This window comes from Streptomyces sp. NPDC059832, assembly GCF_042731715.1.
In the GTDB taxonomy this organism is placed as follows: domain Bacteria; phylum Actinomycetota; class Actinomycetes; order Streptomycetales; family Streptomycetaceae; genus Streptomyces.
The window spans coordinates 71,624-127,509 of sequence record NZ_JBHWIY010000013.1 but is presented as its reverse complement, the minus strand read 5'-3'; the positions used below and the strand labels follow the sequence as shown (position 1 = coordinate 127,509).

Annotated in this window: 53 protein-coding genes, 6 pseudogenes and 1 riboswitch (1 of these 60 cut by a window edge); of the genes and pseudogenes, 41 read left to right on the top strand and 18 right to left on the bottom strand. The window is 70.9% G+C overall.

Annotated features, from left to right (window positions below; all coding sequences use genetic code 11):
• The 5 genes in view from ACFV8T_RS23830 to ACFV8T_RS23810 are tightly spaced (at most 20 nt apart) and all read right to left on the bottom strand, a layout consistent with a single transcriptional unit that may run on beyond the window.
• Positions 1-932, bottom strand: the beginning of a protein-coding gene (locus tag ACFV8T_RS23830) for a trehalase family glycosidase (protein WP_385330772.1). It extends 1,249 nt beyond the left edge of the window; only the first 932 of its 2,181 coding nucleotides appear in the window; it begins with the start codon at positions 930-932; its stop codon lies off the left edge, out of view.
• Between the two features lie 20 nt (positions 933-952).
• Positions 953-2,986, bottom strand: a complete 2,034-nt coding sequence (locus ACFV8T_RS23825; RefSeq protein WP_385330769.1) for a beta-galactosidase — start codon at positions 2,984-2,986, stop codon at positions 953-955.
• Positions 2,983-3,840 (bottom strand): carbohydrate ABC transporter permease, encoded by an 858-nt coding sequence (locus ACFV8T_RS23820; RefSeq protein ID WP_385330766.1) that lies wholly within the window; start codon positions 3,838-3,840, stop codon positions 2,983-2,985. The genes ACFV8T_RS23825 and ACFV8T_RS23820 overlap by 4 nt, the downstream gene beginning before the upstream one ends.
• Positions 3,837-4,763 carry a carbohydrate ABC transporter permease gene (locus ACFV8T_RS23815; protein WP_385330763.1) on the bottom strand — a complete coding sequence of 309 codons (927 nt, stop codon included), beginning with the start codon at positions 4,761-4,763 and terminating at the stop codon, positions 3,837-3,839. The genes ACFV8T_RS23820 and ACFV8T_RS23815 overlap by 4 nt, the downstream gene beginning before the upstream one ends.
• 4 nt (positions 4,764-4,767) lie before the next feature.
• Positions 4,768-6,024, bottom strand: a complete 1,257-nt coding sequence (locus ACFV8T_RS23810; RefSeq protein ID WP_385330761.1) for an ABC transporter substrate-binding protein — start codon at positions 6,022-6,024, stop codon at positions 4,768-4,770.
• 224 nt (positions 6,025-6,248) lie between these two features.
• Here ACFV8T_RS23810 and gcvPA point away from each other — a divergent pair, with 224 nt between their 5' ends.
• The 8 genes and pseudogenes from gcvPA to ACFV8T_RS23770 form a co-directional block, all read left to right on the top strand.
• A complete protein-coding gene (gene gcvPA, locus ACFV8T_RS23805) occupies positions 6,249-7,640 on the top strand; it encodes an aminomethyl-transferring glycine dehydrogenase subunit GcvPA (RefSeq protein WP_385330758.1) in 1,392 nt (463 codons plus the stop codon).
• The gene (gene gcvPB / locus ACFV8T_RS23800) at positions 7,637-9,235 is read left to right on the top strand and encodes an aminomethyl-transferring glycine dehydrogenase subunit GcvPB (RefSeq protein WP_385330756.1); all 1,599 of its coding nucleotides are present in this window, start codon (positions 7,637-7,639) and stop codon (positions 9,233-9,235) included. Before gcvPA ends, gcvPB begins: the two co-directional genes overlap by 4 nt.
• Positions 9,232-10,410, top strand: coding sequence for an ATP-NAD kinase family protein (locus tag ACFV8T_RS23795; RefSeq protein WP_385330753.1), 1,179 nt, complete (start codon positions 9,232-9,234; stop codon positions 10,408-10,410). Before gcvPB ends, ACFV8T_RS23795 begins: the two co-directional genes overlap by 4 nt.
• A gap of 44 nt (positions 10,411-10,454) precedes the next feature.
• Positions 10,455-11,201, top strand: coding sequence for an SDR family NAD(P)-dependent oxidoreductase (locus tag ACFV8T_RS23790; RefSeq protein WP_385330750.1), 747 nt, complete (start codon positions 10,455-10,457; stop codon positions 11,199-11,201).
• A 49-nt stretch (positions 11,202-11,250) separates the two neighbouring features.
• Positions 11,251-11,892 (top strand): GntR family transcriptional regulator, encoded by a 642-nt coding sequence (locus ACFV8T_RS23785; protein WP_385330747.1) that lies wholly within the window; start codon positions 11,251-11,253, stop codon positions 11,890-11,892.
• 104 nt (positions 11,893-11,996) lie between these two features.
• Entirely contained in the window at positions 11,997-13,214 is a 1,218-nt protein-coding gene (locus ACFV8T_RS23780; protein ID WP_385330744.1) for a DUF4032 domain-containing protein, read from the top strand.
• A 69-nt stretch (positions 13,215-13,283) separates the two neighbouring features.
• Positions 13,284-14,024: a lysophospholipid acyltransferase family protein gene (locus ACFV8T_RS23775; RefSeq protein WP_385331011.1), complete on the top strand. Its 741-nt coding sequence runs from the start codon at positions 13,284-13,286 to the stop codon at positions 14,022-14,024.
• A gap of 43 nt (positions 14,025-14,067) precedes the next feature.
• A pseudogene (locus ACFV8T_RS23770) lies at positions 14,068-14,745 on the top strand (NAD-dependent epimerase/dehydratase family protein); the annotation flags it as partial.
• A gap of 202 nt (positions 14,746-14,947) precedes the next feature.
• On the opposite strand, the gene ACFV8T_RS23765 reads toward ACFV8T_RS23770, so the two are convergent.
• Positions 14,948-16,108 carry an urease accessory protein UreD gene (locus tag ACFV8T_RS23765; RefSeq protein ID WP_385331008.1) on the bottom strand — a complete coding sequence of 387 codons (1,161 nt, stop codon included), beginning with the start codon at positions 16,106-16,108 and terminating at the stop codon, positions 14,948-14,950.
• Positions 16,103-16,402: pseudogene (locus ACFV8T_RS23760) on the bottom strand (urease subunit gamma); the annotation flags it as partial. The gene ACFV8T_RS23765 and the pseudogene ACFV8T_RS23760, both read right to left, overlap by 6 nt.
• A gap of 391 nt (positions 16,403-16,793) precedes the next feature.
• Between ACFV8T_RS23760 and ACFV8T_RS23755 the strand changes: the two are divergent.
• Positions 16,794-17,210: pseudogene (locus ACFV8T_RS23755) on the top strand (ABC transporter permease); the annotation flags it as partial.
• 86 nt (positions 17,211-17,296) lie between these two features.
• On the opposite strand, the gene ACFV8T_RS23750 reads toward ACFV8T_RS23755, so the two are convergent.
• Entirely contained in the window at positions 17,297-17,581 is a 285-nt protein-coding gene (locus tag ACFV8T_RS23750) for a type II toxin-antitoxin system Phd/YefM family antitoxin (protein WP_266422801.1), read from the bottom strand.
• 1,341 nt (positions 17,582-18,922) lie between these two features.
• On the opposite strand from ACFV8T_RS23750, the gene ACFV8T_RS23745 reads away from it, so the two are divergent.
• Positions 18,923-20,266, top strand: a complete 1,344-nt coding sequence (locus ACFV8T_RS23745) for an endonuclease domain-containing protein (RefSeq protein WP_385330741.1) — start codon at positions 18,923-18,925, stop codon at positions 20,264-20,266.
• A gap of 115 nt (positions 20,267-20,381) precedes the next feature.
• On the opposite strand, the pseudogene ACFV8T_RS23740 reads toward ACFV8T_RS23745, so the two are convergent.
• The 3 genes and pseudogenes from ACFV8T_RS23740 to ACFV8T_RS23730 form a co-directional block, all read right to left on the bottom strand.
• Positions 20,382-20,570, bottom strand: a pseudogene (locus ACFV8T_RS23740) (NUDIX domain-containing protein); the annotation flags it as partial.
• A 51-nt stretch (positions 20,571-20,621) separates the two neighbouring features.
• Positions 20,622-21,560 carry an FAD-dependent oxidoreductase gene (locus ACFV8T_RS23735; protein WP_385330739.1) on the bottom strand — a complete coding sequence of 313 codons (939 nt, stop codon included), beginning with the start codon at positions 21,558-21,560 and terminating at the stop codon, positions 20,622-20,624.
• A 4-nt stretch (positions 21,561-21,564) separates the two neighbouring features.
• Complete coding sequence (locus ACFV8T_RS23730; RefSeq protein ID WP_385330736.1) at positions 21,565-22,077, bottom strand: isochorismatase family cysteine hydrolase; 513 nt, start codon at positions 22,075-22,077, stop codon at positions 21,565-21,567.
• 198 nt (positions 22,078-22,275) lie between these two features.
• Between ACFV8T_RS23730 and ACFV8T_RS23725 the strand changes: the two genes are divergently transcribed.
• The 3 genes from ACFV8T_RS23725 to ACFV8T_RS23715 all read left to right on the top strand — a co-directional run bounded on the left by ACFV8T_RS23725 (position 22,276) and on the right by ACFV8T_RS23715 (position 24,278).
• Positions 22,276-22,911: an ATP-dependent Clp protease proteolytic subunit gene (locus ACFV8T_RS23725; protein WP_385331005.1), complete on the top strand. Its 636-nt coding sequence runs from the start codon at positions 22,276-22,278 to the stop codon at positions 22,909-22,911.
• A gap of 7 nt (positions 22,912-22,918) precedes the next feature.
• Positions 22,919-23,227 carry a hypothetical protein gene (locus ACFV8T_RS23720; protein WP_385330733.1) on the top strand — a complete coding sequence of 103 codons (309 nt, stop codon included), beginning with the start codon at positions 22,919-22,921 and terminating at the stop codon, positions 23,225-23,227.
• A 390-nt stretch (positions 23,228-23,617) separates the two neighbouring features.
• A riboswitch (cyclic di-AMP (ydaO/yuaA leader) is annotated at positions 23,618-23,801 on the top strand.
• 3 nt (positions 23,802-23,804) lie between these two features.
• Positions 23,805-24,278, top strand: a complete 474-nt coding sequence (locus ACFV8T_RS23715; RefSeq protein WP_385330730.1) for a C40 family peptidase — start codon at positions 23,805-23,807, stop codon at positions 24,276-24,278.
• Between the two features lie 88 nt (positions 24,279-24,366).
• On the opposite strand, the pseudogene ACFV8T_RS23710 reads toward ACFV8T_RS23715, so the two are convergent.
• Positions 24,367-24,645, bottom strand: a pseudogene (locus ACFV8T_RS23710) (LysE family translocator); the annotation flags it as partial.
• Here ACFV8T_RS23710 and ACFV8T_RS23705 point away from each other — a divergent pair.
• Positions 24,630-25,193: pseudogene (locus tag ACFV8T_RS23705) on the top strand (LysR substrate-binding domain-containing protein); the annotation flags it as partial. The pseudogenes ACFV8T_RS23710 and ACFV8T_RS23705 sit on opposite strands and share 16 nt — an antisense overlap.
• A 33-nt stretch (positions 25,194-25,226) precedes the next feature.
• On the opposite strand, the gene ACFV8T_RS23700 reads toward ACFV8T_RS23705, so the two are convergent.
• Positions 25,227-25,658, bottom strand: coding sequence for an ATP-binding protein (locus ACFV8T_RS23700; RefSeq protein ID WP_266422765.1), 432 nt, complete (start codon positions 25,656-25,658; stop codon positions 25,227-25,229).
• Between the two features lie 204 nt (positions 25,659-25,862).
• Between ACFV8T_RS23700 and ACFV8T_RS23695 the strand changes: the two genes are divergently transcribed.
• Positions 25,863-26,723, top strand: coding sequence for a helix-turn-helix domain-containing protein (locus tag ACFV8T_RS23695; RefSeq protein WP_385330727.1), 861 nt, complete (start codon positions 25,863-25,865; stop codon positions 26,721-26,723).
• A 24-nt stretch (positions 26,724-26,747) separates the two neighbouring features.
• Positions 26,748-26,954 carry a DUF397 domain-containing protein gene (locus ACFV8T_RS23690; protein ID WP_385330724.1) on the top strand — a complete coding sequence of 69 codons (207 nt, stop codon included), beginning with the start codon at positions 26,748-26,750 and terminating at the stop codon, positions 26,952-26,954.
• On the opposite strand, the gene ACFV8T_RS23685 is transcribed toward ACFV8T_RS23690, so the two are convergent.
• Positions 26,947-28,089 carry an 8-amino-7-oxononanoate synthase gene (locus tag ACFV8T_RS23685; RefSeq protein WP_385330721.1) on the bottom strand — a complete coding sequence of 381 codons (1,143 nt, stop codon included), beginning with the start codon at positions 28,087-28,089 and terminating at the stop codon, positions 26,947-26,949. The genes ACFV8T_RS23690 and ACFV8T_RS23685 overlap by 8 nt on opposite strands.
• 142 nt (positions 28,090-28,231) lie before the next feature.
• Here ACFV8T_RS23685 and bioB point away from each other — a divergent pair, with 142 nt between their 5' ends.
• Genes bioB through ACFV8T_RS23665 form a run of 4 tightly spaced genes read left to right on the top strand, consistent with a single transcriptional unit; the run spans position 28,232 to position 32,141 of the window.
• Positions 28,232-29,398 (top strand): biotin synthase BioB, encoded by a 1,167-nt coding sequence (gene bioB / locus ACFV8T_RS23680; protein ID WP_385330718.1) that lies wholly within the window; start codon positions 28,232-28,234, stop codon positions 29,396-29,398.
• Positions 29,391-30,695 (top strand): adenosylmethionine--8-amino-7-oxononanoate transaminase, encoded by a 1,305-nt coding sequence (locus ACFV8T_RS23675; RefSeq protein WP_385330715.1) that lies wholly within the window; start codon positions 29,391-29,393, stop codon positions 30,693-30,695. The genes bioB and ACFV8T_RS23675 overlap by 8 nt, the downstream gene beginning before the upstream one ends.
• A gap of 1 nt (position 30,696) precedes the next feature.
• Entirely contained in the window at positions 30,697-31,419 is a 723-nt protein-coding gene (gene bioD / locus ACFV8T_RS23670) for a dethiobiotin synthase (protein ID WP_385330712.1), read from the top strand.
• A 44-nt stretch (positions 31,420-31,463) separates the two neighbouring features.
• Positions 31,464-32,141, top strand: coding sequence for a class I SAM-dependent methyltransferase (locus tag ACFV8T_RS23665; protein ID WP_385330709.1), 678 nt, complete (start codon positions 31,464-31,466; stop codon positions 32,139-32,141).
• Between the two features lie 33 nt (positions 32,142-32,174).
• Here ACFV8T_RS23665 and ACFV8T_RS23660 read toward each other — a convergent pair whose 3' ends face one another.
• Positions 32,175-32,546, bottom strand: a complete 372-nt coding sequence (locus ACFV8T_RS23660; RefSeq protein ID WP_093551070.1) for a fic family toxin-antitoxin system, toxin component — start codon at positions 32,544-32,546, stop codon at positions 32,175-32,177.
• Complete coding sequence (locus ACFV8T_RS23655) at positions 32,543-32,770, bottom strand: antitoxin (protein WP_385330706.1); 228 nt, start codon at positions 32,768-32,770, stop codon at positions 32,543-32,545. The genes ACFV8T_RS23660 and ACFV8T_RS23655 overlap by 4 nt, the downstream gene beginning before the upstream one ends.
• A 445-nt stretch (positions 32,771-33,215) precedes the next feature.
• Between ACFV8T_RS23655 and ACFV8T_RS23650 the strand changes: the two genes are divergently transcribed.
• The 6 genes from ACFV8T_RS23650 (at position 33,216) to ACFV8T_RS23625 (ending at position 39,769) form a co-directional block, all read left to right on the top strand.
• Entirely contained in the window at positions 33,216-33,740 is a 525-nt protein-coding gene (locus ACFV8T_RS23650; protein ID WP_385330704.1) for a transglycosylase SLT domain-containing protein, read from the top strand.
• Between the two features lie 113 nt (positions 33,741-33,853).
• Positions 33,854-34,279, top strand: a complete 426-nt coding sequence (locus ACFV8T_RS23645) for a GNAT family N-acetyltransferase (protein ID WP_385330701.1) — start codon at positions 33,854-33,856, stop codon at positions 34,277-34,279.
• A 173-nt stretch (positions 34,280-34,452) separates the two neighbouring features.
• On the top strand, positions 34,453-35,790 hold the full coding sequence (locus ACFV8T_RS23640; RefSeq protein ID WP_385330698.1) for a hemolysin family protein: 1,338 nt from the start codon (positions 34,453-34,455) through the stop codon (positions 35,788-35,790).
• The gene (locus tag ACFV8T_RS23635) at positions 35,787-36,806 is read left to right on the top strand and encodes a hemolysin family protein (protein WP_385330695.1); all 1,020 of its coding nucleotides are present in this window, start codon (positions 35,787-35,789) and stop codon (positions 36,804-36,806) included. The genes ACFV8T_RS23640 and ACFV8T_RS23635 overlap by 4 nt, the downstream gene beginning before the upstream one ends.
• 154 nt (positions 36,807-36,960) lie before the next feature.
• On the top strand, positions 36,961-37,827 hold the full coding sequence (locus ACFV8T_RS23630; protein WP_385331002.1) for an SGNH/GDSL hydrolase family protein: 867 nt from the start codon (positions 36,961-36,963) through the stop codon (positions 37,825-37,827).
• A gap of 256 nt (positions 37,828-38,083) precedes the next feature.
• Complete coding sequence (locus tag ACFV8T_RS23625) at positions 38,084-39,769, top strand: enoyl-CoA hydratase-related protein (protein WP_385330692.1); 1,686 nt, start codon at positions 38,084-38,086, stop codon at positions 39,767-39,769.
• A gap of 22 nt (positions 39,770-39,791) precedes the next feature.
• Here the strand turns inward: ACFV8T_RS23625 and hypB are convergent, their stop codons facing one another.
• Positions 39,792-40,577, bottom strand: coding sequence for a hydrogenase nickel incorporation protein HypB (gene hypB / locus ACFV8T_RS23620; protein WP_385330689.1), 786 nt, complete (start codon positions 40,575-40,577; stop codon positions 39,792-39,794).
• 3 nt (positions 40,578-40,580) lie between these two features.
• Positions 40,581-40,910 carry a hydrogenase maturation nickel metallochaperone HypA gene (locus ACFV8T_RS23615; RefSeq protein ID WP_385330686.1) on the bottom strand — a complete coding sequence of 110 codons (330 nt, stop codon included), beginning with the start codon at positions 40,908-40,910 and terminating at the stop codon, positions 40,581-40,583.
• A 260-nt stretch (positions 40,911-41,170) separates the two neighbouring features.
• Between ACFV8T_RS23615 and ACFV8T_RS23610 the strand changes: the two genes are divergently transcribed.
• From ACFV8T_RS23610 to ACFV8T_RS23540, 15 genes are all read left to right on the top strand, one after another.
• Positions 41,171-42,226: a hydrogenase expression protein HypE gene (locus ACFV8T_RS23610; protein WP_385330683.1), complete on the top strand. Its 1,056-nt coding sequence runs from the start codon at positions 41,171-41,173 to the stop codon at positions 42,224-42,226.
• Positions 42,227-42,271: 45 nt separating this feature from the next.
• Positions 42,272-44,065: a nickel-dependent hydrogenase large subunit gene (locus tag ACFV8T_RS23605; RefSeq protein WP_385330680.1), complete on the top strand. Its 1,794-nt coding sequence runs from the start codon at positions 42,272-42,274 to the stop codon at positions 44,063-44,065.
• Positions 44,062-45,006 (top strand): NifU family protein, encoded by a 945-nt coding sequence (locus ACFV8T_RS23600; protein WP_385330677.1) that lies wholly within the window; start codon positions 44,062-44,064, stop codon positions 45,004-45,006. Before ACFV8T_RS23605 ends, ACFV8T_RS23600 begins: the two co-directional genes overlap by 4 nt.
• Complete coding sequence (locus ACFV8T_RS23595) at positions 45,003-45,656, top strand: DUF5947 family protein (RefSeq protein ID WP_385330674.1); 654 nt, start codon at positions 45,003-45,005, stop codon at positions 45,654-45,656. Before ACFV8T_RS23600 ends, ACFV8T_RS23595 begins: the two co-directional genes overlap by 4 nt.
• Positions 45,653-46,294, top strand: a complete 642-nt coding sequence (locus ACFV8T_RS23590; protein ID WP_385330671.1) for a DUF6084 family protein — start codon at positions 45,653-45,655, stop codon at positions 46,292-46,294. The genes ACFV8T_RS23595 and ACFV8T_RS23590 overlap by 4 nt, the downstream gene beginning before the upstream one ends.
• A complete protein-coding gene (locus tag ACFV8T_RS23585) occupies positions 46,291-47,694 on the top strand; it encodes a hypothetical protein (protein ID WP_385330668.1) in 1,404 nt (467 codons plus the stop codon). The genes ACFV8T_RS23590 and ACFV8T_RS23585 overlap by 4 nt, the downstream gene beginning before the upstream one ends.
• A complete protein-coding gene (locus ACFV8T_RS23580; RefSeq protein ID WP_385330665.1) occupies positions 47,691-47,810 on the top strand; it encodes a DUF6893 family small protein in 120 nt (39 codons plus the stop codon). The genes ACFV8T_RS23585 and ACFV8T_RS23580 overlap by 4 nt, the downstream gene beginning before the upstream one ends.
• A 35-nt stretch (positions 47,811-47,845) precedes the next feature.
• A complete protein-coding gene (locus ACFV8T_RS23575; protein ID WP_385330663.1) occupies positions 47,846-48,058 on the top strand; it encodes a hypothetical protein in 213 nt (70 codons plus the stop codon).
• A 7-nt stretch (positions 48,059-48,065) separates the two neighbouring features.
• Positions 48,066-48,596, top strand: a complete 531-nt coding sequence (locus ACFV8T_RS23570; protein WP_385330660.1) for a hydrogenase maturation protease — start codon at positions 48,066-48,068, stop codon at positions 48,594-48,596.
• A gap of 2 nt (positions 48,597-48,598) precedes the next feature.
• Complete coding sequence (gene hypF / locus ACFV8T_RS23565) at positions 48,599-51,151, top strand: carbamoyltransferase HypF (RefSeq protein ID WP_385330657.1); 2,553 nt, start codon at positions 48,599-48,601, stop codon at positions 51,149-51,151.
• Positions 51,152-51,223: 72 nt separating this feature from the next.
• On the top strand, positions 51,224-51,520 hold the full coding sequence (locus ACFV8T_RS23560; RefSeq protein WP_385330655.1) for a HypC/HybG/HupF family hydrogenase formation chaperone: 297 nt from the start codon (positions 51,224-51,226) through the stop codon (positions 51,518-51,520).
• Positions 51,517-52,620, top strand: coding sequence for a hydrogenase formation protein HypD (gene hypD / locus ACFV8T_RS23555; protein ID WP_385330652.1), 1,104 nt, complete (start codon positions 51,517-51,519; stop codon positions 52,618-52,620). The genes ACFV8T_RS23560 and hypD overlap by 4 nt, the downstream gene beginning before the upstream one ends.
• 8 nt (positions 52,621-52,628) lie before the next feature.
• Positions 52,629-53,717, top strand: a complete 1,089-nt coding sequence (gene hypE / locus ACFV8T_RS23550) for a hydrogenase expression/formation protein HypE (RefSeq protein ID WP_385330999.1) — start codon at positions 52,629-52,631, stop codon at positions 53,715-53,717.
• Positions 53,718-54,467 (top strand): DUF6390 family protein, encoded by a 750-nt coding sequence (locus tag ACFV8T_RS23545; protein WP_385330649.1) that lies wholly within the window; start codon positions 53,718-53,720, stop codon positions 54,465-54,467.
• 449 nt (positions 54,468-54,916) lie between these two features.
• Entirely contained in the window at positions 54,917-55,705 is a 789-nt protein-coding gene (locus ACFV8T_RS23540) for an IclR family transcriptional regulator (RefSeq protein ID WP_385330646.1), read from the top strand.
• Positions 55,706-55,886: the final 181 nt, after the last annotated feature.

Sequence of the window (55,886 nt, the reverse complement as noted above, 5' to 3'; positions counted from 1 at the left end):
GCGGGAACGCCCCGGGTCACCCCGGCGACGTAGCCCCGCCAGCGCGCGTCGGACGCGGACACGACCGATGCGGGGCGGGCCAGCACGTCGCGGACCTTCGCCTGCTCCTTCGTGCGCTCGGCGGCGGTGAAGGTGTAGGACTCGGTCCAGTCGAAGCTGTGCGCGCGGCCCGGCGCGAGGGTCACCGGTTCCACGGCCTCGGTGCGGTAGGTGTCGCCGTCCACCGTCGTGCGGACGCGGTCCTTGTGGGTGACCTCGAAGCGTTCCGTGCCGTCGGTGAGGTAGTCCCAGGTCTCGCGGACCTTCGCGAAGCCGACGCCGACGCCGGAGCCGGTGGCGGTCAGCGACGGTGCGTCGCTCATCGGTTCGTCGGTGGGCCGCAGCAGGCTGCCCGTCCAGTCGGCGCCCAGGGTGCGCGGGGCCGGGCCGGTGTTGCGGACCTCGGCCCTGACCAGGGCGGTGCGGTCGGTGGCGAAGCGGAGTTCGAGGGTGAGGCGCAGGCCGCGGCCGAGGTCGTAGGACTGGAGGAGCCGGCCCGGGAGCGAGGTGGAACGGGGTGCGCCGCCGCCCGCCAGGTCCAGGGTGCGGCCGTGTTCGGTGAGGCGGATGCGGCTGAAGGACTTGCTGAGCCACCAGGGGTATTCCTGAGCGATGTAGAGGGGCCCGGAGAAGCCGCCGTAGGCGTCCTTGTCGCCGGCCTTCGGCAGGGCGTACGCGTGCCAGGCCCCCCGGTCGGCGAAGACGTTGACGGGGTTGTTGTCCTCGTCGTCGCCCGGCTGGGCGGCGGCGGGCGTGCCGTGCAGGTCGAGGACGTCGGCGTACGGGGGCGGGGGCTCCGGGTGCCCGTGGGCGGTGGCCGTCTGCGGTACGGCGAGGGCGCCGCCGGCCAGGAGCAGTGCGGTCAGGACGCTCAGGGGACGGCGTGCGGTCATGGGTCGGTCTCTCCAACGGGTCATTTCCCGGTCTCTCCCAGGGAGTCGGTGTCGATGCGCAGGACGGCGGCGCCGAGCGGGCCGAGGCCGATGTGGTCGCGGACGGCGGCTCCGGTGAGCAGGTCGGTGCCACCGGCGGCGTAGCGGCCGGTCAGTGGCGTCCGCGTGTCGTGGTCGTTGTGGTTGAGGACGAAGAGGTACGTGCCCCGGGCGCCGGAGCGCACGGTCGCCTCGACGCCCTCGGGGACGTCGAGCACGGGGCGTACGCCCGCCGCCCGCAGCGCCTCGTCGAGCACGGCCGCGGTGCCGTCGCCGAGGTGGGCGCTGATGTACCACGCGGTGCCGGTGCCGTAGCGGTGGCGGGTGACGGCGGGGCGGCCGGTCAGCTCGCCGGCCGCGTACGAGTCGACGACCTCCGTGTCCGGGCCCCCGGGCTCGATCCACTCGCTCCACACGGTGGCCTCGGCACCGGAGGCGAGGGGCACCGCCGCACCGTCGGGGATCGGCCAGAACTCGTCCACGGACACGCCGAGTACGTCCCTCAGCGGTCCGGGTGCGCCGCCGTCGTGGATGTGGTCGTGGCCGTCGACGACGCCGGAGAAGGGGCCGCACACGAGGTGGCCGCCACCGTGTACGTAGGCCGCGAGGCGTGCGGCGTTCTCGGGCCGCAGCAGGTGGAGGTTGGGAGCGAGGACGGCCCGGTAGCCGTCGAGGCCGGCGTGCGGGGGCACGAAGTCGACGGTGACGGCACGGGCGTGGAGCGCCGCGTACCAGGGGCGCAGGAGCTCGCGCCAGCGCATCCGGGCGGAGGGGTGGTCCTCGGCCTCCAGCGCCCACCAGGAGTCCCAGTCGAGGACGATCGCCACGTCCGCCGGGGTGGTGGCGCCGGTGACCTCGCCGAGCCGGGCGAGTTCGGCGCCGAAGCGAACCGTCTCGCGCCAGCCCCGGGACGCGGTGCCGCGGTGCGGGAGCAGCGCGCTGTGGTACTTCTCCGCGCCGGCGCGGGAGGCGCGCCACTGGAAGTACATGATGCCGTCGGCGCCGCGGGCCAGCGCCTGGAGGGACCAGAGGCGTTGCAGGCCGGGCTTCTTGGGGACGTTGACCGGACGCCAGCTGACGGCGGACGGCGCCTGTTCGAGGAGCAGCCAGGGCCGGCCGCCCTTGAGGGAACGCATCAGGTCGTAGTTCAGGGAGGCGTTGACGTGGGCGCGGGGGTCGGCGGGGTCCGGGTAGGCATCGTCGGAGACCAGGTCCTCGTGCTCGGCCCACTTCCAGTAGTCGAGTGCCTTGAACATCGACATGAAGTTGGTGGTGGCCGGGATGCCGGGGCTGATCTCCCCGAGTGCCTCGCGCTCGGCGCGGTGGCATTCGAGCAGTGCGTCGGAGCAGAAGCGCCGCCAGTCCAGAAGTTGCGTCGGGTTGACCGGTCCCGGAGCGGTGCGCGGCGGTTCGATCTCTTCGTACGTGCCGTAGCGCTGGGACCAGAAGGCCGTGCCCCAGGCGTGGTTGAGGCCGTCGACGGTGCCGTAGCGGTCGGTGAGCCAGGTGCGGAAGTGGTCGGCGGAGCGGGCGCAGAAGCACTCGGTGACATGGTCGCCGTACTCGTTGTGGATGTGCCACAGGGCGAGGGCCGGATGGTGTGCGTAGCGTTCGGCGAGGGTGCGGGTGAGCCGGAGCGCGGCGGCGCGGTACTCGGGCGAGGACGGGCAGTAGTGCTGGCGCGAGCCGAATTCGAGGCGTACGCCGTCGGCGGTGACGGGCAGGATCTCCGGGTGGGCGCGCACCAGCCAGGCCGGCGGTGACGCGGTCGCGGTGGCGAGGTCGACGGCGATGCCGTGGGCGTGCAGCAGATCGAGGAGCCGGTCGAACCAGGCGAAGTCCCAGGTGTCCGGGCCGGGTTGGAGCCGGGCCCAGGAGAAGACGCCGACGGTCACCATCGTGACACCGGCCTCGCGCATCAGCCCGGCGTCCTCGGCCCAGACCTCCTCGGGCCACTGCTCGGGGTTGTAGTCACCGCCGTAGAGGACGCCGGGGACACGGGTCAGGCGGCTCATCCCTTCACCGCCCCGCCGAGGAGTCCGGCGACGAACTGCCGCTGGAAGAGCAGGAAGAGGAGCATCAGCGGAAGCGTGGCGAGGAGCGAGCCGAGCATCAGGCCCGAGTAGTCGACATGGGAGAGCCCCGTGAGGGTGTTGAGCGCGACGGGCACGGTGTATTTGTCCTCGGAGTTCAGCATGAGCAGCGGCCAGATGAAGCTGTTCCACTGCGCCATGAACGTGAAGATGACCAGGGCGCCGAGCTGTGGGCGCACACACGGCAGCACGACCTGGTAGAAGGTGCGCAGTTCGCCGGATCCGTCGAGCCGGGCCGATTCGAGGAGCTCGTCGGGGAAGTCGACGAAGCTCTGCCGCATCAGGAGGATGCCGAAGGAGTTCGCCAGGAACGGCAGGATCACCGCCTGGTAGGAGTCGATCCAGCCGACGCTCGCCATCATCTGGAACAGCGGCACGAGCAGCACCTGGAACGGGATCATCATCGTGGCGAGCACGGCGCCGAGCAGCAGGCCCCGGCCGCGGAAGCGGTACTTGGCGAGTCCGTAGCCGCACATGGCGGAGATCAGCGAGCTGAGCGCGGTGTGGACGACGGCGATGCCGACACTGTTGAGGAGGACCTTCCCGAAACCGATGGTGTCCTGGAGCCGCACGAGGTTGTCGAGCAGCCGGCCGCCGGGCAGGAACGGCGGCGGGGAGTGGAACAGCTCCGACGTGGAGTGCGTCGCGGCAATCGCCATCCAGAGGAACGGCACCAGGCTGACGACGGCGCCGCCCGCGAGGAACAGGCGGACGAGGTAGCGGCCGGCGCGCCGGGCCGGGTGGACGCGTACGGGGGCCTGCTGGAGGGCGGTCACCGGCGGCGCTCCCTTCCGAAGGCGAGGTACTGGAGGGCGGAGACCGCGGCGATGATGGCCACGACGACCCAGGCGATGGCGGCGGCGTAGCCGAAGTCGAGTTGCTGGAAGCCGACCTTGTAGAGGTAGACGACCGGGGTGAGGGTGGCGTCGTCGGGGCCGCCGCGGGTGAGGACGTAGTTCTCGTCGAAGAGCTGGAGCGTCCCGATGGTGGAGGTGATCACGCAGAACAGGACCACCGGGCGCAGCTGCGGCAGGATCACACGCGCGTATGTGGACAGGGTGCCGGAGCCGTCGATCGCCGCGGCCTCGTACTGCTCCTTGCCGATGGACTGGAGTCCGGCGAGCAGGATGACGGCGTTGTAGCCGGTCCAGCGCCAGGTCAGGGAGGCGATCAGGGAGACGCGGGCCCAGGTGGGGCTGTTGAGCCAGTCGACCCGGCCGATGCCGACGGCGCCGAGTATCTGGTTGACGAGACCGCCGTCGGTCTTGAGGAGGACCTGGAAGACGACGGCGTACGCGACGAGTGTGGTGACGGCGGGCAGGAAGTAGACCGCTCGCCAGGTGCCGCGGAAGCGCAGCCAGGACTGGTTGAGCAGGACCGCGAGGACGAGTGCCAGGCCGATCATCACGGGGACCTGCACGACGAGAATGATCCCGGTGTTGAACAGGGACTCCAGGAACGCGGGGTCGTCGATCATGCGCCGGTACTGGTCGAGTCCGACCCAGTGGGTGGCGCCGGCGTCCTCGGTGGTGAAGCTCTGCAGGAGGCTCGCGCCCAGCGGATAGGCGAAGAAGAGGGCGAAGAGGGCGGCCGCGGGTCCGGCGAAGATCCAGGCGGTGGGGCGCCGCCGCCTGCGGCGTGCCGGGGCCGGGGCACTGGCGGGGGCGACCGGCCGCTCGTAGGTGGTGTGGACGGCCATCGGGCTACTCCACCCTTTCGCGGCCGGTGGCCGCGGCGAGCTGCCGCGCGGCCGATTCGAGGGCGGCGCGCGGGTCCTTGCCGCGCAGCATCACACCGGTGACGGCGGAGACCATGATGTCGGTGGCCTTCGCGTCGTCCTTGGTGTACTCGACCGGCGGAATGTTGCGGGAGAGCCGGGCGAACACGTCGAGGGTCGCCTGCCCGCCGAAGTACTCCTGCTTCGCGCTCAGGTACGGGTCGTCGAGCGCGGGCAGATAGGCGGGGAAGAGGCCCTCGCGCTTGAGCATGGAGACCTGGTTCGCCTTGCCTGCGAGCAGGAACTCGATGAACGCCCAGGCCAGTCGGGGGTTCTTGCTCTGCGCGGGGACGCAGAGCGTGGAGCCGCCGATGTTCGAGGTGCGGATGCCGTCGGTGGTGAATCCGGGCAGCGGCACCACTTCGAACCTCCCTTTCAGCTCCGGCATCTCGTCGGTGAGCGTGCCCGTCCACCAGGCGGCGGTGGGCGTGGTGGTGGCCTTGCCCTCCTTGGTGCCGGTGACGAGCCCGTCCCAGCCCTTCTCGTAGTCGACGAGCCCCTTGTCGTGCAGGGTCTTCATCAGCGTGAGGGCCTTCACGGCCTCCGGGGTGTCGACCGCGACCCGGCCGTTCCTGAAGTAGGACTGGCCCTGCTGCTGGAGCAGCATCGGCAGGATCCCGGTGTCGGTGGAGTCCATGATGAGCAGCTTGCGGCCGGTGGCCTTCTTGATGCGGACACCCGCCGCTATGTAGTCGTCCCAGGTCAGCAGCGAATCGGGGTCCACTCCGGCGGCGCGGAAGTGGTCCGTGCGGCAGTAGAGCGCGCACGGGCCGATGTCCCAGGGCAGGGCGAAGACCGCGCTGTCCTTGCCGGTGACGGTGCGCCACGCGGCGCGGTCGAAGTCGCCTCCGTAGCGGCCGCCGAGGCTCGTCAGGTCGTAGAAGCCGCTCGGGAAGTTACCCATGTAGCGCGGCATGTGGCTGCCCTCGACCGTGAGGACGTCGGCGAGGCCCGAGCCGCCGCGCAGGCCCACGGTGATCTTGTCGTAGGCGTTGTCGAAGCCGATGTCGACGACGTCGACGGTGGTGCCGGGGTGGCGTTCCTCGAAGGTGCGGGCGAGGCGCTTCATGGCCTTGGCCGCCACGTCCCACGACCAGACGGTGACCTTTCCGGTGACCTTGCCCCCTCCGTCGTCCTTCCTGCCGCCGATGTCGCGGGCCTCGCCGCCGCCCGCGCCGCCCATGGCACATCCACTGACCAGGGACGATGCCGCGGTCGCGAAGCCTGTTGCCAGAACAACCCGTCGGGTGGGTCCTGTTGACACTCTTGCCTCCTGGAGCCTGAATGCCTAATGCTGTATTCAGAACACTGAATGACGGAGCCTGCCGTCAAGAGGTGTACACCCAAAGACTTTTGCTGCTGTGGTCCACGACCGACCCACTGGTCGGCTCACGCGAAAGGCGCGGCATGACGTCACCCCAGGACTCCGTCCACCCCTACGCCCATCCCTACATCCCGAACGCCGTTCCGGCCGTGCGGCAGGCGATGCTGGAGGAGATCGGCGCCACGGGCGTCGAGGACTTCTACGCCGACATCCCGGACGGCATCCGGCTGCACCGCCCCCTCGATCTGCCGGCCCCGCTGCGTTCGGAGGCCGAACTCACCCGCCACATGGAGGAGTTGCTCGGCCGCAACACCTCGACGCGACAGACGCTGAGCTTCCTCGGCTCCGGCTGCTACCAGCACCACGTACCGGCGGTCGTGGACGAGGTGGTCAACCGCAGCGAGTTCCTCACGGCCTACGCGGGCGAGCCCTACGAGGACCACGGCCGCTTCCAGGCGCTGTGGGAGTACCAGTCGATGATGGCCGAGCTGCTCGATGTCGAGATCGTCAACGTCCCGGTGTACGACGGCTTCCAGGCCTCGGGAACCGCCCTGCGCATGGCCGGCCGGATCACCGGCCGCCGCCGCGTGCTCGTCGCCACCGCGATCGACGCCGACAAGCTCTCCCGCATACGTGACTACGTACGCCCCGACCACGAGGTGATGGTCGTCCCGGTCGATCCGGAGACCGGCTGCGCCGACCTCGAAGCGGTGCGTGAGGCGCTCGCCGCCGGCGACACCGCGGCGGTGTACGCGGACACGCCCTCCGCGCTCGGCATCGTCGACGAGGCGCTCCCCCGCCTCGCCGAACTCGCCCATGATGCGGGGGCGTTGTACGTCGTGGGCTGCAATCCGCTCACGCTCGGCGTGCTCGCGCCGCCCTCCGCGTACGGCGCCGACATCGCGTGCGGCGACATCCAGCCGCTCGGCCTGCACCAGAGCTTCGGCGGCGGCAACGCGGGCTTCATCGCCACCCGCGACGAGGAGCGGCTGGTCGCCGAGTACCCGTCACGCCTGTTCGGCCTCGTGCCGACGACCGTCGAGGGCGAGTACGGCTTCGGCGACGTCGCCTACGAACGGACCTCGTTCGCCCTGCGTGAGGAAGGCAAGGAGTGGGTCGGCACGGCCGCCGCGCTGCACGGCATCGGGGCCGGGGTGTATCTCGCGCTGATGGGGCCGCAGGGCATGCGGGAGATCGGCGACACGATCCTCTCGCTCACCGCGTACGCCCGCGGGCGCCTGGCCGAGGTGCCCGGCATCGAGGTCCCGTACGGCGACGCCCTGCACTTCGCCGACTTCACGGTCCGCTACACGGGCGGCAGGACCGCCGCCGAGATCCGCACCGGCCTGAAGGAGCGGGGCATCTTCGGCGGCGTACCGACCGGCGAGCAGGAGGCCGCGTACTGCGTCACCGAAGTCCACACCAAGGCCGACATCGACCGGCTCGCCGCGACCCTCGAGGAGATCGTCAAGTGACCGCCCACGCGCCCGTGTCCGTCTCCCCCGAGGAAGCGCGCATCGCCGGCAAGCCGCGCCTGCGCCGGTTCCGGCAGGCATCCTGGGACGAGCAGCTGATCTTCGAGCTCGGTTCCCCGGGCGAGCGCGGCGTCCTCGTACCGGCCGCGGACCCGTCCATCGAGCAGGTGGCGATACCCGCAGCCCTGCGCCGCGCCGAACCGCCCGCCCTGCCGGAGATGTCCCAACAGCAGGTCCTGCGCCACTACTTGCGTCTCTCGCAGGAGAACCTGGGAGCCGATCTCAACATCGACGTCGGCCAGGGCACCTGCACCATGAAGTACAGCCCCAAGGTCAACGACCAGTTCGTCCGCGATCCGCGGATCGCGGCGCTGCACCCCCTCCAGGACGAGGACACGGTCCAGGGCGTCCTGGGGATCATCCACAGCCTGGAGCAGCTCCTGAAGGAGATCTCCGGCATGGACCGGGTCTCGCTCCAGCCGGGCGCGGGCTCCGCCGCGATCTACACCAACGTGGCGATGATCCGCGCCTACTTCGCCGCGCGGCGCGAGCTGGAGCAGCGCGACGAGGTCATCACGACGATCTTCTCCCATCCGTCCAACGCCGCCTGCGCGAAGACGGCGGGCTTCAGGGTCATCACCCTCCACCCGGACGCGGACGGCTACCCGGACATCGAGGCCCTCAGGGCGGCGGTCGGCCCGCGCACGGCGGCGCTCCTCATCACCAACCCCGAGGACACGGGCATCTACAACCCGCGCATCGAGGAGTTCGTACGGATCGTGCACGAGGCGGGCGGCCTGTGCTCGTACGACCAGGCCAACGCGAACGGCATCCTCGGCATCACACGCGCCCGGGACGCGGGCTTCGACCTGTGCCACTTCAATCTCCACAAGACGTTCTCGACTCCCCACGCGTGCGGCGGACCGGCGGCGGGCGCCTGCGCGGTCACCGATGAGCTCGCCCCGTATCTGCCGCGCCCGACGGTCGAGCTGGATCCGGAGACCGGCGCCTACCGGCTGGACGACGACCGGCCCGAGTCGGTCGGCAAGATGCGGCCGTTCTACGGCGTCGTGCCGAACCTCGTCCGCGCCTACGCGTGGATCATGTCGCTCGGCGCCGAGGGCCTGCGGGCCGCCGCCGAGACGGCCGTCCTCAACAACAACTACCTCCTCCACAAGGTCCGGCAGATCCCGGGCGTCTCCGTCCCGTACGCCGCGGGGCGCCCACGCGTCGAGCAGGTCCGCTACAGCTGGGAGAAGCTCCACGAGGACACCGGCCTGCACTCCGAGGACATCGGCCTGCGCGCCGCGGACTTCGGTACGCACTACTGGACCAGCCACCACCCCTATGTGGTGCCGGAACCCATGACGCTGGAGCCGACCGAGTCCTACACGCGCGCCGACCTCGACGAGTACGCGGCGATCCTCGCGGAGATCGCCCGCGAGGCGTACGAGGACCCGGAGACCGTACGCACGGCGCCGCACCGTTCGGCCATCCACCGGGTACGCCCTCAGGCCCTGGACGACCCAGCGACATGGGCGGTCTCCTGGCGCGCCTACCGCCGCAAGGTGCTGGGCGAGGCGGGCCGCCGGTGACGAGGATCGGCCTGGTGGTCAACCCGGTCGCCGGGCTCGGCGGCCGGGTGGGCCTGGGCGGCACCGACGGCCCGGACCGGGCCCGCGCGGCACTCTCGCTGGGCGCACGCCCCCTGGCGGGGGCGCGTGCCGCCGCGGCCCTGGGCGAACTGGCGGCGCGTGCGGGCAAGCCGACCCGGGCCGGATTCCCTGCGCCGGGTTCCGGGCTCCTCGTCGTCACCGCCGCCGGTCCCCTGGGCGCCGACTCCGTCGCCGCCGCGGGACTTGCGGCGCAGGTCGTGTACGCCGCCGGGGCCGGGCGGGACACCTCGGCCGAGGACACGGCCGCCGCGGTGCGGGCCGTCGTCGCCGAGGGCGTCGACCTCCTGCTCTTCGCCGGCGGCGACGGCACGGCGCGGGACGTGCTCGGCGCCCTCGGCTCCCTCGGCGACGTACCGCTCTGCCCGGTCCTCGGCGTACCGACCGGCGTGAAGATGCACTCGGCCGTGTTCGCCGTCAGCCCGCGTGCCGCGGGTGAGGTCGCGGCGGCGTGGCTCGCCCGCACCGGAAACGTCCGGCTGCGGGACGCCGAGGTGATGGACCGCGACGAGGACGCCCTGGGCGAGGGGCGCGTCACCTCCCGGCTCTTCGGGTGGCTGCCCGTCCCGGACGTACCGGTCAGGGTGCAGCAGCGCAAGACCGGCAGCACCGCCACCGCACCGGATGCCGTCGGCGGGATCGCGGCCGAGGTCGCCGAGCGCGTCGGGGCCGGACTGCTCGCCCTCGGCCCCGGCAGCACCACCCGGGCGGTGGCGGCCTCGCTCGGCGCGGACGTCTCGCTCACCGGAGTCGACGTGCTCGCCCTGCGGCCGGGCCACCCGCCCCGGACCGTGGCACGCGAGGCCGGCGAGGACGCCCTCCTCGCGCTCGGCCCTGCCTGGATCGCCCTCTCCCCCATCGGCGGTCAGGGCTTCCTCCTGGGCCGCGGCAACCAGCAGATCTCGCCGCGCGTCCTGCGCGCGGCGGGCGGCCGCGCGCACCTGCTCGTGCTGTGCACCGAAGCGAAACTGGCCGCGCTCGGCGGCCGCCCCCTTCTCCTCGACACCGGCGACGACGCGCTCGACGCGGAGCTGTCCGGCCATCTTCCCGTCATCACCGGCAGGCGGCGCACCTCGCTGTACCGCCTGGCCATGTGACCCCGTACCCCCGACATCCCGACCCAGGACAGAAGGAGCCCAGGATGATCTCCCTCGACGGCAAGCGCGCGATCGTGACCGGCGGCGGAGCCGGCATCGGCCGCGCCACCGCCCAGGTACTCGCCGAGCTCGGCGCCCGTGTGGTGATCGCCGACATCGACACGGACGGCGGCGAACACACCGCGAAGAACACCGGCGGGACCTTCGTGCGCTGCGACGTGTCACGGCGCGAGGACTGCGAGGCCGTCGTGCACACGGCGCAGGAGCGGCTCGGCGGCGTGGACGTCCTGTTCAACAACGCCGGCATCATCCGCCGCTCCACGGTCTGCGAGATCACCGAGGACGACTGGGACCTGGTGATGGCCGTGAACATCCGCTCGGTGATGCTGATGAGCCGCCTCGTGATCCCCGGGATGGCTGCCCGGGGCGGCGGCTCCATCGTCAACACCGGCTCCGGGTGGGGCATCCGCGGCGGTGGCCGGGCCGTCTCGTACTGCGCGTCGAAGGGCGCCGTCGTCAACATGACCCGCGCCATGGCCATCGACCACGGCCCCGACAACATCCGCGTCAACTGTGTCTGCCCCGGTGACACGGCGACCGGAATGCTCGCCGAGGAGGCCCGCCAGCTCGGCGAGAGCTCCGACGCCTTCTACGCCGACGCCGCCGACCGGCCGCTCGGCCGGATCGGGCAGCCCCGCGACATCGCCCAGACCGTGGCGTTCCTCGCCTCCGACGCCTCGGCGTTCCTGAGCGGAGCGGTCATCCCGGTCGACGGCGCCGGTACCGCGTGACTTTCCGGTAGCGGATAATCGACCGGACCGAAGGGGAGGGCAGCCTCACATGCCAATCGAAAACCGCCCGCTGCGCGAACAGGTCAAGGAGGAACTGATCAAGCGTCTCGGGCGCGGCACGATCGCGACCAACTCGCCGATCAACGAGGGGCAGCTCGCCACCGAACTCGGCGTCAGCCGTACTCCGCTGCGCGAGGCACTGATCACGCTGGAGCGCGAGGGTGTCATCACCAGCGAGCGGGGCAAGGGCTTCCGCTTCACCCCGCTCAGCGCCCAGGAGTTCCGCGACCTGTCCGCGATCGTCGCGACGCTGGAGGCGCTCGCCCTGGAGTCCAGCGATCCCGAGCACCTGGCGGCGACGGCCCCCCGCCTCCTGGAGGAGGCGCGCGCGTTCTCGGCCCCGCAGGCGCCGCACGACGTCATAGAGCGTTACGACGACGCGTGGCACGACCTGCTCCTGTCCGGCTGCACCAACGACCGCCTGATGAAGCTGATCACCTCCCTGAAGGTGACGATGCACCGCTACGAGCGGGTGGCCCTGGGCGACCAGGACATCCTGGAGCGATCCGCGGCGGAGCACGAGCGGATCGCCGAGTGCCTGCAACGCGGCGACCTGGACGCGGCCGTCGCGGCGCTCAAGGAGAACTGGAACAGCGGGATGCACCGGATCCTGGAGCATCTGAAGGACTGACGCCGCGCGGTGGCGGTGCGGATCGGGCCGGGGCCTTGACCCGCACCGCCTCTTCGGGGTCCGATCACGGTCGACCCGCCGCACGAGCCAGGGACTGTGACCGCATGACTCTGCAGATCAGCGCCACCAACCCCGAACACCCGGCCCTCCTGCTCGAACTGCCCTGGCACATACCCCTGGAGCAGTGGCCCGACGAGTACCTCGTGCCGCTCCCCCGCGGCATCTCCCGGCACGTCGTGCGCTACGCGCGAGCGGGCGAGGAGACCGTGGCCGTGAAGGAGCTCGCCGAGCGGCCCGCGCTGCGCGAGTACGAACTCCTGCGTACGCTGGACCGTCTCGGGATACCGGCCGTCGATCCGCTCGCCGTGGTCACCGGACGGACCGAGGCCGACGGATCGCCGCTCGAACCCGTCCTGATCACCCGCCATCTGGGCGGTTCGCTGCCCTACCGGTCGATGTTCGAGACGACCATGCGCCCCGGCACGGTGCACCGCCTCATGGACGCCCTCGCCGTCCTTCTCGTCAGGCTGCATCTGACGGGGTTCGCCTGGGGGGACTGCTCGCTGTCCAACACCCTGTTCCGGCGGGACGCGGGCGCGTACGCCGCCTACCTCGTGGACGCCGAGACCGGCGAGCTGCACCCCCGGCTGAGCGACGGGCAGCGCTCGTACGACATCGAGCTCGCGCGGGTCAACATCAGCGGCGAGATGCTCGACCTGGAGGCGGCCGGCGCGCTGCACCCGTCCATCGACCCGATCGCGTTCGGCCTGGAGATCGAGGAGCGCTACGGGGCGCTGTGGACGGAGCTGACGCGCACCTCCGTCTACCCGGCGGGCAAGCACCACTACATGGAGCGCCGCATCCGCCGCCTCAACGACCTGGGCTTCGACGTCGCCGAGATGCAGATTTCGCACTCGGACCACGGGAACACGGTCACGTTCGTGCCCAAGGTCGTGGACGCCGGCCATCACCAGCGCCAACTGCTGCGCCTCACCGGGATGGACGCCGAGGAGAACCAGGCGCGACGGCTCCTCAACGACCTGGAGAGCTGGATGGCCACCCAGGACGACTACGCCCCCGGCGACCGGCACGGCGCCCGCACCGAGGTGCTGGCCCACCGCTGGGTCCGCGAGATCTTCCGCCCCACCGTGCGCGCGGCGCGCGACCACGTGCCCGCCCGGATGGACGCGGCCGAGCTCTACCACGAACTCCTCGAACACCGCTGGTACCTGTCCGAGCGCGCCCAGCACGACATCGGACTCGACGCGGCGGTCGAGGACTACGTCAGGAAGGCGGTCACACCGGACGACGGCTGCGCATAGGCTGCCCTCCCGGAGAGGTGCGTCGGCAAGCCGGACATGATCCAGACAAAGGACCCCAGGAGCCGCCCCGTGTTCTACCAGGTGCTCAAGTACGTCATCATCGGGCCGCTTCTACGGTTGTTCTTCCGCCCCAGGATCGAGGGCCTGGAGCACATCCCGGAGGACGGCGCGGCCATCGTCGCCGGCAACCATCTGTCGTTCTCCGACCATTTCCTGATGCCCGCGATCCTCAAACGGCGCATCACGTTTCTCGCCAAGGCCGAGTACTTCACCGGGCCGGGAGTGAAGGGGCGGCTGACCGCCGCCTTCTTCCGCGGCATCGGGCAGATCCCGGTGGACCGCTCCGGCAAGGAGGCGGGGCAGGCGGCGATCCGGGAAGGGCTCGGCGTGCTGAGCAAGGGCGAACTGCTGGGCATCTACCCGGAGGGCACCCGTTCGCACGACGGCCGGCTCTACAAGGGCAAGGTGGGCGTGGCCGTCATGGCGATCAAGGCACAGGTGCCCGTGGTGCCGTGCGCGATGGTGGGTACGTTCGAGATCCAGCCGCCGGGGCAGGTCGTCCCGCGCATCAGGCGCGTCACCATCCGCTTCGGTGAGCCGCTGGACTTCTCGCGCTATGCCGGTATGGAGAACCAGAAGGCCGCGATCCGGGCGGTCACCGACGAGATCATGTACGCGATCCTGGGGCTCTCGGGTCAGGAGTACGTCGACGAGTACGCGGTCAAGGCGAAGGCCGCGCAGGCCGGACAGGACGGGCCGTCGAAAAAGTTCCCGAAACTGCGACGCCGACGGCGGATCCGCGCTCGGTGAACGTCGCCCGCACGGGTGGCCGCCCGGTCCTAGCGTGGCCCTCATGAGCAAGGGAAACGCATGGGTTCTGGGTGCGACGGGACAGATCGGGCGAGCGGCCGTCCGGTCGCTCGTCGAGGACGGCTGGGAGGTGACGGCCGCCTCGCGCGGCGGCGGCCGGGACGCGCGGTGGGACGAGGCGGTGCGCACGACGGCCCTGGACCGGGACGCCGACGGGGCGCTCGCGGCGGCGCTGGGCGACGGCTGCGACGTACTGGTCGACATGGTGGCGTACGACGCGGATCACGCCCGTCAGCTGACCGGTCTCGCGGACCGGATCGGTTCGGCGGTGGTGATCTCCAGCGGCGCGGTGTACGAGGACGACCGGGGCCGCAGCTTCGACACACAGGGCGAACCCGACGGTTCGCCGCACTACCCGCTGCCGATCCCGGAGTCGCAGCGCACCCTGCCGGCCGGCGACACGACGTACGGGACCCGGAAGATACAGCTGGAGCGGGATCTGCTGGCGGCCGGGGAGGCGCTGCCGGTGACGCTGCTGCGGGCCGGGGCGATCCACGGCAGGTACTGCCGCTCGCCACGTGAGCTGTATTTCGTGAAGCGGCTCCTGGACGGCCGTGCCCGGCGGGTGCTCGCGTTCGGCGGGGAGTCCCGCTTCCACCCGGTCCATGTCTCCAACCTGGCCGAGCTGATCCGGCTGGCCGCCCTGCGACCCGGTTCGCGGGTGCTCAACGCCGGGGATCCGCAGGCGCCGACGGTCGCGGAGATCGGCAGGGCCGTCGATGCGGCGCTCGGCCGCACCACGGAGACCGTGCCGATGGCGGGCGCGCCCGGGGAGGACGGCGTCGGTGGCACGCCCTGGAGCAGCGCCCACCCCATCGTGTACGACATGACGGCCGCCGAGCGCGAGCTGGGGTACCGGCCGGTCACGGACTACGCGCGGTCGCTTCCCGGGACGGTCGAGTGGATCGCGGCGCAGCTGGCGGGCAGGGACTGGACAGAGGCCTTCCCCGCCATGCTCCGGGCGTACGGGAAGAAGCTCTTCGACTACGCGGCGGAGGACGCCTGGCTGGAGGCGTACGACCGGAAGGCGTGAGACACGGCCCAGCGGTGTTCACCCCACCCGGGCGTCGAGCAGTTCGTCCAGCGCCTCGTCCAGGACACGGCGCAGCAGACGTGCATCGGGGGCGAGGGCCGTGACCAGCACGGCGGTCCGGCGAGCGGGGTGAGAACGGCGGTCTCTCCCAGCAGCCGCGCTTCTGGACGCCGCTCTTCGAATGCCGGTTCCACGACGAGCAGCTGGCCGACGGCCGGTGGCCGCCCAGGACCGCTGCGCCGTCCCAGCCGCCGGGGGCTCCCGGTCCGTACGCCACCTGCTGGTCGATCATCAGCCGGCCGGCCCGGTACACAGTGAGGCGGCCGAGGAGGGTGCCGGTGCCTTCGGCGTGGCGGCCGAGGATCTGTTCCTCCCGCAGCACCAGCCGTGCGGTGGGGGCGAGTCGGACCCGGGTGGCCGTGCGCAGGACGCTGCCGTGCGCCGAGACGAGTTGTTCCGGCAGCCAGCGCGGCTCGGCCCGCTCCCCCACGCTCAACTCGATGTCGTACGTGGCGGGTTCGTCTCCCGGTCCCGGCAGGGCCACGGTCGCCGCTGCCGAGCCGACGGCGAGCCGGGCGCCTTCGCCGACCTGTGCCGCGATGGCGAGCCGGTCCCCGCCGAGCGGTGCGCTCATGGCGCCGACGGTGAGGAACCTGCCGTCGCCCGCGATGATTTCGGTCTCGGGGCCGGTGATCAGGTCGGGGTGGACGCCGGCCATGGTGCCCGGGTTGCCGGCCTTTCCGATCCTGGTGATCAGGCCGTCCCGGATGCCGATGTCCGCCTTGACGACGCCCCAGTGGTCGATGATCACGGCGCCGGTGATGACGGTGTCCGGGGCGCCTTCGGCTCGGGTGGTGCGGGCCTGTCCCATCGATCCGCGGATGACCTTGCCGCCCCCGAACACCGCCTCGTCACCGGCGAGTCCGGGGCCGCCCGAGCGGTCCTCCTCGATCTCGACGAGCAGATCCGTGTCGGCGAGCCTGATAACGATCGGCTCGTGGACGGTGACGAGCTTGGTGCCGTCCGGGAAGGTGGCTTCGGCCTGGACGTCGTGGATCATCTCGGGCACCCCGTCCATGACGTCGTCGCGGGTGAGCACCTCGCGACCCGACGCCATCAGTTCGCAGACCGTACGGCCGTCGCGGGCACCCTCCAGCAGATGGACGGTGATCAGCGCGACCGCCTCCGGGTGGTTGAGCCGCAGCCCGCGCGCCCGGCGCTGCCGGGCCACGTCGGCGGCAACATGGACGAGCAGGCGTTCCTGCTCGTGCGGGGTCAGTCGCATGCGTCCACCTCACAGTCCGGTGCCCGGGACCGGCCCTGGGCACGGCGAGGCGACAGCCGTGTTCAACGAGGCCGTTGAACAGCGGGCCGCCGACTCCGGGCGAGGTGGTGCACGTTGGAGCCGAAGTTTCTCCGGCGCGTTAACTGCTCTCCGGCAGATGCATGGACATCAGGCCGCGCAGGCCGCTCTCCAGCACCTCCGGCTCGGCGTCGCCGAAGGCGCCATCTGCGCGAAGAACCCCTGTGCGGCCGCCATCACCGTCCGCGCCACCTGGTCGGCGGGTACGTCCGCCCGCATGACCCCCGCCTCACGGTGGCCCTCGACCACGTCGGTCCGGACGACCCGCATGGCGGCCAACCGCTGAGCGAGGCGGTCGCGGCGCAGGCCCACCGACATCTGGCTCGGCGTGATCACCGGCAACTGGTGGGCCGAGGCCGGGACGCCGGGACTCACCGTGCCGGCCATCGGCGGGACGGTCGCGGGGCCGGCCGCACTGGCCGGCCCGCCCGGCATCGGCGTCGGCGCCCTGCTGATGGTGCCGCTCGGCAACCCCTTCTCGGGTGTCACCAGCGCGCCCGAACTGCTGCCCGAACCGGTCGGTGTGATCGGACAGCTGATGCCACCGGGGGCGGGCTGCTCACCGCTGCGGTCGGTCGCGTTCTTCGACGGCCGCGGTGCGGGCGGCCCGCTGCTCACCCTCGCCCGGTGGGCGGCGCTCGGACCGGGCGCGGTGCTCATCAGCGGCCGACGCCGCGCGCAGCCTCCGGTCGCGCTTCCGGCCAGCACCCGGGAGCCGGCACTCGCGGGCCGACCCCGGCCCGGACATGCCGAGTACCCCCGTCGCAGCGGACGGGGTACCCGGCTCTCCCGTGTCATGGGCCGACGGCGCGGCGCTCAGCTGCCCGGCTCGTGGTGTCCCCTGTGCTCCGCCGCGATGCCGAAGCGCCGCCGTTCACCGGGAGCGGACACCGAGGAGCCGATCGAGGAGACCGAGCTGATCACCTGCTCCTCGGCAGCCGCCTCGCCCTTCTCCAGTCGCTCCAGGTCAGCGGCCGAGACGAGCGCCACCAGCGGCTTGCCGTGCCGCGTCACGACGACGCGCTCACCGCCGTAGACGACACGGTTGATCAATTCGGCGAGCTCAGCTCGGGCTTGCGTCACCGGAATCTCGTAGGCCATGCCCCCTAGCTTATGTAATGTCCACCTGGTCCGCCGTGGTCCATGGCAACAGCGATTGTCCAGGTCAGAGGCGCTCGTGTGCTCCCGTGCGCTCTCGTCTGTGAGAGATGTGTGAGACGAGGTGCGACGGAGAGTCTTCCGGTCGCACTGAATCCTGGCGGGTCTCAGCGGGGATCGACGCCTCACAAGACGCGATCGGGCTGGTGCCGCCAGACGTCCTGGCCGTGAGATCTCCCGGCCAGAACGAAGGCGTCGGTGGGCGGCTCACCGAGACCGACATACCGCGCGCACAGCCTCGGTCTGGTCCCAGAAGCAGCGCGGCCCGCGCCCGCCGCCGTCGCCGCGTGCCCTGTTCTCCCGAAGCTCCGGCGAAGTGACATGTAGCTCAGAGTGACCGGTTGCTCTGATTCGCTCGGATGGCGGCGAAGCCGACGTGGGCCCAGGCGACGGCTTCGGGGTACGCCTGGCGCCTCTGGTGCTCGGCGAGCGCCCGGTAGATGCCGGCCAAGCCGGGGTTCCGGCCCTTGCGCCTGCCGGTGGGTTCGACCCGCGCGAACGACCTGCAGCCAGCGGGAGAAATCCCTCGCCTCGATCCGGCTCGCCCGATTCCACGGCACCCTCGACAGCCCAGAGGAAACGGAACCAGCGCAGCATGTCCATCCCGTAGGAACGGGCGGTTGTCGCCGAACGGCCGGCTCCCTGCAGGTCCCGCAGGAAGGCGCGAGCTCCCTCGATGGGTTCGCCGGAAGGATCGATCCGTCGGTGAGGCTCCCACGGGTCATCCATGGCCACCAGCTCCCCGACCAGGGGGACTGACAGGGTCGCCAGGTCTCGAGATGTCTCCATGGCCGACTCAACGAGGTCTCTTCCACAAGGTCACTGACCTGCGAAAACTCCGCCAGCAGTTCAGTCAACAGGTCGGCATCAACGCCCCGCTTGTACTCGATATCACCGACCGCAGGAGCTCGTGCACCGGCTCTGAACTGCGAATTCTCATAGACTACATGTCCGACGGGGAGTTGGGGGCATTGCTGTAACTCGTCCGAGCGGTCACGGTGTTGGTGGTGGTCCGGCAGGTCTCCCGCAGTGTCCTTCGAGGATCTGCCGGTGACGCTGTCCTGCCGCTTTGGCTCGCCGCGGGACTGTTGATCAATTCGTCCGAGCTCGGGGACCGCTGATGCGCGAGGGCGACTTGCCCGGTTCTTGACTCTGGTGGTGATGCTACGGGCACGGGAGGTGCTGACGAACCAGATGTTCAGGAATATGGAGTTGCGGGCGGCGGCCCGGCTGACCGAGGTGCTTGGGATCCGTTGCCGCGTTGCAGGCCGTTAGCCTGTCGGTATGTCAGAGCGTGTCATGCCCGGTCGCACGGACGGCCTGATCACCCTGGGTGCCGCGGACGCTCTGTGGGTCGATTTGACGGCCGACAGTGCTGTGCCGACGGCTTCTGGGGCATTCACCTGCTTTCCTGCCCGTGCCCGGGTGGGGTACGTCCTGCTCGGCGGCCATGCGGTGGCGACGGTGAGGGCGAGCAACGGTCAGCTGAGTGTTCCGGAAGTTGAGGTGCGCCGGGCGGCCGCGGAACTGAACGCGGTTGGGATGGATCGGCAAGACCTGGTCCGCATCGGTCCGTTTCGTGGGGCGCCGAGGCAGGAGTGCAACGAGGAAACGCCGCTGCGCTGGCGCCGGCGCATCACGGGGGAACTGCAGGAGCTGGGCCGCCCCGAGCGGGCAGCACGACGTGAAGTCGGCCGGCCGTACCATCTGGCGGGGATCGACTGGCGACAGATACTCGTGGAGCAGACCCGCGACGGGACGCAGCGCACGTGGTGGCTGCCGCGCGCTGTGGTCAGGCTGCTGGACGCGGCCGAGCACGCCGAAACGCAGTGGGTGCAAGCCGCGCGGACCCGCCAGGCAAGCGCAGCCGTCACCGCGCCGCCCTCCCACCCCCGGCAGGCCGAAGACGCCGACGGTCGGCAGAAGACGAGCCCCGAGGGCCCCACCGCCTCACTGCGCCCGTACAACAAAGAGCTGGAAGGCCAGCTGTACTCGGTGCTCAGCAGGAAGCCCGGTACCTCCCGCAGGGTGGCTGGGTGGGCGTGTGCCGTCTGCCGCACTGCGCCCGCCACCGTGCTCGACCACTGCCACGAACACGGCTACGTCCGCGCCCCCGTCTGCCAGTCCTGCAACACACAGGAACGCCCCGACCACCTGTACAGCAACGACATCCGCGTGGCGAACCGCTACACACGCCTCTTCCACACCGACACCGACGACTGGCTCCGCCACTGGCACCGCTGCCCCGGCTGCCGCGCACGCACCACCCTGCCCCTGCCGCACCTCGCCGCATGGACCGCCCACACAGCCTGCCGATCGCTGCGCCCGACCCACCGCGCCCCCCGCGGGCGCAAGCCCTGCGGTGTCCTGCGCGTGTCCTGGACGGGCAGTCAGAACGCGCCCCGTTCCTGCCTGCTCACTGTCGCCGTCGACTTCTGCCCCTCCGGCGAGCACCGTGTCCTGGCGCGAGTCCCTTACCGCGAAGCCGCCGAGCGGTTTCGTACCTGGTTGGCCGAGACCGCCCCTGCCGTGGCCGCCGCGGCCGGTCCTGACCGCTTGGACGGCCTCCCTGCCCAGTTCCGGCCAGTCATCGCGGACACCAGCGGCGAGGGCCTAGCACTGTTCTGAGCGAGCACCGGGGGACCTGACACCCCACCGTCACCACGCAGTTGCCGGCCCGCGACACGCTCACCCCGCACGCCCCGGCGAAATGCGCAGCGGAGTCCCGCGGCGCAGTGTGCGTCACATGGAGCCCGGTCTCTTCCTGGGTCTCACGCGCTGCGGCTTCCTCGGAGGTCTTCTCAGGTTCGATCTTCCCTGCCGGGAACTGCCATGAGAGCGCGCCTTCCGCCACTCGTCGTCGCGCGGGCAGGACCCGCCCGTCCTGAACGATGACGGCAGCAGCAATCGCCGCCTCGGCCTGGCTGGTCACGAAGACCTCCCTCCTGAGCGTCGGCGCCGTCACATCGCGCCGACGTGTGCCTCAGCCCTTGGTGGGCAGTTCTCCCGCCGCGTAGTAGACGTGCAGCGCGGCCTCGCTGCCGGAGCCCAGGGCGGTCATGATCCGCTGGAAGCGGGCGGAGCGGAGGTCGCCGGCCACGATGACGCGGGGGTGCTGGTCGGCGGGCGGGCAGTACCCGTCCGCGCCACGGGTCAGGTCGCCGGGCGGGGCGGTCGGCGCGTTGCCGATGCTGAGGTAGGCGGCGTCCGCCGTGACCGTCCGCCGTTCGTCGTTGCGGCCCATCGCTTCCGCCGACACCGTGGCGCCGTCGGCGGGACCCAGCGTCAGGTGCTCGACGGGAAGGAGTACGACCCGGGGGTCCTCGCGGATTTCCTCGATCTTGTACTCGTCGGTCGCCGGGTACGCCACGAGCAGACGCACGTCGGTGGTCGGGTTGGCGCGCAGGAAAGTGCCGATCGGGCGGTCGCCGCCGAGGACGAGGAGAGTACGGCCCTGGGCATCGTCCGCCTCGGCCTGCCAGAGCGGGGGCGGGGTCAGGTCGTCGGGGGCGGCGATCCAGGCGACGTCGCGGGGCTGGAGAGGGCCGACGCCGGTGGCGACGACGGCGTACGGAGCGGTGAGACGGACACCGGTGTCGACCGTGACGGTCACGCGGACCTCGTCGGCGCGGAGTTCGGTGACGTACCGGCCGAGTTCGAGGCGGCACAGCTTTGTGCCCTTGAGCTCCGAGGTGATGGCGTCGGCGAGCTCGGGGCCGCTGGTGTGGCCGCCGAGGACGTTGTTCAGGGCCGGGATCCGATAGAGGTTGCGGCACAGCCTGTCCGGCTCGATCAGGATCGAGCGCATGCCGACGCCGGCGGCCGTACGGGCGGCGGCACAGCCCGCGGGCCCGCCGCCGATGATGATCACGTCCGTGTCGTGATGGACGGGCGAACCGGTGCGGGACGGTGTGTCGGCCATGGGCCTATTCCAGCACCGGGACCCCGGCGTACGCAGCGAGTTGTCGCACCACGTCTTCTGCGGTGACGAGTTGGCCTGTCCCGATCAGGCGGCGGGCGACGACGAGGCCGGCGTCATGGACGTCCGGACCGGCGTCACTCGCGGAGGCGTCGGTGACGATCCAGGGCGCGTAGCCGTACTCGAAGGCGTCGGCGGCGGACTTCAGGACACAGCTTTCGGTGGCGATCCCGCAGAAGACGAGATCGGTCCAGCCGGCCCGGCGGACCAGTTCGGTGGCTTCGGGCGTGAAGAGCGTGTATCCGGTCTTGTCGACGAGTTCGGGGACGAGGTCGGTCTCGGGTGGCTCCTGGAGCCGACGCCACTGGAAGAAGCGCTCGTAAGAGCTGCCCGGGTGGTTGAAGCAGCGGGTGAAGACCACGGGTCGGCCGGCGGCGGACCACTGGGCGACCAGGTCGGCGACCGCGGGCACGGCGTGGCGGCCGTGGTGGTTGAGGACCTCCGCGTCGCCTCGGACCACCTCACTTCTCTACCCGGTTCCAGTGAGGGCGAAGCAGCCTGATGATCAAGATGTCGTGACAGATTGTGAGATATCCGCCCTCGGCGAACAGCAAGAACAGCCTCTGGCCTGGGCTACTCGCCTTCTGTACGTCCTGTACATTTCTTACGGAAGTTGTGCAGGCCCCCCTGCAGACCCCGGAGGAGAGGCATCGCCATGCTGTTCCGTCCCACCGCCCGTCATGTCCTGCCCGAGTTCACCGAGCGCACGACCGAAGGGACCCGCACCCTCGATCCGTACTCCAAGCTGCTCGCCGAACGGATCGTCTTCCTCGGCACCCCGGTCGACGACACGGCGGCCTCCGATCTGATCGCGCAGTTCATGTACCTGGAGTACGCCGCCCCGGACCGGCCCGTCTCGCTCTACATCAACTCCCCCGGCGGCTCGTTCGGAGCCATGTCCGCGATCTACGACACGATGCAGTACCTCACCTGCGAGGTGGAGACCTACTGCCTCGGCCAGGCCGGTTCCTGCGCCTCCGCACTGCTCGCCGCGGGCGCTCCCGGCCGGCGGCACGCACTGCCCGGCGCGAGGGTCGTCGTGCGGCAGCCCGAGCTCGCCGAACCGGTGCAGGGCCAGCCGTCCGATCTGGAGATCCAGGCACAGGAGCTGGAACGGGTCCGCACGATGCTCACCGCCCTGTTGGCCCGTCACACCGGCCGCGACGCCGGGCAGATCGCCGACGACATCGATCGCGACCTCATTCTCGACGCGGCGGGCGCCCAGGCGTACGGGCTGGTGGACCACGTCCTGACGAACCGGAACACCACACTCCCGCCGCACGGCGCGAGGTGAACACCCGATGCACCCGCCGGAGTTCCCGCCGCTCCCCGCACTGACGCGCGCCGAGGGGGAGTTCATCGACCGCTACCTCGAAGTCCTCGACCAGGTGGGCCGGATCAACCCGGCCCGCGGCAGCGACACCTACGGCGCACTGCGTGCCGCGCAGGCGCTGGCCTCGCACGCGGGCGCGCTGCGGGACGCCCTCGCGTTGATGCACGAGCGCGGCGAGGCGCAGATCCACGCCGCCACGCTCGCCCGAGCGCTGCGCGTACTGGACGGGGAACGGCGGGCCGGACGCGTCACCGTACCCCCCGCTCCGGCGAGTTGATCGACTTCCGCGGTCCGCGCCGGCGGCGGGGTCCGGCCAACTCCCCCTGCGCTCCGGGGTCCGGCCGTCCTCACCCAACTCCCGTACCCGACACGCCCGGCGGGCCGATCGAATTTCCTCGCTCGTTCGGCGTAGGAAGTCCCCCTCGCGGGGGACTTCTCAACTTGCGTCCTCCGCGTCGGCAGTGGACGGAATCCGCCCTTCCGCCCCTGGTACGGCACCGGCCCGAATCACCGGCAGAGCCTCATAGATAGCCATGCCCACCCGAACGGATCAGTCGTGAGGAGCCTCACATATCCCTGTTTCAGCTCGGAAATCCGGCAGTCGTTGAGTCAAGATCCCTGGGACGACAAGCCCCCGCCACCGCGGCGGGGCGGTCCGGGCGGACGCCGAGTCCTGCCGCCGTCCGGATGTCTGGTCGACAGAAGTGGATCGGCAGGAGTGGAGGACCCGAGCACAACGGGTTGACCTGAGCACCGGTCGACCCTCGGGGTGAAGCCGCCGAACGCGGCCGGGCAACTTCGCCAGCCCGAACCCGACAGGTCATCCTTCACAGGCGGCTGACGAAGGGTTGCGCATGACTGCGCAGGTTCATGTCCCGTCTCTGCTCGTCCGGGCCGGTACGGCCTCGGTTCTGACTCTCGCCGCCGTCGGCGGCACCATGTTCGCCCCGGGCGCCGCGACGGACGCCCAGGCGGCGACCCTGTCGATGAAGGCGCTCAACATCGCGGCATCGAAGAAGGGCTCGCCGTACAGGTGGGGGGCCACCGGCCCCAACCGCTTCGACTGCTCGGGGCTGACGCTCTATTCGTTCAAGAAGGCGGGCAAGAAGCTCCCCCGCACCGCCCAGCAGCAGTACAACCGGACCCGCCATGTCTCGGCCTCCCACAGGCAACGTGGCGACCTGGTCTTCTTCCATTTCGGCCGCAGCGTCTACCACGTGGGGATCTACGCCGGAAACGGAAAGATCTGGCACTCGCCGAGGACCGGCGCGGTGGTCCGGCTGGAGAAGATCTGGACCAAGAGCGTCTATTACGGACGGGTCCGCTGAGGCGGCTCCTGTCCGGCGGATCAGGGCCGCATCCCCGGCCTGCTCCGCCGGACAGGACCCGGTGCCGGGCCGCCGGCCGCTCCCGCGCTCAGTGCAGCAGCGGGCCGGTCACCAGCACCAGACCCAACGCGGTGAGCACCGCACCGCTGCCGCCCTCGATGGTGCGCGCGGTACGCGGCCGGCGCAGCCACCTGCCCAGCCGGTCCACGACGAGCGCCACGGCGGGGAACCAGACCAGCGCCAGCACCACGACGATCGTCGCGAGCAGCAGGGTCCTGGGCAGCGGCGGCTGCCCGTCGGGGACGAACTGCGGCAGCAGGCTCAGGAAGAGCACCGGCGCCTTGGGATTGAGCGCATTGGTCACCGCCTGAGGGCGACGCCGCGGTGGCCGCGGGCGAGGTCGATCTGACGCTGACCCACGAGTACGAGCCGGCTGCCCCGGTGGCCCGGCCCACCGGGGTCTTCGCCGAACCGCTGCTGGTCGAGGAGCTGGTCCTGATCACGGCGGTCGGTCAGATGCTGTCCGAAGGCAGCGGAAGGCTTCCGGTGACGGAACTGGCGGGACGGCCGCTGATCAGCAGCGCGCCGACCCATCCGCCGCGCCGCGGGGCCGAGCAGGCCCTGGCCGAGGCCGGGGCGGCACCCGCCGTGGTCCGCGAGTCGCCCGGCTACGCACTGGTGTGCGCCCTGGTCAGTGCGGGCATCGGGATGGCGGTCGTCCCGGAGATGGTCGCCGCGATGTCGCCGACGCCGCTGTCCGTACGGCGGCTGGATCCCGCTTCCTTCCGGCGGACGATCTCGGTGGTGCACCGCGGTGACCGGGCGAGCGCCGCGGCGGCGACGCTCCAGGCCCTGTTGCGCAGTGGGTTCGGGCGTGCGGGGTCGGCGCAGCGGCCGGGCGCGGAAGCCGGGTGACCGCGCGGGCGGCCGGCCACCGGAACGCGTCGGTCAGCTCTGCACGGGGACGCTCCACGGAAGCGCGATCCACACCGTCTTGCCGCCGTCGGCGGTGGGGGTGACGGTGAGCCGGCCCCCGCACTGCTTGGCCAGGCAGCGGATGATCACCATGCCGCGCCCGTTGTCCTGCTGAACGGCGGCGGGCAGTCGCCTGGGCCAACGGGGGTGACTGTCCGTCACCCCCAGATGCAGGTGCTCCTCCCGCTCCAGCCGGAGGTCCACGGTGAAGGTGGGCGACTGTCCGAAGGTGTGCTGGACGGCGTTGGTCGCGAGCTCCGAGACGATGAGCTGGATGCTGTCGGCGAAATCGGTGTCGGTGGCCAGGCCCCAGTCGCCGAGCACCCGGGCCACGTACCTGCGGGCTGCCGAGACCGAGACCGGCTCGCTCGGCAGAGTGACGTTTGCTTCCTGATGGTCTGCCATGGCGAGCCGTCCCTTTCCCACCCGTACCGACCCGCGATCGGTCCGGGTTGTGCTTCGCGCCAGATTGCCATTGATGCTGCCCTCTGCGACGGCGATCCACCAAGATATGCATATATCTGTCGCTCAATGCGGTGAACCCTGCCACGCAAGACCGTATGTGGGCGGCACACTGTCCGCTCGGCAGAAGAGGGAGGGAGGCCGCGGATGCAGCACGGCCCTGCGGTTCGACGCCGCAAGCTCGGGGAGGAGCTCCGGAGCCTGCGCCACGCGTCGGGACTGACCAGTCGGGACGCGGCGCGGATACTCGGCTGGCACCAGTCGAAGGTGAGCCGGATCGAGACCGGGGTGAGCGGGGTGCGGCCGGCCGATGTGACCCGGCTGCTGGACACGTACGGCGTGGACGACACCCAGCTGCGGGATCTGCTGGCCACGCTGGCGGGTTCGGCGGGCGGTGGCGGCACCGGATGGTGGCACGCCTATCGCGGTCTGATCCCGCCCCAGTACCGCGACTTCATCAGTCTGGAGTCCCAGGCGCGGACCGCGCGCACGCTGGAGACCTCGGTGGTACCCGGTCTTCTCCAGACGGCCGATTACGCGCGGGCGGTGACCCGGGCCTCGCTGGACGGGCTGCCCGCGGGCCAGCTGGACTCGCTGGTGGAGGTGCGGCTCGCCCGGCAGGGGGTGCTGCGGACCGATCCGCCGCTGCGGCTGAGCGCGGTGCTCGACGAGGCGGTACTGCGGCGCGAGGTCGGCGGGTGCCGGGTGATGCGGGAGCAACTGCGCCATCTGACCCGGGTGGCTCAACTTCCCCATGTGCAGCTCCAGTTGCTGCCGTTCTCGGTGGGCGGCCATGCCGGCCTCACCGGACCTTTCGTTATCTTTTCATTTCCGAGCACTTCTGATCTGGATGTGGTCGTTCTCGACCATTTGACGAGTAGCCTCTATCTGGAGCGGAAAGAAGACCTTGAGGCGTACAGCTCGGCCTTCCGCACGATGCAGGCACACGCGCTGTCGCCGGAGCACTCGTTGGACCTCATCGCCGCGATCGACCGCGACGGTCGGTGACCACGGACTGCCCGAGGGGGCCTCATGTCGGAATGCCTCGCACAGCACGACTTACGGTGGCGGCGCAGCAGCCGCAGCACGGGTATGAACAACTGTGTGGAGACAGCGTCGTTCGGTGACGGACGGCTGGCCGTGCGGGACTCCAAGGATGTGTCCAGGCCACCGCTGCGGTTCTCCGCGGCAGCCTGGACCTCCTTCGTCACCGGTCTGCACCGGGGTCCGGTCAGCTGACGGGAGCGGTCCGCCGCACGATCGACACCGCGGTGACGATCTGTTCCTCGGTCAGATCGGCTCGCGCCGTCAGCCTCAGCCGGGACACTCCGTCCGGCACCGACGGGGGCCGGAAGCAGCCGACCGCGACTCCGGCCGTGCGGCAGTCGGCCGCCCAGCGCACCGCTGCGTCCGCCGAGGGGGCACGCACCGAGACCACGGCCGCGTCGGGCCGCACGGCGGTCAGACCGGCCGCGGTCAGCTGCTCGTACAGCGCGGTGGCGACCGTGCGGGCCCGGCCGGCCCGCTCCGGCTCGCGGCGCAGCAGCCGCAGGCTCTCCAGCGCGGCGCCCGCCGCGGCCGGCGCGAGACCGGTGTCGAAGATGAACGTGCGGGCCGTGTTGACGAGGTGCTCGATGACCCGGGCCGGCCCGAGGACCGCTCCGCCCTGGCTGCCCAGGGACTTGGAGAGGGTCAGCGTGGTGACGATCCCCTCGCCGCCCGCGAGGCCGGCCGCGGCGAGCGCGCCCCGGCCGCCCTCCCCCAGCACGCCCAGGCCGTGCGCGTCGTCGACGAGCAGTGCGGCGCCCTCCGTGCGGCAGACATCGGCCAGTCCGGGCAGCGGTGCCGCGTCGCCGTCGACCGAGAAGACCGAGTCGGTGACGGCCAGCGCCCGTCCCTCGTGCGACCGCAGAGCCTTGCGTACGGCATCGGGATCGGCATGCGCAACGACGGCGGTCCCGGCGCGGGACAACCGGCAGCCGTCCACGATCGAGGCGTGGTTGCCCGCGTCGGAGACGATCAGCGAGCCGTGACCGGTGAGCGCCGTGACGGCCGCGAGGTTGGCCGCGTAGCCGGACGACAGCACCAGGGCCGCCTCGAAGCCACAGAATTCGGCCAGTTCGCCTTCGAGTTCGGCATGCAGCGCGGTGGAGCCGGTGACAAGTCGCGATCCGGTCGCGCCCGCACCCCACCTGCGCGCGGCCTCGGCCGCGGCGGCGGTGACGTCGGGGTGCCGGGTCAGTCCCAGGTAGTCGTTGCTCGCGAGGTCCAGAAGTCCGGACGCGGCGGGCCGGGGGCGCAGAGTACGGACGAGTCCGGCGTCGGCGCGGCGGCGCGCCTCCTCGTCGATCCAGTCGAACGGGTCGAAGGACATGAGCGGTCCCTTTTGTAGGCAGCTCACAGACCCTAACCGCGGGCGCAGCAGGTCATGGTGTGGCAATACACACACTCTTGGCAGTCTCTGTTGTCCGGTTCCTCCTTGGCTGGGAGCCGTGCGGTAGGCCAGGATCTTCGCCATGGACCTCCTGAACACGCTGGTGGACAAGGGGCTGCGGCGCGAGCTGCCGACCCGCGAAGAAGCCCTCGCCGTACTGGCGACCTCGGACGACGATCTGCTCGAAGTGGTGGCCGCGGCCGGAAAGGTGCGCCGTCAGTGGTTCGGGCGACGCGTGAAACTGAACTACCTGGTCAATCTCAAGTCCGGCCTCTGCCCCGAGGACTGCTCGTACTGCTCGCAGCGGCTCGGCTCGAAGGCCGAGATCCTCAAGTACACCTGGCTGAAACCGGACGAGGCGTCGAAGGCCGCCGCCGCCGGAGTGGCGGGCGGGGCCAAGCGGGTGTGTCTGGTGGCGAGCGGTCGTGGTCCGACGGACCGCGATGTCGACCGGGTGTCGGAGACCATCGAGGCGATCAAGGAACAGAACGAGGGCGTCGAGGTGTGCGCCTGCCTCGGTCTGCTCTCCGACGGTCAGGCCGACCGGCTGCGCTCTGCGGGCGCCGACGCGTACAACCACAACCTCAACACGTCCGAGGGGACGTACGGGGACATCACCACCACCCACACCTACGCGGACCGGGTGGAGACCGTGCACCAGGCGCAGGCCGCCGGGCTCTCGGCGTGCTCCGGGCTGATCGCCGGAATGGGTGAGAGCGACGCCGACCTGGTCGATGTCGTCTTCTCGCTGCGCGAACTGGACCCGGACTCGGTTCCGGTGAACTTCCTGATCCCGTTCGAGGGAACTCCGCTGGCCAAGGAGTGGAACCTCACCCCGCAGCGCTGTCTGCGCATTCTGGCGATGGTCCGCTTCGTCTGCCCGGATGTGGAGGTACGGCTCGCGGGCGGACGCGAGGTGCATCTGCGCTCGATGCAGCCGCTGGCCCTGCACCTGGTCAACTCGATCTTCCTCGGCGACTACCTCACCAGTGAGGGTCAGGCGGGCCAGGCGGATCTGGACATGATCGCGGACGCCGGTTTCGAGGTGGAGGGCGCGGGAACGACGACGCTGCCCACGCACCGGGCACAGCCGGGCGGCGGATGCGGTTCGCACGACGGCGGATGCGCCCCCTGCGGTGAAGCGCCCGCAGAGGCCGAGGCCGAGTCCCAGGAAGCGCCGGCCGCCCGTACGGATCTGGTCGCGGTCCGCCGTCGCGGCGCGGGAACGGATCTCGCCCCCAATGCCTGAGTCCCTCTCCCCGGCCGAGCTGCGGTCCCTGGACCGGGCCCACGTCTGGCATCCGTACGGCCCGATGCCGGGGCGCCAGGAGCCGCTGGTCGTGGAGTCCGCGTCCGGGGTGCGGCTGAGACTGGCGGAACCGGCCCACGGGCAGCTGGAGTTGGTCGACGGCATGTCGTCCTGGTGGTCGGCGGTGCACGGCTACAACCATCCGGTGCTCAACGAGGCGGCCCGTGGCCAGCTGGGCCGGATGAGCCATGTGATGTTCGGCGGGCTCACCCATGAGCCCGCCGTGCGGCTGGCCACCCGGCTGGTCGAGATCACCCCGGAACCGCTGCGGCACGTCTTCCTCTCCGACTCGGGGTCGGTCTCCGTCGAGGTCGCGGTCAAGATGTGCCTGCAGTACTGGCGCTCGGCCGGGCGGCCCGCCAAGCAGCAGCTGCTGACCTGGCGCGGCGGCTATCACGGGGACACCTGGCAGCCGATGTCGGTGTGCGACCCCGAGGGCGGCATGCACGAGCTGTGGTCGGGCGTCCTGCCCCGCCAGGTCTTCGCCGCCGAGCCCCCGGCCGGTTTCGACGCGGAACCGGATGCCGCGTACGTCCGGCACCTGCGGGAACTGATCGCGGAGCACGCCGACCGGCTGGCCGCGGTGATCGTGGAGCCGGTGGTGCAGGGCGCGGGCGGGATGCGGTTCCACTCCCCCGCGTATCTGCGGGTGCTGCGCGAGGCGTGCGACGAGCACGACGTGCTGCTGGTGTTCGACGAGATCGCTACGGGTTTCGGCCGTACCGGGAAGCTGTTCGCCGCTGAGCACTCGGGGATCTCGCCCGATGTCATGTGCGTGGGCAAGGCGCTGACCGGCGGCTATCTGACGATGGCGGCGACGCTGTGCACCTCCCGGGTGGCGGAGGGCATCTCGCGCGGCGAGGTGCCGGTGCTCGCGCACGGACCGACGTTCATGGGCAATCCGCTCGCCGCCGCGGTGGCGAGCGCCTCGATCGATCTGCTGCTCGGCCAGGACTGGGAGCGGGAGGTGAGGCGGATCGGTACGGGGCTGCGGGAGGGTCTCGCCCCGGCGGCGGAGCTGCCCGGGGTGCAGGATGTACGGGTGCTGGGTGCGATCGGCGTCGTACAGCTCGATCACGAGGTGGACATGGCGGCCGCGACCCGGGCCGCGGTACGGGAAGGGGTGTGGCTGCGGCCGTTCCGCGACCTCGTCTACACGATGCCGCCGTACGTGACGGGTGACGAGGACGTGGCGCGGATCTGCCGTGCCGTGTGCGCGGCTGCGCGAGAGGGATGAGATGACGGTTCTGGTAGTGACGGGAACGGGCACGGAGATCGGCAAGACGGTCGTGACGGCGGCCGTGGCGGCGGCGTGCCCGGACCGCCGTGTCGCGGTGCTCAAGCCGGCGCAGACGGGGCTGGCCCCCGGCGAGCCGGGTGATGCCGCCGAGGTCGCCCGGCTGGCGGGTGGCCATGTCACCGCGGTCGAACTGGCCCGGTTCCCCGAACCGTTGGCGCCGGCCACCGCCGCCCGGCGGGCAGGCCTCCCGCCGGTGCGGCCGTACGAGATCGCCGATGCGGCGCAGAAGCTGGCGACCGAACACGATCTGGTGCTGATCGAGGGTGCGGGCGGTCTGCTCGTACGGTTCGACGACGAGGGCTCGACCCTCGCCGACGCCGCCCGGCTGCTGGCCGCCCCGGTGCTGGTCGTGACGCCCGCCGGTCTGGGCACGCTCAACACCACCGCGCTGACCTCGGAGGCGCTGCGGTCCCGGGGGCTGGAGTGCCTCGGCGTGGTGGTGGGCAGCATGCCTGCCGAGCCGGACCTCGCGGCGCGCTGCAATCTGGCGGACCTCCCCGTGGTGGCGGGCGCCCCGCTGCTGGGTGCTGTGCCGGCCGGTGCGGGGTCCCTGGATCCCGCCGACTTCCGTGTGCGGGCCAGGAGTTGGCTCGCCGCGGAACTGGGCGGGAATCGGCCCGCGACTGAGCGGCTGAGCGGTGCGGGACGGGGGAGAATCTAAGTAGCCGTACTTTCTGTCCGAGCGCCCGGTCGAGGAGGTCCGTCATGCGTCCGCGCAGCACGAGAATCCCGGAGGACGCGGTGCACCACCCCGTCTTCGCCCGGTTCTACGCCCGGATGAGCGTGGCCGCGGAGACCAGGGCGGGCCTGGCCGCGGTGCGCTCGGAACTGTTGGCCGGCCTGTCCGGCCGGATCATCGAGATAGGTGCGGGCAACGGCCTGAACTTCGCGCACTACCCGCCCACGGTGTCGGAGGTGGTGGCCATCGAACCCGAGCGCAGCCTGCGGCAGTTGGCGGTGCGGTCGGCGCTGCGTGCGGCACTCCCGGTGGATGTGGTGCCGGGCACGGCGGAGGCGCTGCCGGTGAAGAGCGAGGCGTTCGACGGGGCCGTCGCCTCGCTGGTGCTGTGCACCGTACGGAATGTGGAGCGTTCGCTCGCGGAGATCGTGCGGGTGCTGCGGCCCGGCGGTGAGCTGCGCTTCTTCGAGCACGTGCGGGCCGACGACCGGGCCATGGCGGCAGCGCAGCGGGCGCTGGACCGTACGGTCTGGCCGCTGGTGACGGGCGGGTGTCACACGGCGCGCGACACCCTGGCCGCCATCGAGAGGGCCGGATTCGTGGTGGAGACCTACCGCAGGGTCAGGATGCCCGAGTGGGGAGTCCGGCTGCCCACGTCGGCCTGTGTGCTGGGTACGGCCCGGCGCCCGGCCGCGGTGGACTGACGCACCCCGGCCCGTCGTCGTGTGCCGGGGCTGTCACAGACTCCACTGACGGAGTTCGTCGGCGATGGCCCGGACGTCCGCCTTGCCCTCCTTCACCAGTCGGGCCAGGTCGCGTACCTGCTCGGGCGAGGTGATGACCTTGAGTCCGGAGGCCACGAGGTATCCGTACGCGACGGCCGAGGAGAACATCGCGTTGGAGTGTTCGAGCGCGGGGACGTGGAGCAGCAATTGCAGGAGGGCAGCGGCCCGGGAGTGCGGGTCGCTATAGACGGGGCTGCCGAAGATCTCGGCCTCATGACGGGCCACCGCGGCCACGAGCGCACCCCAGTCGACGACCTGCGGATCACCGGGGGTCTTGTGCTCGGCCACCATGAGCAGCCAGGAAAGGTCGATCTGGAGGTTCAACGCGTGCCTTTGCGCTCCGGGCCGAACTCCTCGGCGAACACCGACTCGTACTGCTTCATGAAGTCGGCCGCGGCCTCGACGAAGGTGTGTCCGACCTCGCCCGCATCCTGCCTCACGAGTTCCTCTATGTAACGGTTCACGCTCATCCCCCTCTGTAGCGCGCGCTGCCGCGCGGCCTCGGCGGTGGTTTCGTCCACTCTCACGTTCAGCTGAGTCTTGGGCACAGCAACACGCTAGCGCGGGTGCGCTAGCACCGGCAAGAGGAGCCCGTCGGTGCCCCGTACACAGGTCCCGGTGCACAGAAAGCCGTGCGCGGGCCGCCCTGCCGATGGCCTCGAAATGGCCCCGGAACGGCCCTGTGGATGTGATGCCACCCATAGGGGTCAGGTCACATCCTAGGGAGAGTAGTAGGAACGGGGCCGCCCGAACAGCACGGAATCGGCATAGAGCGGTTCATTTCGGACATTACTCCGTATTGGGGTAGTACGTCACATCATTGACCCCCACCCCGGCCGCCGCTAACCATGGCTGTCGTTGCGGGGAACCGCGACCGGACCGCACGGACACCGCCGGACCGCTCGCCCCTCCCGCACCACGCAGGGCCCCGCCCCGCACCCCCGCCTCCGGCACCGGACGGCGACACCACACCCACAGGAGAGTCACTTCCGCATGACCACGCAGACCCGCACCGGCCGCATCGCCCGCATCCGCACCCTGTCCGTCGCCGCCCTCGCCACCACCGGCGCAGCCGCCGCAGCCCTCACCCTGACCTCGACCTCCGCACAGGCGGCCGAGACGAAGCAGAGCGCCCCCGTCGTCAAAACCGCCCCCGCCGGCGACGTCCAGGACACCCAGAAGACCGGCAAGGGCTACGCCAACAACCTCGACGGCTGGATCAAGGAATCCCTGGCCATCATGAAGGCCAAGGGCATACCCGGCAGCTACGAAGGACTGCACCGCAACATCATGCGCGAGTCCGGCGGCAACCCCAACGCCCAGAACGGCTGGGACATCAACGCCCAGAAGGGCACCCCCTCCAAGGGCCTCCTCCAGGTCATCCAGCCCACCTTCAACGCCTACCACGTCAAGGGCACCCCCCACGACCTCACCAACCCCGTCGCCAACATCACCGCGGCCGCCAACTACGCCGCCGACCGCTACGGATCCATCGACAACGTCAACTCCGCCTACTGAGCGACGGAGTCGTGCCGGCCCACGGCACCGTGACGCGGCCGAAACGCCACGGACAGCGCGCGCAGCACGGAAATCGCTCGCCGAACGGATCGGCGCTCTGCTTGGCTCGCCCCATGAGTGATCTCCACATCCGCTGCGCCGGTCCCGGCGACGTCGACGCCGTGTTGAGCTTCTGGCTCGAAGCCGCAGAAGGAACGAGCATCAGCGACAACCACGACGGGGTGTCCCGGCTCATTGCGAGAGACCCCGAAGCCCTGCTTCTGGCGGAGCGCGGCAGTCGTCTCGTGGGAACCGTCATAGCCGGTTTCGACGGCTGGCGGTGTTCCGCCTACCGACTGGCCGTGCACCCCGACCACCGGCGGGAAGGCATCGCCACCGCCTTGACGGAGGCGGCGGAACAGCGATTCCTCGGCCTCGGCGGGCGGCGGGTCGACGCCATGGTCCTGGAGGCCAACGAGCGGGCGCACCACACATGGGCCGCGGGTGGCTACCACCGCGAGGACCACTGGCGGCGCTGGGTGAAACCGCTCACGGACTGAGAAGATCAGCGGGAGGTCGATCGACTTTGCCGATCCTTTACTATGGATGTTCCTCTGTCCGATCCTTCCGAAAGGTGTGAGCGTCCGCCCATGGGCGAGCCTCCCAGTAGCCGGTATCGCCGGCACCGAGCGATCCTCCTGCCCCTGCCCGATCATGGGACGGAGGTGAACCGATGACCGAAGTGCTCCTGCTGCTCGTGGCAGTACTGCTCTCCCTGGCCTGCGGCGCCTTCGTCGCGGCCGAGTTCTCTCTGACGACGGTCGAGCGCGGCCAGCTCGAACGGGCCGTCGAGCGGGGTGAGCGGGGCGCGGCGAGCGCCATGAAGGCCGTACGCAGCCTCACCTTCCAGCTCTCCGGCGCTCAGCTCGGCATCACCGTCACCAACCTGGTGGTCGGCATGCTCTCCGAACCGTCCATCGCGAAGCTGATCCGCGGTCCGGTGGAGGCGGTGGGCCTGTCCCCGGGCGTGGCGTCCTCGGTGGCCCTCGTCCTGGGCACCGCGCTGTCCACCGCGTTCCTGATGATCGTCGGCGAACTCGTCCCGAAGAACTGGGCGATCTCCTCCCCGCTCGCCGTGGCGAAGGCCGTCGCCACGCCACAGCGGGCCTTCACCGCCGTCTTCCGGCCCTTCATCAGCCACCTGAACAACACCGCCAACCGGATCGTGCGCCGCCTCGGCCTGGAACCGGCCGAGGAGCTGGCCTCCGCGCGCAGCCCGCAGGAGCTGGCGGCGCTGGCCCGGCACAGCGCGAAGGAAGGTGCGCTGGAGGCGGACACGGCAGAGCTGTTCGTCCGCACGCTGAACCTGGCGGAGCTGACGGCGGAGAACGTGATGACCCCCCGGGTCCAGGTCACCGCACTGGAGGCGCAGGCGACGGTCGAGGACGTCGCGAACGCCACCCGGGCGACGGGCCTGTCCCGTTTCCCCGTCTATCTCGGCAGCCTGGACACCGTCGTCGGTGTGGCCCACATCAAGGACGTGCTGGCCATCCCCGCCGAGCTGCGGTCCCGGACGCGCGTCTCGGAGATGCTGCGCGAACCGCTGCTCGTGCCGGAGACCCTCACGGTGGACCGGCTCCTGGACCGGTTGTCCGGCAAGCTCGCCATGGCCGTCGTCATCGACGAGTACGGCGGCACGGCCGGAGTCGTGACGCTGGAGGACATCGTCGAGGAAGTGGTCGGTGAGGTGCGTGACGAACACGACCCGCACGAGACCTCGGACCTCGCGCCGGCCGGCGAGGACGCCGACGGACGGACCCTGTGGTCGGCCGACGGCGCCGCGCGCATCGACCAGCTGAAGACGATCGGACTGCGGGTGCCGGACGGACCGTACGAAACACTTGCCGGGCTCGTCGCCACCGAGGTCGGCCGCATCCCCTCCGTGGGCGACTCGGTCGAGCTGGCGGGCTGGCGGATCGACGTGGTCGACGCATCGGGGCGCCGCGCCGCGCGGGCCCTGCTGCACGCTCCGCTGCCCGGTGACGACGAGCAGACGGAGGCCGCCCGGTGATCGCCGTCCAGCTCCTGATCGGTCTGATGACCCTGGTCGTCAACGCCTTCTTCGTCGGGGCGGAGTTCGCGCTGATCTCCGTACGCCGCAGCCAGATCGAGCCCGCGGCCGAGGCCGGGGACAGGCGGGCGCGAAGCGTCGTCTGGGGCCTCGAACACGTATCGGCCCTGCTCGCGGCGGCGCAGCTCGGCATCACCCTCTGCACGCTGGTGCTCGGCATCGTCGCCGAGCCGGCCTTCGCGCATCTGCTGGAGCCCGTCTTCGATGCGGTGGGCATGCCGCACGGGCTGATCCATCCGATCTCGTTCGTGATCGCACTGTCCGTGGCGACGTATCTGCACATGCTCCTCGGCGAAATGGTGCCGAAGAACATCGCCCTGGCCGAGCCCGTCCGCGCCGCGCTGGTGCTCGGACCCCCGCTGGTGGCCCTGGCCAGGGCGCTGCGCCCGGTGATCTTCGCGATCAACGCCCTCGCCAACGGGATACTCAAGATCCTGCGGGTCGAGCCGAAGGACGAGGTGTCCGCCACGTTCTCCGACGACGAACTGGCCCGGCTGGTGACGGACGCAGGTGACGCCGGGCTGGTGGACGACCGCTCGGCCGCGCGCCTGCACCACGCCCTCGAACTGGGCCGTCGCCCGGTGCGGGACGTGGTGATGCCGGTCGACCAGGTCACGTACGCCCGGATCGGGACCACACCGGAGCAACTGGAACAGCTCTCGTACGAGACCGGGTTCTCGCGCTTTCCCGTGATGGACAGCGAGGAGCGGATCCTGGGCTACCTCCATGTGAAGGACGCCCTCGATGCCACACCGCGCGATGTGCCCTTCCCGGTGACCGCGATGCGCCCCATCGCCCGGGTCCGGGCCGACACCCCGCTGGACGACGTCCTGACCGCGCTGCGGCGCAGCCGTACGCATCTGGCGGCGGTTCTCGACGAGGACGACCGGCTGGCCGGAATGGTCACCATGGAGGACGTGCTCCGCGAACTGGTCGGGCGCCCCAAGGCACGCTGACCGGTGCAGGGGACACGGTGCGGCTTCCGGCCGCGTCCCCTGCGCGCACCGGCGGGAGCCGCGGCCCGCCCCGTGGGGCCGGCGGCCCGGTCGGAGCCGAGCGACCGCGGACTCCGGAAGGCGCCGGACCCACCGCGATACGATGCGCATCGCCATGGAAATAAATGCCTCCTACAGCAGTCTTGTCGCGGTCGGCGACTCGTTCACCGAGGGCATGTCGGACCTGCTGCCCGACGGTTCGTACCGCGGCTGGGCCGACGTCCTCGCCGGCCGGCTCGCCCTCCGTACGCCGGGAATCCGCTACGCGAATCTCGCCGTGCGGGGCAAGCTGATCGGCCAGATCGTCGACGAACAGGTCGAGGTGGCCGCCGCCCTGCGGGCGGATGTCGTCACACTCGTCGGCGGGCTCAACGACACGCTGCGGCCCAAGTGCGACATGGGCATGGTCCGCGGACGGCTCGAAGAGGCGGTGGAACGTCTCGCGCCCTCGTGCAAGCAGCTCGTGCTCATGCGTAGCCCGGGGCGCAACGGCCCGGTGATGGAACGTTTCCGTCCGCGGATGGAGGAACTGTTCTCCCTGGTCGACGACTTGGCGGCCCGGCACGGAGCGCTGGTCGTCGATCTGTACGGAGCACCGGCGCTGGGCGATCCCCGGTTGTGGGACGTCGACCGGCTGCATCTGACGGCCGACGGACACAGCAGGGTGGCCGAGGCGGTCTGGCAGACGCTGGGGCTGCCTCCGGAGAACGACTGGCGGACGGCACTGCCCGCCGCCGTACCGCCCGGGTGGGCCCGACGACGCGTCGATGACGTCCGCTTCGCCCGCGAGCACCTGATGCCGTGGATCGGCCGCCGGCTGACCGGCCGCTCCTCCGGGGACGGACGGACGGGCGCCCAGTACAACTCCGAACTGGGGAGGGCGTTCTGGGTCACCCCCGAGGACGCCCGGGACCCCGGCCCCGTGGCGACGTGGCGCCGGGTCGACCCGGCTCCGCTCCCCTGGACAGGGCCTGGCAGCTAGACAGGGCCTGGCAGCCCACGAACCGGACCGCGGCGCCGGCCCGCACACCGTTCACGGCGGGGTGGCTGAGCCGCGAGTGCAGCGCGTCGCGGAGTCGCGCCCTCCGCGTCTCCGGCTCACGCATGAGCCGGCAGGCGTGCTCGCGGAGGAGCCGCTTCGAGTGAATTCCCGGCATGTTCCCGCCGAGTGGGTTCCGCCGAGCAGGAGTCCACGCCCACGCTCGGTCAGGACTGATCGCAGCCACCGGGAGATCGCCGTGCACATCCTGCTTGTCGCAAGCGCCTTCAACAGCCTCACCCAACGTGTCCAGGCGGAGCTGAGGGACCATGGGCACTCCGTCGCCGTGCAACTCGCGCACGAGGAGGGCCCGGTCCGGGAGGCCGTCGGCCGGGAGGGCCCGGACCTTGTTGTGGCGCCGTATCTGAAGACCGCGATCCCGAAGGACGTCTGGTCGGTCCACACCTGTCTCGTCGTCCATCCGGGGCCGGTCGGCGACCGCGGGCCCTCCTCCCTGGACTGGGCCGTCCACGAGGGAGCGGACCACTGGGGCGTAACCGTGCTCCAGGCGAACGCGGAGATGGACGCGGGCGACGTCTGGGCGTCCGTGTCCTGTCCGCTGCCCCCGGTGGGCAAGAGCGACCTGTACCGCAACGAGATCTCGGACGCCGCCGTGGAGGCGGTGCTTCTGGCGGTCGGGCGCTTCGCGTCGCGGACGTACGCCCCGGCGCCGCAGGCCTCCGGCGCCGGCAAAGGCTGCCGTCCCCCGTTCCGCCAGTCGCTGCGTCGCATCGACTGGCAGTCGGACTCCACCGCGACGGTGGTCCGCAGACTCAGGGCGGCGGACTCCCAGCCCGGTGTGCTCGACGAGTTGCTGGGCGGCGAGTGGTACCAGCACGGCGGGTACCCCGAATCCCGGCTGGGCGGGCGTCCGGGGGATGTGGTGGCCACCCGGGACGGCGCGATCTGCCGGGCGACCACGGACGGCGCGGTGTGGATCCCCGAGCTGCGGCCACGGCGGGCGCCGGGCGGCCCGGCCACCTTCAAGCTCCCCGCCACCTCGGCGCTGGCCGGGCGGCTGTCCGCCGTACCCGAGCGGCCGGCTCCGCTGCACCGGACCGGGGACGACGACACCTGGTCCGAGACCGGCTACCGGGAGGAGGCCGGGACCGGCTTCCTGTCCTTCTCGTTCCGTGGCGGCGCGATGAGCACGACACAGTGCCAACGCCTGCTGCGGGCCTACCGGTTCGCCTGCTCCCGGCCCACCTCGGTGCTGGTCGTCGGCGGCGGCCGGGACTTCTTCTCCAACGGCATCCACCTCAACGTGATCGAGGCGGCGGCCGATCCCGGCGCCGAGTCCTGGGCCAACATCAATGCCATGGACGACCTGGTGGAGGCGGTGCTGACCACCACGGACCGGCTCGTCGTCGCCGCCCTGGCCGGGAACGCCGCGGCGGGCGGGGTGATGCTGGCCCTCGCCGCCGACGAGGTGTGGTGCAGGGCGGGCGCGGTGTTCAATCCGCACTACCGCCTGATGGGGCTGTACGGATCGGAGTACTGGACGTACACGCTGCCGCGGCGGGTGGGTGCGGCGGCGGCCGACCGGCTCATGCGGGACGCCCTGCCGGTCAGCTCCACCGCCGCCCATCGGCTCGGGCTGGTCGACAGGGTGCTCCCGTGCGCCCCCCAGTCGTTCGACTCGGAGGCCGGCGCCCTGGCGACCCGCCTGGCAGCCCTGCCCGCGACGCAGTCCCGGATCCACGCGAAGAAGGAGGAGCGGGACCGGGTCGACCTGGCCCCGTACCGGGAGGCCGAACTCGTCCGCATGCACCGCATCTTCGCGGACCCGCACCACCCGTACCACGGGCTGCGCCGGGCCTTCGTCCGCAAGGAACGCCCGGCACCCGGCACCGCGGTCCCGCAGCCCCCGTTCCCCCGGGGCTGACCGTGGTGCGGCGGCGGAGGGGCTACCGCTGCTCCGCCAGCCAGTCGTACCAGTGGGCCAAGCCCTCGCCGGTGGTCGCGGAGACCGTCAGCACGCGCACGTCCGGATTCACCGAGCGCGCGTGCTGCGCGCACTGCTCGACGTCGAAGTCGACATGGGGCAGGAGATCGGACTTGTTGATCAGGATCAGATCGGCAGCGGCGAACATGTACGGGTACTTCAGCGGCTTGTCCGTGCCCTCGGTGACCGAGATGATCACGACCTTGCTGCGCTCTCCCAGGTCGAACAGGGCGGGGCACACCAGGTTTCCGACGTTCTCCACCATCAGCAGCGATCCCTCGGCCGGGGAGAGCGCCGTGAGGGCGTCCCGCATCATCTCCGCGTCGAGGTGGCACCCCGCCCCCGTGTTCACCTGCACCACGGCGCAGCCCGTACGCCTGATCCGGTCGGCGTCGAGCCTCGTCTCCTGATCGCCTTCGATGACGGCCATCGGCCGACGGCCGCCGAGATCGGTGACAGCGCGTTCCAGAAGGGTGGTCTTGCCCGCGCCCGGCGAGCTCATCACGTTCACGGCCACGACGCCGCGGTCGGTCATCCACGTCCGGTTGCGCTCCGCGAGCAGGTCGTTCTTGGCGAGCACCTTCTGCTCGATGGTGACCGTCTCACCGGCTCCGCCCGGCTGACGACGCCCGTGCGGACGAGGGTGCGGATGCGGATGTGGATGTGCGTGGTCCGGTGCATCATCCTCCCGCAGCATCACGATCCTGGTCCCGCCGGACTCCTCGGCACAGCCGCAGGTACCGCACATGGTTCAGCCCACTTCCATGGAGACGATCTGCAGTTCCTGTCCCGATGTGATCTCCACATCCGCGCTGCCGCAGGGACACAGCAGAATCAGGTCGGTCAGGGTGAATACGTCGGCACAGGTACGGCAGCGGCCGGCGCCGGGCGGCTGGTCGATCTCCAACTGCGCGCCCTCGGCGGCCGTTCCCTCCGTGACCAGGCCGAAGCAGAACCGCATCGAGTCGGGCACCACGGCCGTGAGCACGCCGACGCGGACGCGGACCGAACGGACCGGACGCCCCCCGGCGCGTTCGCACACCGAGTCGACGACGCTCTGTGTGATGGCCAGCTCGTGCACCGGTGCCTCGTCCTTCCGCGGGTGGCTCCGACCGTAGGGCCACGGGAGGACCGCGGCGCCCCCCGACGGGACCGGTCCCCCGCCCGGACCACCCGAGCGGCCCACCGCATGCCGTCATTCGGCCCCCGGTGACGAGCCGGGGCGGCGAATTCCCCTGTTGCCGGAGCCCGCGAATCGAGGCGTGATGGTAGCAATGTGCGCGTACCCACCCGTGGGGGCCGATGGCCGGTCGGGCCGTCATTCCGAAAGGCGACACAGCCATGCCGACAAAGGAAGCGGTAAAGGCGGAGGACACACTGATCCACGTGCTGTGGATCAACGCAGGACTGAGCTGCGACGGCGATTCCGTCTCCCTGACCGCCGCCACGCAGCCGAGCATCGAGGAAATCGCGCTCGGCGCCCTGCCGGGACTTCCGAAGGTAGCTGTCCACTGGCCGCTCATCGATTTCGAATGCGGCCCGAACGGCGGCGCCGATGATTTCCTCGAATGGTTCTTCAAGGCCGATCGCGGAGAACTGGAACCGTTCGTCCTGGTGGTCGAGGGATCCATTCCGAACGAGCGGTTGCACGACGAGGGTTACTGGTGCGGGTTCGGCAACGATCCCGCCACCGGCCAGCCGATGACGACCAGCGAGTGGCTCGACCGGCTGGCTCCGAAGGCGACCGCGGTCGTCGCGGCCGGCACCTGCGCGACGTACGGCGGCATCCACGCCATGGCGGGCAACCCGACCGGCGCAATGGGGGTCCCCGACTACCTGGGCTGGGACTGGAAGTCCAAGGCCGGCATCCCGATCGTGTGCGTCCCCGGGTGCCCGATCCAGCCGGACAACCTCTCGGAGACGCTCACCTACCTGCTCTACATGGCCACCGACCAGGCCCCGATGATCCCGCTCGACGACGCGCTGCGGCCGACGTGGCTGTTCGGGGCGACGGTCCACGAGGGCTGCGACCGAGCCGGGTACTACGAACAGGCCGACTTCGCGACGGAGTACGGCTCGCCGAAGTGCATCGTCAAGCTGGGCTGCTGGGGCCCCGCGGTCAAGTGCAACGTGCCCAAGCGCGGCTGGATGAACGGCATCGGCGGCTGCCCCAACGTCGGTGGCATCTGCATCGGCTGCACCATGCCCGGGTTCCCGGACAAGTTCATGCCGTTCATGGACGAGCCCCCCGGCGGAAAGCTCTCGACCAACGCGGTCGGGCCGTACGGGTCGACGATACGGCGGCTGCGCCACCTCACCACCCACGCCCTGGACCGCGAACCGAAATGGCGTAAGCCCGGCGGGAAACTCACGACCGGCGCCACACGCACCTGGTGAGTGACCTCGCACATCACAGCAACGGACAGAAAGAAGAGACGGCCAATGACCGCGACGCAGCACAAAGGTGCCGGAGGCGGCCAGGGCAAGAACGACCTGGTCGAAATGGCGTGGGATCCCATTACCCGGATCGTCGGCAGCCTGGGCATCTACACGAAGATCGACTTCAAGCAGAAGGTGGTCGCCGAGTGCCACAGCACCAGCTCCATCTTCCGGGGCTATTCAGTCTTCATGAAGGGAAAGGACCCGCGCGACGCGCACTTCATCACGAGTCGCATCTGCGGAATCTGCGGTGACAACCACGCCACATGTTCCTGCTACACGCAGAACATGGCGTACGGGGTGAAGCCGCCGCACCTCGGCGAATGGATCGTGAATCTCGGCGAGGCCGCGGAGTACATGTTCGACCACAACATCTTCCAGGAGAACCTGGTCGGGGTCGACTACTGCGAGAAGATGGTCGCGGAGACCAACCCCGGGGTGCTGGAACAGGCCAACCGCACCCCCTCCCCGCACGCCGACGCGCACGGATACAGGACGATCGGCGACATCATGCGGTCGCTGAACCCGTTCACCGGCGAGTTCTACCGCGAGGCGCTCCAGGTCAGCCGGATGACCCGGGAGATGTTCTGCCTGATGGAGGGCCGGCACGTCCACCCCTCCACGCTCTATCCCGGCGGGGTCGGCACCGTGGCGACCATCCAGCTGATGACGGACTACATCACCCGCCTCCAGCGGTACGTCGAGTTCATGAAGAAGGTCGTGCCGATGCACGACGATCTCTTCGACTTCTTCTACGAGGCCCTGCCGGGGTACGAGCAGGTCGGCAACCGGCGCATCCTGCTGGGCTGCTGGGGCTCCTTCCAGGACCCCGAGCACTGCAACTTCGAGTACAAGGACATGACCGACTGGGGCCGGAAGATGTACGTCACCCCCGGTGTCGTCGTCGACGGGAAGCTGGTCACCACCGACCTGGTGAAGATCAACCTCGGCATCCGGATCCTGCTCGGCTCGTCGTACTACAACGACTGGGACGAGCAGGAGACCTTCGTCTCCCACGACCCGCTCGGCAATCCGGTCGACCGGCGCCACCCGTGGAACCAGCACACCAACCCGCAGCCGCAGAAGCGGGACCTGGACGACAAGTACAGCTGGGTCATGTCACCGCGGTGGTTCGACGGCAAGGACTACCTGGCGCTCGACACGGGCGGCGGGCCGCTCGCGCGGCTGTGGACCACCGCGCTGGCCGGTCTGGTCGACATCGGCTACATCCAGGCCACCGGCCACAGCGTCAAGATCAACCTCCCCAAGACCGCCCTCAAGGGGCCGGTGGAGCTGGAGTGGCACGTCCCGAAGTGGAGCAACACCATCGAGCGCAACCGGGCACGCAGCTACTTCCAGGCCTACGCGGCCGCCTGTGCACTGCACTTCGCGGAGAAGGCGCTCGTCGAGATCCGCTCCGGGAACACCAAGACCTGGGAGAAGTTCGAGGTGCCCGAGGAGGGCGTGGGCTGCGGGTTCACCGAGGCGGTACGGGGCGTCCTCTCGCACCACATGGTGATCCGGGACGGCAAGATCGCCAACTACCACCCGTACCCGCCGACTCCGTGGAACGCGAGCCCCCGCGACACGTACGGCACGCCGGGTCCCTACGAGGACGCCGTGCAGGGACAGCCGATCTTCGAGGAGAACGACCGGGAGAACTTCAAGGGCATCGACATCATGCGCACGGTGCGCAGCTTCGACCCCTGTCTGCCCTGCGGTGTGCACATGTATCTCGGCGAGGGCAAGAAGCTGGAACTCCTGCACTCCCCCACCCAGTCCGCGGGCAGTGAATGATGGCGCGGGAGGAGTCCCCGGCCGCGCCCGACTGGCGGACGACCGGTGAACGCATCGACACCCTGATCGCCGCCAGCGGCTCGGGCGGCGTGATCGCCCGCGAGCGCAGCGAGGAACTGGTCCGGCTCGTCGCCGACTTCTACGGTGCCGGGCTGGAACGGCTGCTCGACCTCGTGCACCAACAGGGGCGGCTGGACGACGGCGTCCTGGCCGCCCTGGCCGACGACGAGCTGGTGGCCGGCGTCCTGCTGGTGCACGGGCTGCATCCCTACGGCGTGGAGACCCGGGTCGAGCGGGCGCTGGAGAGCGTACGACCGTATCTGGGGTCGCACGGCGGTGATGTGGAGCTGCTCGCCGTCACCGACGAGGGCACCGTCCGCCTGCGGCTGCTGGGCAGTTGTGACGGCTGCCCGTCGTCCTCGGTCACGCTCAAGCTGGCCGTGCAGGGTGCGGTGGAGGCGGCGGCGCCGGAGATCACCTCGATCGAGGTCGAGACCGCGGACGACGAGGACGCCGGGGCAGCGGGGCCGCTGGTACCGGTGGACTCGCTGTTCGCCCGGCTGCACGCGGAGTCCGGGACGGCCGGCGACGGCGCGTCGTGGGAGGTCGTACCGCAGCTGTCGGGGCTGGAGCCCGGCACCGTGGCCCAGGTCGGTGTCGGCACGATGCGGGTGGTGGCCTGCCGGGTGGGCACGGACCTCTTCGCCTTCGAGGACCGGTGCGCGCGCTGCGAGCGGCCGTTCGAGGGTGCCACGCTGGCGCGGCGGCTGGGCGGCCGCTCCGGGGACGCGATCCTGCGCTGCGCCGGGTGCCGTGCGCACTACGACGTACGGCGGGCCGGGGTCTGCCTCGACGGGGACAGTGCGCACCTGGCCCCGCTGCCCCTGTTGTCGGACGGTGCCACGGTCTCGGTGTCGGTCCCCGCGGCGGTGGCGCGGTGATCGCCGTCGGCCGTTCCGCCTCGCCGGCCTCCACCCTGCTGCGGCTCACCCGCAACCGGCCGCGGCCACCCGTCGGTGAGCGCTGCGAGATGTGCGCGGAACCGATCGGCGAGAGCCACCCCCATGTGGTGAACCTCGACAGCCGCGCCCTGATGTGCGGGTGCCGGGCCTGCTATCTGCTGTTCACCGACGAGAACGCGGAGCTGCGCTACCGGGCGGTCCCCGAGCGCTATCTGCACTTCGCCGGCCTGACCGTGGACGGGCGCGCCTGGGACGAGTTGCAGATTCCCGTGGGGCTCGCCTTCCTGTTCCGCAACTCCGTCCAGGACCGGATGGTCGCGTTCTATCCCGGGCCCGCCGGGGCCACCGAGTCGGAACTGCCGCTGGACGCCTGGGCGGCCGTCGTCGAGTCGAGCCCGGAGCTCGCCGTGCTGCGTCCGGACGTGGAGGCGCTGCTGATCCGGCGCACGGCGGAGAGCGAGGGGTCGTGCCATCTGGTGCCGATCGACGCCTGTTACGAGCTGGTGGGGCAGCTGCGCCGACTGTGGCGCGGGTTCGACGGTGGCACCGAGGCCCGTGCCGCGATGGACGGCTTCTTCGCGCGGGTGGCGGACCGCAGCCGGCCCGCCGCGGGGATCGGGGCGCCGTGAACGACTTCGCGTTCTCCGTGCTCGACATCGTCGCCGAGCCGTACGCGGCCGCTCCGCAGCTGACCGCGCGGCTGCGGATCGAGGAGCGGACGGGTCGGCGGATCCACGCCATCGCGCTGCACTGCCAGGTCCGCATCGAGCCGCAGCGGCGCCATTACGACAAGGCCGAACAGAGCGGCCTGGTGGCACTGTTCGGCGGCCGGGACCGCTGGACGGACACCCTGAAGCCGTTCCAGTGGATGAGCTGCGACACCACCGTGCAGGGGTTCAGCGGTGCGACCGAGGTCGATCTCGCCCTGCCCTGCACATACGACTTCGACGTGATCGGTTCCCGCTATCTGCACGCCCTGGGCGAGGGTTCGGTGCCCCTCGCCCTGCTGTTCTCCGGCACGGTCTTCACCCGCGGCAGCAAGGGCTTCGGGGTCGAGCAGGTGCCGTGGGACTGCGAGGCCCGGCACCCGATGCCGGTCGAGGTGTGGCGGCGCATGGTGGCGGCGCACTACCCGAGCACCGGATGGATCCGGCTGGACCACGAGGTGCTGGCGCGCTTCGCGGACTTCCGGGCCCGGCGCGGGCTGATCAGCTGGGACGAGACGGTCCAGGCCCTCCTGGCCGAGCACGACGAGGTGGTCCTGTGAGTCTTGACCAGGTGCGTTCGATCGCCGACGCCGTCCTGTACGAGGGGTACCTCCTGTATCCGTACCGGGCGAGCTCGCACAAGAACCGGTCGCGCTGGCAGTTCGGGGTCCTCGGCCCGCCGCACGCCACGGCGGCGAGTTTTGGCGAGGAGCCGGAGATGGAGATGCAGTGCCTGCTGGCGCCGCGCGACGGGCCGGCGGCCGTCACCGTGCATCTGCGCTTCCTCCAGCTCCAGGTCCGCGAGGTGCGGAGCACGGGCGAGGACGGGGTGGACGTACCGGTCGGGCAGCTCACCGTCGACGGGGTGTCGGTGATGTCCTGGGACGAGGCCGTCGAGCGTGAAGTCGTTCTGACCGCCCTTCCGTTGGGGGAGGTGGCAGACGCCGTCCACGAGGTTCCGGGCGGCGAGGACACCGAGCCGGTGACCGACGCGCGGGGCGTGGTGGTGGGCCGGATCGTGCGGCGGCGGCAGCCGTTGGCGGTCCGGGTCCGCACGCGGGCCGTCGTCGACGACGGGTACGTGCACCTCTCGGTGGCGGTGCGCAACGAGCATCCGGAGCCGGTGGCCACCAAGGACGCCGCGATCCGGTCCTCGCTGATCGGCGCGCATCTGCTGCTGCGGGCGCACGACGCCGAGTTCGTCTCGCTGCTCGAACCGCCCGCCGGGGCGGCAGCGGCCGCCGGCCGTTGCCGGCAGCGCAGGTGCTGGCCCGTGCTGGCCGGCCCGAAGGGGACGACGGACACCCTGCTCGGTGCGCCGATCATCCTGTACGACTACCCGGAGGTCGCCGAGCAGAGCCCCGGCGCCCTGTTCGACTCGACCGAGATCGACGAGATCCTGACCCTCCGCGTGATGACCATGACGGAGGAGGAGAAGGCGGAGGCCAGGGCCACCGACCCCCGCGCCCGGGAGATCATCGACCGGTGCGACGGCATGTCGCCCGCCGACCTCCAGCAGTTGCACGGCCTGCTGCGCGACCCGCACCCGCCGCAGCCCGCGGCTCCCGCGGGACCGGTGGCCGATGTCCGGGACGTGGAGCCCGCCGCCTTCGACACCGGGGACGCCCCCTGGTGGGATCCGGCGGCCGACGCCTCGGTACGGCCCGGGAGCGACGCGGTCGTGATCGACGGGGTCCGGGTCGCCAGTGGCAGCCTGGTCCGCGTCCACCCATCCCGGCGGGCGGACGCGCAGGATCTGTTCTTCGCCGGCCAGGTGGCCCGGGTGACCGCGGTTCTCTCCGACGTGGACGGTGGTACCCACATCGCCCTGGTCCTCGTCGACGACCCCGCGTCGGACCTGCACGACTGGTACGGCCGCTACTTCTACTTCGCGCCCGACGAGCTGACACCCCTGAGCGCCGAGGAGACGGCGCAGCACCGAGAGGAGAACCGATCGTGAAGACCCTGGGCATCATCACCGCCGCAGCGGCCACGGCCGCGGCGCTCGTCGCCGTGGCGGTCGGGATCAGGTCGATCCCCGACATCCGCCGTTACCTGCGCATCCGTTCGATGTGAATCCCGATCCGAGTGAAGTGAGTGAGGAGCACCCCATGGCTGAGACACCGGAGAAAAACAGCGGCGTCGAGGAGGAGCCGCAGGAGGAACGGGGCCCGAAGGGGTCCCGCGGCACCGGCTCGGACCGGCCGTCGGGCGGCCCGGCAGACCGCCCCTCGGGCACCTCGGACGAACGCTCCGACACCTCCGTACACCCGGAGAGGACTCAGGACCCGGAATCGCCCGACCTCCGGTCCGGGGGCGGCTGAGCCGAGGATGACGACGGAACCTGACACGGCCGCCCGGGTGCTGGTCGCGGGCATCGGCAATCTGTTTCTCGGCGACGACGGCTTCGGCCCGGAGGTCGTGCGCCGGCTGGCCCGCGACGGCGGGATGCCCCCGCAGGTCCGGGTGGTGGACTACGGCATCCGCGGCATGCATCTCGCGTACGACCTGCTCGACGGGTACGACGCGCTGATTCTGGTCGACGCGTACCCGGGGGGCGGCGCCCCCGGGGAGCTGACGGTGCTTCGCATCGGCGCGGATGACCTCGGTTCGGGTGAATTCGATGCACATGGGATGAATCCGGTTGCTGTCCTGGCAAATCTGGGTCAACTGGGCGGTACGCTGCCGCTCACCTACCTCGTCGGCTGCACACCCGCCGGGGTCGAGGAGGGCATCGGGCTCAGCGAAGCCGTCGACAGCGTGGTGCCCGAGGCGATGCAGGCAGTGCACACCCTGGTCCGGCAGCTCGTGCCGCCCGTACCGACCGCGTCCGTGAGCAGCACCGAACCCCGGAGATCCTGATCATGTGCCTAGGCATCCCTGGCCGCGTCGTGGAGATCGTGGACGGGTATGCGGGCCAGCTGGCCCTGGTGGACGTGGAGGGCGCCAGGCGCCGCGTCAACATCGGCATGCTCGACGAGGCACCCGGTCGCGACGACTGGGTGCTTCTCCATATGGGCTTCGCCGTCGAGCTCATCGACCGGGCCAAGGCCCGGGAGGCCCTGTCGGGGCTGGAGATGATGGGCCGCGGCCGGGAGCAGCGGATCCGGCGCAGATTCGAGGTGCGCGGCGTCGTGCAGGGCGTGGGCTTCCGGCCCTTCGTCTATGTCACCGCCTCGGAGCTGCTGCTCACGGGCTCGGTGACGAACACCGGCGACGGGGTGCTCGCCGAGGTCGAGGGAACGGCCGGGGCCGTGGAGGAGTTCGCCCGCCGTCTGAGCGCCGACGCCCCTCCGCTCGCGGTCGTCGAGGACGTACGGACGAGCGAACAGCCGACGCGCGGCGGTACGGGCTTCACCATCGAGCGGTCCAGCGCGTCCGACCGGGCCAGGACGCTGGTCTCGCCCGACATCGCCACCTGCCGGGACTGCCTGGAGGAGCTGGGCGATCCGTCGAACCGGCGCCACCGCCACCCGTTCATCACGTGCACGCACTGCGGCCCCCGGTTCACGATCGTCACCGGCCTTCCGTACGACCGCGCCGCCACCACGATGGCGGACTTCGAGATGTGCGGGGCCTGCCGGGCGGAGTACGAGGACCCGCGCGACCGGCGCTTCCACGCCCAGCCGATCGCCTGTCCCGACTGCGGACCGCGGCTCGAACTCGTCGGCAAGAAGGGCGTGGTCCCGTCGCACGACGCGGACGCGCTGCGGACCGCGCGGAAGCTTCTCGCCGAGGGCGGGATCATCGCGGTCAAGGGACTCGGCGGGTACCACCTGGTGTGCGACGCCCGCGACGACGCGGCCGTGGCGGAGCTGCGCCGACGCAAGCGGCGCGGCGGCAAACCGTTCGCGGTGATGGTTCCGGACCTGGACGTCGCGCGTGAGCTGGTGACTCTCACGGCGGACGAGGAGGAGCTCCTGAGCGGTGGGCGCCGGCCGATCGTCCTCCTCCCCCGTCACGCCGCCCGGCCCGGGGCGGGGGTGTCCGACGCGGTGGCGCCCGGCAGCCCCCACCTCGGGCTGCTGCTGCCGTACACCCCGTTGCACGTCCTGCTCTTCGGTATCGGGGACGACGATCCGGGCCCGGACGCGCTCGTGATGACGTCGGCCAATCTGTCGGGCGAGCCGATCGTCACGGACGACGGCGACGCGCTGGCCGTTCTGGCACCGCTGGCCGATGCCTGGCTACGGCACGACCGGCGCATCCATGTGCCGTGCGACGACTCGGTCAGCCGCTGGGCCGCCGGTGCCGAGCTGCCGCTGCGCCGCTCGCGCGGATACGCCCCGCTGCCGCTGGCGCTGCCCTTCGACGTGCCCCCGACGCTCGCCGTGGGCGCCGACCTGAAGAACACCTGTGCGCTGGCCGAGGGCCGCTACGCCTGGCTGAGCCAGCACATCGGCGACATGGACGACCTGTCCACGGTCGACGCTCTGACCCGGACCGAGAAGCATCTGGAGGACCTCACCGGGGTGGCGCCCACCCGGCTGGTGGCCGACCGCCATCCCGGCTACCACTCCGGTGACTGGGCTCGCGCCCATGCGGCCGGGCGGCCGGTCCGCACCGTGCAGCACCACCACGCGCACATCGCGTCCGTGATGGCGGAGCACGGCCTGGGCGCGGACGAGCGCGTGATCGGCATCGCCTTCGACGGCACCGGCCACGGCGCCGACGGAGCGGCCTGGGGCGGCGAGGTCCTGGTGGCCGGCTACGCGTCGTTCAGCAGGGCCGCGCACCTGGGTTACGTACCGCTGGCCGGGGGCGACGCGAGTGTGCTGCGGCCGTACCGGATGGCCCTCGCGCATCTGCACGCGGCCGGCATCCCCTGGGACGACGACATGCCCCCGTTCCGTGCCTGCCCACCCGCCGAACGCGACGTGCTGGCCCATCAGTTCGCCACCGGATTCGGCTGCGTGCCCACGTCGGGCATGGGCCGGCTCTTCGACGCGGTCGCGTCCCTGGCCGACGTCCGGCACGTGGTGGCGTACGAGGCGGAGGCGGCCATGGAACTGGAAGGGCTGGCCCGTACCGCGGCAGCAGGCTCCGCGGCACCGGAGGGCGGCTACCGCTTCGGCATCCGGCCCGGGAAAGGGGAGGAACCCGCCGTCGCGGATCCGGGCCCGGTCGTTCGGGCCGTGGTGTCCGACGTACGGGACGGCGTTCCGGCCGGGCTGATCGCCGCGCGCTTCCACGCCGCCGTCGCCGCCCTGACCGCCCGCCTCGCGGACCTCTGCCGCACGCGCACCGGCCTCGACACCGTGGCGCTCGGCGGCGGTGTCTTCCAGAACGCCGTGCTGCTCGAGGCGACGCAACGCGGCCTGACCGAGCGGGGCTTCGCCGTCCTGCGGCCGCGCCTGCTCCCCCCGAACGACGGCGGGATCGCCCTCGGCCAGCTCGTGATCGCCGCATCGGGCTGACGTCGCCGCACGACCGTCCGCCGTACCGCCTTACCGCCGTACCTCAAGAGGGATCCACAGAGGAGAGGGACCATGTGTCTGGCTGTTCCGGGGCGTGTCCTCAGTACCGCCGAAGTCGACGGCACCGTGATGGCCGAGGTCGATTTCGGCGGGGTGCACAAGGAGGTCTGCCTCCAGTACATCCCCGATGCGACCGTCGGTGAATACGTCATCGTGCACGTCGGATTCGCCATCCAGCGCCTCGACGAACGGTCGGCCCTGGACACCCTTGCCGACTTCGAGCGGCTCGGCATCCTGGCCGAGGAGTTCGGGGACGGCTTCGAACGCGCAGCCCAGCAGGGTGCCTCTCCCGAAGGAGCCGTCCGGTGAAGTACCTCGACGAGTTCAGTGACCCCGATCTCGCGAAGAAGCTGATCGACCAGATCCACGCGGCCACCACGCAGAAGTGGGCGCTGATGGAGGTCTGCGGCGGCCAGACCCACTCGATCATCCGGCACGGCATCGACCAACTGCTGCCGGACGGTGTGGAGATGATCCACGGACCGGGATGTCCCGTCTGTGTCACCCCGCTGGAGGCCATCGACCGGGCGCTGGCGATCGCCGCCCGCCCCGGCGTCATCTTCTGCTCGTTCGGCGACATGCTGCGCGTGCCCGGCAGCAGCCAGGACCTGTTCTCCGTCAGGAGCGCCGGCGGTGACGTACGTGTGGTGTACTCGCCCCTCGACGCGCTGAAGATCGCCCGGGAGAACCCTGACCGCGAAGTCGTCTTCTTCGGGATCGGGTTCGAGACCACCGCCCCCGCGAACGCCATGACGGTGTACCAGGCCCAGCGGCTCGGGGTACGGAACTTCTCCCTGCTGGTGTCCCATGTGCTGGTGCCGCCCGCGATCGCCGCGATCATGGAGTCCTCGACGTGCCGGGTGCAGGCGTTCCTCGCCGCAGGCCACGTGTGCAGTGTGATGGGGACGGCCGAGTACCCGCCGCTGGCCCGGAAGTACAAGGTGCCGATCGTGGTCACCGGCTTCGAGCCGCTGGACATCCTCGAAGGGGTCCGCCGGACCGTCGTCCAGCTGGAGGCGGGCCGGCACGAGGTGGAGAACGCCTACCCCAGGGCCGTGCGCGAGGAGGGCAATGTGCCCGCCATGGAGATGCTCGCCGATGTCTTCGAGGTGACCGACCGGACCTGGCGCGGCATCGGGGCGATTCCCCGCAGCGGCTGGCGGCTCTCCGCGAAGTACCGGGCGTTCGACGCGGAGCAGCGGTTCGACGTGACGGACATCTGCACCTCCGAGTCGTCGCTCTGCCGCTCGGGCGAGGTCCTCCAGGGTCTGATCAAGCCGCACCTGTGCGAGGCGTTCGGCAAGGAGTGCACGCCGAGGAACCCGCTCGGCGCGACCATGGTGTCGTCCGAGGGCGCGTGCGCCGCGTACTACACCCACCGCCGCCTGGAACTGGTCGATGCGAAGTGACTGACGCAATGCAGGACGTGACCGCCGTGGTGAACGATGTGCCCGACCTCGACATCGAGGGGTGGGCCTGCCCGGTACCGCTGCGGGACATCCCGTCCGTCGTCATGGGCCACGGGGGCGGCGGGGCGATGTCCGGTGAGCTGATCGAGCACCTGTTCCTGCCCGCGTACGGTGCCGCGGCCGCCGCCGACCTCGGTGACTCGGCCGTCCTGACGGTCGGCTCCGGCACCCGCCTCGCCTTCTCCACGGACTCGTTCGTGGTAAAGCCGATGTTCTTCCCCGGCGGGTCGATCGGTGACCTGGCGGTGAACGGCACGGTCAACGACCTGGCCATGTCGGGTGCGACGCCCTTGTTCCTCTCCACCGCCTTCATCCTCGCGGAGGGCACGGCACTGAGCGACCTCGGCCGGATCGCGCGGGCCGTGGGCCGGGCCGCCGAGGACGCCGGCGTACGCCTGGTCACCGGGGACACGAAGGTCGTTGAGCACGGCAGTGGTGACGGCGTCTACCTCAACACCTCGGGCATCGGCCTGATCCCTCCGGGCGTCGACATCCACGCGCGCCGGGCGCTCCCCGGCGACGCCGTGCTCGTCAGCGGCGACATCGGCGTGCACGGTGTGGCCGTGATGAGCTGCCGGGAGGGCCTCGAGTTCGGTACGACGGTGGAGAGCGACACCGCCGCGCTGCACGGACTGGTCGCCGCCATGCTCGCCACCGGTACCGACCTCCATGTGCTCCGGGACCCCACGCGCGGCGGCGTCTCGGCCTCGCTGAACGAGATCGCCCGCGCCTCGGACGTGGGCATCGAACTGGTCGAGCGGCTGCTTCCCGTGCCGCCCACGGTGCGCGACGCGTGCAGCCTGCTCGGGCTCGACCCGCTCCAGGTGGCCAACGAAGGCAAACTGATCGCGATCGTCCCGGCCGAGGACGCGGACCGGGTGCTCGCCGCCATGCGGGCCCACCCCCTGGGCCGATCCGCCTGCCGGATCGGCAGCTGCGTCCCGGATCACGCCGGGATGGTCGTGGCGAGGACGGGGCTGGGCGGAAGCCGGGTGATCGGGCTGCCGATCGGCGAACAACTACCGAGGATCTGCTGAGTGAGTGCCGAGGGCGCGCTGCTGTTCGCGCGATACGCCTACCCGCCCAACGAGCTGGGCTACTGCGGCCCCGCCGACGCGGCGGCCCTGCTGCGCCGTGACGCGACCGCCGACATCGAGCGGCGCGCCCGGCAGTTCGAGGGGGCCTGGTGCTATCTCCAGTTCCTCGCGGAGACGGCCGGGCTGGCGGACCCGCTCGACGCGCGGGTGGTCGAGGCGTACTGGATCGGCAACGAACTGCTGGACCGGGCCGATCCCGCCGCTCTGGTGGAGCGCATGACCGACCGGTTCCGGGGGCAGCTCGGCGGCACCTGGCGCGAAGCCGGGCGGCGCGCCCTGGCCCATCACAGCTTCCAGGTGTTCGAGGTGTATCCATGGGCCCCGATGCTGCGGTCGGCAGGCCGTCCGACCGCCCTGTCCGTGCTCGACCAGTGCCGCATCCGTACGGGAGTGGTCTTGGCCGCCGACAGAGACCTCGCGACCGTGCGGTCACGCCCGCTGTGCTGGGACGGTGCGGGGCTGGCCGACGGGGCGTGGCGGGAGGAGACCGTACGCTGCTCGGCCGGTGGGCTGACACTGCTCGACGGGCTGTCCGCCGGTGACCGGGTGGCGCTGCACTGGGACTGGGTGTGCGATGTGATCACCGACGAACAGGCCCGGCGCATCGAATTCCTTGAGGAGCGCCGACGCACCGGCTTGGGCCTCTCGTCCTGCGGACCGGGTCTCGGCAGCCACGGCACTCCGGGCTGACGGCCGACGGCTCCGTCGATTCCTGACCCAGCCGGTCGGCGTGATCACGGCGTCGGCCGGACCGGTTCTCCAGGAAAGATCACCTTCGCCGTCGACAGGTCTTCGGTCGCATGCGGACGATTTCAGGAAGGCACAGACAGGCTTCGTTCGAACACGCTTCCGAGGCTTTCGAGGTTCATCCTGCTTACGATGGCATTGCCACTCGCAGGGCCGGTTTCCTGCACGAAGGCGACGCAGCAGCGGTGCGCGCCGGCGACATCGACGAAGGCCTCCGTCCTGCCGTGCGCTTTTCTTCACGCGGATGATGTCCGCCCACGGGCGCCCCGTGCGGCACGGTGAGTGACCCGTATACGTTCCGGCCACGAGCCGACGGATTCCAAGAACAACCCTCGGATCGACGCGATATGCTGATGCAGATTGTGCAAGCCGTTTGCAAAATGAGGAGGGTCATGGCCACGCGGGCGACCGACGCCGGGACGAACCAGAGCGTCGAAAGAGCGGTCTCGGTGCTGCGCGCACTCGACTCCGGCCGTCCGGAGCTGCGCGTCTCCGACGTCGCCGAACTCACCGGACTGGGCTCCTCCACCACCTCCCGCCTCCTGTCCACCCTCGAGCGCCTCGACATGGTCGAACGCGACCCCGTCAGCAACCTCTACCGCCTCAGCCTCGGCATCCTCCCGCTCGCCGCCACCGCCACCAATCGCCACCCCGTGCACCGCGCCGCCCGCATGGTCCTCCAGGACCTCGCCACGCGCACCGGACTCGGAGCCAACGTGGCCATCCGCCGCGACACCGAGCTGATGTTCCTGTGCAATTTCGAGGGAACCCGCGCCCCCAAGTCCTACACCCAGGCCGGACACACCGCCCCGCTGCACGCCACCAGCATCGGCAAGTGCCTCCTCACCGGCCTCACGCCCAAGGAGCGCCGCAAGCTGCTTCCCGAACCGCTCGCGGCGCACACCGACTACACGACCACCAGCCACGACCTCCTCGACACCGAGATCGACACCGTCCGCCGCACCGGCTACGCCATCGAAGCCGAAGAACGCGCCCTGGGCCGTGCTTCCCTCGCCGCGCCCGTCCGCGACGCCTCTGGTGACGTCGTCGCCGCCATCTCCCTGTGGGGCCCCACCTCCCTCCTCGGCAACCACACCGAAGCCGAAGGGCAGCGTCTCGCCCTCACCCGCGAGGTCATCGAAGCCGCCGACGCCATCAGCCAAGCACTCGGCGCCCTCTGACCACACGCGGCGAAGGGGCCCGGGGGGGGGGGGTTTGGCCCTCCCCCAGCCCCCCCCCCCCCCTGTTCCCCCCCCCCCGTCTACGCACACACCCACCCCCCCCCCCCCCCACCCACCCCCCCCCCCCCCCCCCCCCCCCCCCCCACCACCACAAACACACCACGCAAACACACCCCCCAAA

Bases quoted from the DNA above. Each gene is read 5' to 3' on its own strand.
- ACFV8T_RS23575 (WP_385330663.1), top strand. From the start codon at position 47,846: ATGGCTGAGACACCGGAGAAAAACAGCGGCGTCGAGGAGGAGCCGCAG.
- ACFV8T_RS23605 (WP_385330680.1), top strand. From the start codon at position 42,272: ATGACCGCGACGCAGCACAAAGGTGCCGGAGGCGGCCAGGGCAAGAAC.
- ACFV8T_RS23745 (WP_385330741.1), top strand. From the start codon at position 18,923: ATGTCAGAGCGTGTCATGCCCGGTCGCACGGACGGCCTGATCACCCTG.
- ACFV8T_RS23560 (WP_385330655.1), top strand. From the start codon at position 51,224: ATGTGTCTGGCTGTTCCGGGGCGTGTCCTCAGTACCGCCGAAGTCGAC.
- ACFV8T_RS23715 (WP_385330730.1), top strand. From the start codon at position 23,805: ATGACTGCGCAGGTTCATGTCCCGTCTCTGCTCGTCCGGGCCGGTACG.
- ACFV8T_RS23675 (WP_385330715.1), top strand. From the start codon at position 29,391: ATGCCTGAGTCCCTCTCCCCGGCCGAGCTGCGGTCCCTGGACCGGGCC.
- ACFV8T_RS23825 (WP_385330769.1), bottom strand. From the start codon at position 2,986: ATGAGCCGCCTGACCCGTGTCCCCGGCGTCCTCTACGGCGGTGACTAC.
- ACFV8T_RS23540 (WP_385330646.1), top strand. From the start codon at position 54,917: ATGGCCACGCGGGCGACCGACGCCGGGACGAACCAGAGCGTCGAAAGA.
- hypE (WP_385330999.1), top strand. From the start codon at position 52,629: ATGCAGGACGTGACCGCCGTGGTGAACGATGTGCCCGACCTCGACATC.
- ACFV8T_RS23700 (WP_266422765.1), bottom strand. From the start codon at position 25,658: ATGGCAGACCATCAGGAAGCAAACGTCACTCTGCCGAGCGAGCCGGTC.
- bioB (WP_385330718.1), top strand. From the start codon at position 28,232: ATGGACCTCCTGAACACGCTGGTGGACAAGGGGCTGCGGCGCGAGCTG.
- ACFV8T_RS23735 (WP_385330739.1), bottom strand. From the start codon at position 21,560: ATGGCCGACACACCGTCCCGCACCGGTTCGCCCGTCCATCACGACACG.
- ACFV8T_RS23810 (WP_385330761.1), bottom strand. From the start codon at position 6,024: ATGGGCGGCGCGGGCGGCGGCGAGGCCCGCGACATCGGCGGCAGGAAG.
- ACFV8T_RS23640 (WP_385330698.1), top strand. From the start codon at position 34,453: ATGACCGAAGTGCTCCTGCTGCTCGTGGCAGTACTGCTCTCCCTGGCC.
- ACFV8T_RS23750 (WP_266422801.1), bottom strand. From the start codon at position 17,581: ATGGCCTACGAGATTCCGGTGACGCAAGCCCGAGCTGAGCTCGCCGAA.
- ACFV8T_RS23815 (WP_385330763.1), bottom strand. From the start codon at position 4,763: ATGGCCGTCCACACCACCTACGAGCGGCCGGTCGCCCCCGCCAGTGCC.
- ACFV8T_RS23600 (WP_385330677.1), top strand. From the start codon at position 44,062: ATGATGGCGCGGGAGGAGTCCCCGGCCGCGCCCGACTGGCGGACGACC.
- ACFV8T_RS23665 (WP_385330709.1), top strand. From the start codon at position 31,464: ATGCGTCCGCGCAGCACGAGAATCCCGGAGGACGCGGTGCACCACCCC.
- ACFV8T_RS23685 (WP_385330721.1), bottom strand. From the start codon at position 28,089: ATGTCCTTCGACCCGTTCGACTGGATCGACGAGGAGGCGCGCCGCCGC.
- hypB (WP_385330689.1), bottom strand. From the start codon at position 40,577: ATGTGCGGTACCTGCGGCTGTGCCGAGGAGTCCGGCGGGACCAGGATC.
- ACFV8T_RS23780 (WP_385330744.1), top strand. From the start codon at position 11,997: ATGACTCTGCAGATCAGCGCCACCAACCCCGAACACCCGGCCCTCCTG.
- ACFV8T_RS23645 (WP_385330701.1), top strand. From the start codon at position 33,854: ATGAGTGATCTCCACATCCGCTGCGCCGGTCCCGGCGACGTCGACGCC.
- ACFV8T_RS23630 (WP_385331002.1), top strand. From the start codon at position 36,961: ATGGAAATAAATGCCTCCTACAGCAGTCTTGTCGCGGTCGGCGACTCG.
- ACFV8T_RS23790 (WP_385330750.1), top strand. From the start codon at position 10,455: ATGATCTCCCTCGACGGCAAGCGCGCGATCGTGACCGGCGGCGGAGCC.
- ACFV8T_RS23690 (WP_385330724.1), top strand. From the start codon at position 26,748: ATGTCGGAATGCCTCGCACAGCACGACTTACGGTGGCGGCGCAGCAGC.
- ACFV8T_RS23650 (WP_385330704.1), top strand. From the start codon at position 33,216: ATGACCACGCAGACCCGCACCGGCCGCATCGCCCGCATCCGCACCCTG.
- ACFV8T_RS23785 (WP_385330747.1), top strand. From the start codon at position 11,251: ATGCCAATCGAAAACCGCCCGCTGCGCGAACAGGTCAAGGAGGAACTG.
- ACFV8T_RS23695 (WP_385330727.1), top strand. From the start codon at position 25,863: ATGCAGCACGGCCCTGCGGTTCGACGCCGCAAGCTCGGGGAGGAGCTC.
- bioD (WP_385330712.1), top strand. From the start codon at position 30,697: ATGACGGTTCTGGTAGTGACGGGAACGGGCACGGAGATCGGCAAGACG.
- ACFV8T_RS23610 (WP_385330683.1), top strand. From the start codon at position 41,171: ATGCCGACAAAGGAAGCGGTAAAGGCGGAGGACACACTGATCCACGTG.
- ACFV8T_RS23720 (WP_385330733.1), top strand. From the start codon at position 22,919: ATGCACCCGCCGGAGTTCCCGCCGCTCCCCGCACTGACGCGCGCCGAG.
- gcvPA (WP_385330758.1), top strand. From the start codon at position 6,249: ATGACGTCACCCCAGGACTCCGTCCACCCCTACGCCCATCCCTACATC.
- hypF (WP_385330657.1), top strand. From the start codon at position 48,599: ATGTGCCTAGGCATCCCTGGCCGCGTCGTGGAGATCGTGGACGGGTAT.
- ACFV8T_RS23570 (WP_385330660.1), top strand. From the start codon at position 48,066: ATGACGACGGAACCTGACACGGCCGCCCGGGTGCTGGTCGCGGGCATC.